55 protein-coding genes (2 of these 55 cut by a window edge) are annotated in these 55,861 nt (G+C 70.6%); 16 read left to right on the top strand and 39 right to left on the bottom strand.

The features are described from left to right. The 9 genes from kdpA to FVQ89_RS03595 form a co-directional block, all read right to left on the bottom strand. On the bottom strand, window positions 1-1,387 hold the 5' portion of the coding sequence (kdpA, locus tag FVQ89_RS03635) for a potassium-transporting ATPase subunit KdpA (RefSeq protein ID WP_147900541.1). 284 nt of this gene lie to the left of the window's left edge; only the first 1,387 of its 1,671 coding nucleotides appear in the window; its start codon is at window positions 1,385-1,387; the stop codon falls past the left edge of the window. Beyond that, a complete protein-coding gene (locus FVQ89_RS03630) occupies window positions 1,387-1,476 on the bottom strand; it encodes a potassium-transporting ATPase subunit F (protein ID WP_147900540.1) in 90 nt (29 codons plus the stop codon). Before FVQ89_RS03630 ends, kdpA begins: the two co-directional genes overlap by 1 nt. Continuing rightward, the gene (locus FVQ89_RS03625) at window positions 1,473-1,661 is read right to left on the bottom strand and encodes a hypothetical protein (protein WP_147900539.1); all 189 of its coding nucleotides are present in this window, start codon (window positions 1,659-1,661) and stop codon (window positions 1,473-1,475) included. The genes FVQ89_RS03630 and FVQ89_RS03625 overlap by 4 nt, the downstream gene beginning before the upstream one ends. 77 nt (window positions 1,662-1,738) lie before the next feature. Further along, window positions 1,739-2,632 carry a hypothetical protein gene (locus FVQ89_RS03620; protein WP_147900538.1) on the bottom strand — a complete coding sequence of 298 codons (894 nt, stop codon included), beginning with the start codon at window positions 2,630-2,632 and terminating at the stop codon, window positions 1,739-1,741. Continuing rightward, window positions 2,629-2,910: a hypothetical protein gene (locus FVQ89_RS03615; RefSeq protein WP_147900537.1), complete on the bottom strand. Its 282-nt coding sequence runs from the start codon at window positions 2,908-2,910 to the stop codon at window positions 2,629-2,631. Before FVQ89_RS03615 ends, FVQ89_RS03620 begins: the two co-directional genes overlap by 4 nt. 10 nt (window positions 2,911-2,920) lie before the next feature. Then, complete coding sequence (locus tag FVQ89_RS03610; protein WP_147900536.1) at window positions 2,921-3,697, bottom strand: heme ABC transporter ATP-binding protein; 777 nt, start codon at window positions 3,695-3,697, stop codon at window positions 2,921-2,923. Continuing rightward, complete coding sequence (locus FVQ89_RS03605) at window positions 3,688-4,740, bottom strand: iron ABC transporter permease (protein ID WP_147900535.1); 1,053 nt, start codon at window positions 4,738-4,740, stop codon at window positions 3,688-3,690. Before FVQ89_RS03605 ends, FVQ89_RS03610 begins: the two co-directional genes overlap by 10 nt. Continuing rightward, window positions 4,737-5,786, bottom strand: a complete 1,050-nt coding sequence (locus FVQ89_RS03600) for a biotin/lipoate A/B protein ligase family protein (RefSeq protein ID WP_147900534.1) — start codon at window positions 5,784-5,786, stop codon at window positions 4,737-4,739. Before FVQ89_RS03600 ends, FVQ89_RS03605 begins: the two co-directional genes overlap by 4 nt. 39 nt (window positions 5,787-5,825) lie before the next feature. Further along, window positions 5,826-6,692, bottom strand: a complete 867-nt coding sequence (locus tag FVQ89_RS03595) for an alpha/beta fold hydrolase (protein WP_147900533.1) — start codon at window positions 6,690-6,692, stop codon at window positions 5,826-5,828. A 67-nt stretch (window positions 6,693-6,759) separates the two neighbouring features. Between FVQ89_RS03595 and FVQ89_RS03590 the strand changes: the two genes are divergently transcribed. Beyond that, a complete protein-coding gene (locus FVQ89_RS03590; protein WP_147900532.1) occupies window positions 6,760-8,079 on the top strand; it encodes an MFS transporter in 1,320 nt (439 codons plus the stop codon). 13 nt (window positions 8,080-8,092) lie between these two features. On the opposite strand, the gene FVQ89_RS03585 is transcribed toward FVQ89_RS03590, so the two are convergent. The 4 genes from FVQ89_RS03585 to FVQ89_RS03570 are packed head-to-tail and all read right to left on the bottom strand — an operon-like array spanning window position 8,093 to window position 12,408. Continuing rightward, window positions 8,093-9,514, bottom strand: a complete 1,422-nt coding sequence (locus FVQ89_RS03585; protein WP_147900531.1) for an aldehyde dehydrogenase (NADP(+)) — start codon at window positions 9,512-9,514, stop codon at window positions 8,093-8,095. Further along, window positions 9,511-10,587 (bottom strand): mandelate racemase/muconate lactonizing enzyme family protein, encoded by a 1,077-nt coding sequence (locus FVQ89_RS03580; RefSeq protein ID WP_147900530.1) that lies wholly within the window; start codon window positions 10,585-10,587, stop codon window positions 9,511-9,513. Before FVQ89_RS03580 ends, FVQ89_RS03585 begins: the two co-directional genes overlap by 4 nt. Continuing rightward, the gene (locus FVQ89_RS03575) at window positions 10,584-11,498 is read right to left on the bottom strand and encodes a 5-dehydro-4-deoxyglucarate dehydratase (RefSeq protein WP_370454443.1); all 915 of its coding nucleotides are present in this window, start codon (window positions 11,496-11,498) and stop codon (window positions 10,584-10,586) included. The genes FVQ89_RS03580 and FVQ89_RS03575 overlap by 4 nt, the downstream gene beginning before the upstream one ends. Continuing rightward, the gene (locus tag FVQ89_RS03570) at window positions 11,491-12,408 is read right to left on the bottom strand and encodes an NAD(P)-dependent oxidoreductase (protein ID WP_147900529.1); all 918 of its coding nucleotides are present in this window, start codon (window positions 12,406-12,408) and stop codon (window positions 11,491-11,493) included. Before FVQ89_RS03570 ends, FVQ89_RS03575 begins: the two co-directional genes overlap by 8 nt. A gap of 100 nt (window positions 12,409-12,508) precedes the next feature. Between FVQ89_RS03570 and FVQ89_RS03565 the strand changes: the two genes are divergently transcribed. Beyond that, on the top strand, window positions 12,509-13,519 hold the full coding sequence (locus tag FVQ89_RS03565; protein ID WP_255513400.1) for a LacI family DNA-binding transcriptional regulator: 1,011 nt from the start codon (window positions 12,509-12,511) through the stop codon (window positions 13,517-13,519). On the opposite strand, the gene FVQ89_RS03560 is transcribed toward FVQ89_RS03565, so the two are convergent. From FVQ89_RS03560 to FVQ89_RS03545, 4 genes are read right to left on the bottom strand one after another with little or no spacing between them, the layout of a single operon-like run. Further along, a complete protein-coding gene (locus FVQ89_RS03560) occupies window positions 13,516-13,980 on the bottom strand; it encodes a hypothetical protein (RefSeq protein ID WP_147900528.1) in 465 nt (154 codons plus the stop codon). The genes FVQ89_RS03565 and FVQ89_RS03560 overlap by 4 nt on opposite strands. A gap of 34 nt (window positions 13,981-14,014) precedes the next feature. Continuing rightward, the gene (locus FVQ89_RS03555) at window positions 14,015-14,860 is read right to left on the bottom strand and encodes a transglutaminase family protein (protein ID WP_147900527.1); all 846 of its coding nucleotides are present in this window, start codon (window positions 14,858-14,860) and stop codon (window positions 14,015-14,017) included. Next, window positions 14,857-15,786, bottom strand: coding sequence for an alpha-E domain-containing protein (locus tag FVQ89_RS03550; protein ID WP_147900526.1), 930 nt, complete (start codon window positions 15,784-15,786; stop codon window positions 14,857-14,859). The genes FVQ89_RS03555 and FVQ89_RS03550 overlap by 4 nt, the downstream gene beginning before the upstream one ends. Further along, window positions 15,780-17,486: a circularly permuted type 2 ATP-grasp protein gene (locus tag FVQ89_RS03545; RefSeq protein ID WP_147900525.1), complete on the bottom strand. Its 1,707-nt coding sequence runs from the start codon at window positions 17,484-17,486 to the stop codon at window positions 15,780-15,782. The genes FVQ89_RS03550 and FVQ89_RS03545 overlap by 7 nt, the downstream gene beginning before the upstream one ends. A 317-nt stretch (window positions 17,487-17,803) precedes the next feature. Between FVQ89_RS03545 and FVQ89_RS03540 the strand changes: the two genes are divergently transcribed. After that, window positions 17,804-18,913, top strand: coding sequence for a hemin ABC transporter substrate-binding protein (locus FVQ89_RS03540; RefSeq protein WP_147900524.1), 1,110 nt, complete (start codon window positions 17,804-17,806; stop codon window positions 18,911-18,913). 9 nt (window positions 18,914-18,922) lie between these two features. On the opposite strand, the gene FVQ89_RS03535 is transcribed toward FVQ89_RS03540, so the two are convergent. The 5 genes from FVQ89_RS03535 to ddaH form a co-directional block, all read right to left on the bottom strand. Continuing rightward, complete coding sequence (locus tag FVQ89_RS03535; RefSeq protein WP_187264881.1) at window positions 18,923-19,813, bottom strand: aldo/keto reductase; 891 nt, start codon at window positions 19,811-19,813, stop codon at window positions 18,923-18,925. 41 nt (window positions 19,814-19,854) lie between these two features. After that, on the bottom strand, window positions 19,855-20,466 hold the full coding sequence (locus FVQ89_RS03530) for a GDSL-type esterase/lipase family protein (protein ID WP_147900522.1): 612 nt from the start codon (window positions 20,464-20,466) through the stop codon (window positions 19,855-19,857). Between the two features lie 28 nt (window positions 20,467-20,494). Further along, entirely contained in the window at window positions 20,495-21,613 is a 1,119-nt protein-coding gene (locus FVQ89_RS03525; RefSeq protein ID WP_147900521.1) for an acyl-CoA dehydrogenase family protein, read from the bottom strand. A 133-nt stretch (window positions 21,614-21,746) separates the two neighbouring features. Beyond that, a complete protein-coding gene (gene rocD / locus FVQ89_RS03520) occupies window positions 21,747-22,976 on the bottom strand; it encodes an ornithine--oxo-acid transaminase (RefSeq protein ID WP_147900520.1) in 1,230 nt (409 codons plus the stop codon). Continuing rightward, window positions 22,973-23,821: a dimethylargininase gene (gene ddaH / locus FVQ89_RS03515; RefSeq protein WP_147900519.1), complete on the bottom strand. Its 849-nt coding sequence runs from the start codon at window positions 23,819-23,821 to the stop codon at window positions 22,973-22,975. The genes rocD and ddaH overlap by 4 nt, the downstream gene beginning before the upstream one ends. A gap of 103 nt (window positions 23,822-23,924) precedes the next feature. Here ddaH and FVQ89_RS03510 point away from each other — a divergent pair, with 103 nt between their 5' ends. Beyond that, the gene (locus tag FVQ89_RS03510) at window positions 23,925-24,362 is read left to right on the top strand and encodes an Lrp/AsnC family transcriptional regulator (RefSeq protein WP_147900518.1); all 438 of its coding nucleotides are present in this window, start codon (window positions 23,925-23,927) and stop codon (window positions 24,360-24,362) included. Further along, window positions 24,362-24,721, top strand: a complete 360-nt coding sequence (locus FVQ89_RS03505; RefSeq protein WP_147900517.1) for a GntR family transcriptional regulator — start codon at window positions 24,362-24,364, stop codon at window positions 24,719-24,721. The genes FVQ89_RS03510 and FVQ89_RS03505 overlap by 1 nt, the downstream gene beginning before the upstream one ends. Window positions 24,722-24,743: 22 nt before the next feature. On the opposite strand, the gene FVQ89_RS03500 is transcribed toward FVQ89_RS03505, so the two are convergent. From FVQ89_RS03500 to FVQ89_RS03490, 3 genes are all read right to left on the bottom strand, one after another. Continuing rightward, a complete protein-coding gene (locus FVQ89_RS03500) occupies window positions 24,744-25,574 on the bottom strand; it encodes an aldo/keto reductase (RefSeq protein ID WP_147900516.1) in 831 nt (276 codons plus the stop codon). A 41-nt stretch (window positions 25,575-25,615) separates the two neighbouring features. Then, window positions 25,616-29,041, bottom strand: a complete 3,426-nt coding sequence (locus tag FVQ89_RS03495; protein WP_147900515.1) for a bifunctional proline dehydrogenase/L-glutamate gamma-semialdehyde dehydrogenase — start codon at window positions 29,039-29,041, stop codon at window positions 25,616-25,618. A 67-nt stretch (window positions 29,042-29,108) separates the two neighbouring features. Beyond that, complete coding sequence (locus FVQ89_RS03490) at window positions 29,109-29,705, bottom strand: NADPH-dependent FMN reductase (RefSeq protein ID WP_147900514.1); 597 nt, start codon at window positions 29,703-29,705, stop codon at window positions 29,109-29,111. 82 nt (window positions 29,706-29,787) lie between these two features. Between FVQ89_RS03490 and FVQ89_RS03485 the strand changes: the two genes are divergently transcribed. From FVQ89_RS03485 to acs, 9 genes are all read left to right on the top strand, one after another. Further along, complete coding sequence (locus FVQ89_RS03485; protein WP_187264880.1) at window positions 29,788-30,291, top strand: MarR family winged helix-turn-helix transcriptional regulator; 504 nt, start codon at window positions 29,788-29,790, stop codon at window positions 30,289-30,291. A 9-nt stretch (window positions 30,292-30,300) separates the two neighbouring features. Next, complete coding sequence (locus FVQ89_RS03480; protein ID WP_255513399.1) at window positions 30,301-31,575, top strand: sensor histidine kinase; 1,275 nt, start codon at window positions 30,301-30,303, stop codon at window positions 31,573-31,575. Continuing rightward, entirely contained in the window at window positions 31,572-32,243 is a 672-nt protein-coding gene (locus FVQ89_RS03475; RefSeq protein WP_147900512.1) for a response regulator transcription factor, read from the top strand. Before FVQ89_RS03480 ends, FVQ89_RS03475 begins: the two co-directional genes overlap by 4 nt. Window positions 32,244-32,346: 103 nt before the next feature. Continuing rightward, window positions 32,347-33,231 carry an ABC transporter ATP-binding protein gene (locus FVQ89_RS03470; RefSeq protein WP_147900511.1) on the top strand — a complete coding sequence of 295 codons (885 nt, stop codon included), beginning with the start codon at window positions 32,347-32,349 and terminating at the stop codon, window positions 33,229-33,231. After that, window positions 33,228-34,322, top strand: coding sequence for an ABC transporter permease (locus FVQ89_RS03465; protein ID WP_147900510.1), 1,095 nt, complete (start codon window positions 33,228-33,230; stop codon window positions 34,320-34,322). Before FVQ89_RS03470 ends, FVQ89_RS03465 begins: the two co-directional genes overlap by 4 nt. Window positions 34,323-34,332: 10 nt before the next feature. Continuing rightward, window positions 34,333-35,397: a low specificity L-threonine aldolase gene (locus tag FVQ89_RS03460; protein ID WP_147900509.1), complete on the top strand. Its 1,065-nt coding sequence runs from the start codon at window positions 34,333-34,335 to the stop codon at window positions 35,395-35,397. A 78-nt stretch (window positions 35,398-35,475) separates the two neighbouring features. Beyond that, a complete protein-coding gene (locus FVQ89_RS03455; protein WP_147901470.1) occupies window positions 35,476-37,173 on the top strand; it encodes a long-chain-fatty-acid--CoA ligase in 1,698 nt (565 codons plus the stop codon). Continuing rightward, window positions 37,170-38,168: an LLM class F420-dependent oxidoreductase gene (locus tag FVQ89_RS03450; RefSeq protein WP_147900508.1), complete on the top strand. Its 999-nt coding sequence runs from the start codon at window positions 37,170-37,172 to the stop codon at window positions 38,166-38,168. Before FVQ89_RS03455 ends, FVQ89_RS03450 begins: the two co-directional genes overlap by 4 nt. A gap of 88 nt (window positions 38,169-38,256) precedes the next feature. Next, complete coding sequence (acs, locus tag FVQ89_RS03445) at window positions 38,257-40,227, top strand: acetate--CoA ligase (protein ID WP_147900507.1); 1,971 nt, start codon at window positions 38,257-38,259, stop codon at window positions 40,225-40,227. Between the two features lie 3 nt (window positions 40,228-40,230). Here the strand turns inward: acs and FVQ89_RS03440 are convergent, their stop codons facing one another. From FVQ89_RS03440 to FVQ89_RS03430, 3 genes are all read right to left on the bottom strand, one after another. After that, a complete protein-coding gene (locus tag FVQ89_RS03440) occupies window positions 40,231-41,235 on the bottom strand; it encodes a hypothetical protein (RefSeq protein WP_147900506.1) in 1,005 nt (334 codons plus the stop codon). 130 nt (window positions 41,236-41,365) lie between these two features. Further along, window positions 41,366-41,968, bottom strand: a complete 603-nt coding sequence (locus FVQ89_RS03435; RefSeq protein ID WP_147900505.1) for a response regulator transcription factor — start codon at window positions 41,966-41,968, stop codon at window positions 41,366-41,368. After that, window positions 41,965-43,113, bottom strand: a complete 1,149-nt coding sequence (locus tag FVQ89_RS03430) for a sensor histidine kinase (protein WP_147900504.1) — start codon at window positions 43,111-43,113, stop codon at window positions 41,965-41,967. Before FVQ89_RS03430 ends, FVQ89_RS03435 begins: the two co-directional genes overlap by 4 nt. A 576-nt stretch (window positions 43,114-43,689) precedes the next feature. On the opposite strand from FVQ89_RS03430, the gene FVQ89_RS03425 reads away from it, so the two are divergent. Then, window positions 43,690-44,781 (top strand): hypothetical protein, encoded by a 1,092-nt coding sequence (locus FVQ89_RS03425; protein ID WP_147900503.1) that lies wholly within the window; start codon window positions 43,690-43,692, stop codon window positions 44,779-44,781. A 203-nt stretch (window positions 44,782-44,984) separates the two neighbouring features. Here the strand turns inward: FVQ89_RS03425 and FVQ89_RS03420 are convergent, their stop codons facing one another. Beyond that, window positions 44,985-47,138, bottom strand: coding sequence for an ATP-dependent Clp protease ATP-binding subunit (locus tag FVQ89_RS03420; RefSeq protein WP_147900502.1), 2,154 nt, complete (start codon window positions 47,136-47,138; stop codon window positions 44,985-44,987). Between the two features lie 159 nt (window positions 47,139-47,297). Between FVQ89_RS03420 and FVQ89_RS03415 the strand changes: the two genes are divergently transcribed. Beyond that, a complete protein-coding gene (locus FVQ89_RS03415; RefSeq protein ID WP_187264879.1) occupies window positions 47,298-47,687 on the top strand; it encodes an SHOCT domain-containing protein in 390 nt (129 codons plus the stop codon). A gap of 17 nt (window positions 47,688-47,704) precedes the next feature. On the opposite strand, the gene FVQ89_RS03410 is transcribed toward FVQ89_RS03415, so the two are convergent. From FVQ89_RS03410 to FVQ89_RS03370, 10 genes are all read right to left on the bottom strand, one after another. Next, a complete protein-coding gene (locus FVQ89_RS03410) occupies window positions 47,705-48,400 on the bottom strand; it encodes a potassium channel family protein (RefSeq protein ID WP_147900501.1) in 696 nt (231 codons plus the stop codon). A gap of 55 nt (window positions 48,401-48,455) precedes the next feature. Next, window positions 48,456-48,884 carry a heat shock protein transcriptional repressor HspR gene (locus tag FVQ89_RS03405; RefSeq protein ID WP_147900500.1) on the bottom strand — a complete coding sequence of 143 codons (429 nt, stop codon included), beginning with the start codon at window positions 48,882-48,884 and terminating at the stop codon, window positions 48,456-48,458. Then, complete coding sequence (locus FVQ89_RS03400; protein WP_147900499.1) at window positions 48,884-49,861, bottom strand: DnaJ C-terminal domain-containing protein; 978 nt, start codon at window positions 49,859-49,861, stop codon at window positions 48,884-48,886. The genes FVQ89_RS03405 and FVQ89_RS03400 overlap by 1 nt, the downstream gene beginning before the upstream one ends. 15 nt (window positions 49,862-49,876) lie before the next feature. Beyond that, entirely contained in the window at window positions 49,877-50,491 is a 615-nt protein-coding gene (locus FVQ89_RS03395) for a nucleotide exchange factor GrpE (protein WP_255513398.1), read from the bottom strand. 5 nt (window positions 50,492-50,496) lie between these two features. Continuing rightward, a complete protein-coding gene (gene dnaK / locus FVQ89_RS03390) occupies window positions 50,497-52,356 on the bottom strand; it encodes a molecular chaperone DnaK (protein WP_147900498.1) in 1,860 nt (619 codons plus the stop codon). Between the two features lie 118 nt (window positions 52,357-52,474). After that, a complete protein-coding gene (locus FVQ89_RS03385; protein WP_147900497.1) occupies window positions 52,475-53,527 on the bottom strand; it encodes a hypothetical protein in 1,053 nt (350 codons plus the stop codon). After that, window positions 53,524-54,144, bottom strand: coding sequence for an ATP-binding cassette domain-containing protein (locus tag FVQ89_RS03380; RefSeq protein WP_255513397.1), 621 nt, complete (start codon window positions 54,142-54,144; stop codon window positions 53,524-53,526). The genes FVQ89_RS03385 and FVQ89_RS03380 overlap by 4 nt, the downstream gene beginning before the upstream one ends. Further along, a complete protein-coding gene (locus FVQ89_RS14550; RefSeq protein ID WP_255513396.1) occupies window positions 54,135-55,166 on the bottom strand; it encodes a hypothetical protein in 1,032 nt (343 codons plus the stop codon). Before FVQ89_RS14550 ends, FVQ89_RS03380 begins: the two co-directional genes overlap by 10 nt. Further along, the gene (locus FVQ89_RS03375; protein ID WP_147900495.1) at window positions 55,163-55,774 is read right to left on the bottom strand and encodes a hypothetical protein; all 612 of its coding nucleotides are present in this window, start codon (window positions 55,772-55,774) and stop codon (window positions 55,163-55,165) included. Before FVQ89_RS03375 ends, FVQ89_RS14550 begins: the two co-directional genes overlap by 4 nt. Before the next feature lie 43 nt (window positions 55,775-55,817). Further along, window positions 55,818-55,861, bottom strand: the end of a protein-coding gene (locus FVQ89_RS03370) for a lactococcin 972 family bacteriocin (RefSeq protein ID WP_147900494.1). It continues 265 nt past the right edge of the window; only the last 44 of its 309 coding nucleotides appear in the window; the start codon falls outside the window, past its right edge — the gene reads right to left on this strand; the stop codon is at window positions 55,818-55,820.

Genomic DNA, 55,861 nt, shown 5'->3' with positions numbered 1-55,861 from the left:
CGGATGTGAAGGCGTAGAGCACCTCGGACATGCCGTGGGCTCCCGGATTCCAGACCGAGGTCGACGCGACATCGTCGCGGACGCCCGGCAGCGCGAAGCTGAGAGCGGTGCCGACGAGCACGAGCACCGGCGTCACGAGGATGTACAGGCTCGCGAGCTTGACCTCCCGCGGGCCGATCTTCTTGCCGAGGTACTCGGGGGTGCGGCCCACCAGCAGCCCGGCCACGAACACGGCGATCACCGCGACGACGAGCATGCCGTAGAGCCCCGAGCCGACGCCGCCGGGCGCGAGCTCGCCGAGCATCATGTTGAGCATCGTGACCATGCCCCCGAGTGCGGTGAACGAATCGTGCATCGCATTGACGGCGCCCGTGGAGGTGAGGGTCGTCGACGAGCCGAAGATCGCCGAGAGGACCACGCCGAAGCGCTGCTCCTTGCCCTCGAGCGCACCGCCCGCGAGTTCCGGTGCCGTGCCCTGGCCCGCGAGCTCGAACGCGACGAGCGCCGAGGTGCACACGAGGAAGAGGGTCGCCATCGCGGCGAGGATCGCGGTGCCCTGACGGGTGTCGCCCACGATCCGACCGAACGCGCGCGGCAGCGAGAACGGGATCGCCAGCAGCAGGATGATCTCGGCGAGGCTCGTCCACGGTGTCGGGTTCTCGAACGGATGGGCGGAGTTCGCATTGAAGAAGCCGCCGCCGTTGGTGCCGAGCAGCTTGATCGCCTCCTGGGACGCGACCGGACCGCCCGGGATCGTCGCCGGATCGCCCGCGACGCCTGTCACCTCCGTGAAGCCCGTGAAGTTCTGCACGACACCGCCGAGGAGCAGCAGGAGCGCAGCGAGGAGCGCCCCCGGGAGAAGCAGGCGTCCGAGGATCCGCACGAGATCGACCCAGAAGTTGCCGATCGTCGCCGACCGGCGCGCGGCGAACCCGCGGACGAGCGCCACCGCGACGGCGATGCCGACGGCGGCCGAGAGGAAGTTCTGCACGACGAGGCCCGCGAGCTGCACCGTGTAGCCGACGGTGACCTCGGGCGAGTACGACTGCCAGTTCGTGTTCGTGACGAAGGAGACGGCCGTGTTGAAGGCGAGGCCCTCGGGCACCGCTGGCAGCCCGAGGGCGTACGGCAGCCACTGCTGGGTGCGCTGGAGGAGGTAGACGAGCAGCACACCGGCGACCGAGAACAGCAGGACCCCGCGCAGGTACGCGCGCCAGGTCTGCCCGGAGGCGGGATCGACCCCGATCAGCCGATACACGCCTCGCTCGACGCGGAGGTCGCGTGGCGACGTCACGACCCAGGCGATGTAGTCGCCGAGCGGTCGCTGCAGCACGCCGATCACGAGTGCGATGGTTGCCAGGACGGCCACCGCGATGAGGGCGTCCATCAGAACCTCTCCGGCGCGATGAGCGCCACCACGAGGTAGATGATCGCCGCGACCCCGAGCGCTGCGGCGAGGAGCTCGATGACGATCACAGCCGCTCCACCGCCCGTCCGATGAGGGCGACGACCGCGAAGAGGGCGATGATGCCCACGACGTAGACGATGTCGAGCACGAGAGTTCCGTTCCGAAGTGCTGCGGCGATCAGGACGATCACCGCACGCCCGGCGGGCGCACCACGATGCAACTCCTGTGACAGCGCCGCGATGGCGGTCCTCACGGAATCCATACGGCATCCGCGCGGATGCTCACGGAGTCCTCACGAAGTCCCGGCGAGAGCCCCTTCGACGGCTCGAATCAGCCGGGACGACGCGCGACCAGCTCGCGCACGGCGATCCCGATGGCCGCGACCACGAGCGCGACCCCCACCGGCGGAAGCACGAGCTGAGGCATGAGCACGGCACTACGGAAGACCCCCGCGCCGTAGTCGAGCATCTCGAGCGGATAGTGCAGCAGCGCACGGGACCCGACGGATGACGAGACGGCCGTCGCGACGGCGGGCACGATCCAGAGCATCAGGATCGCCACGGCGGCCGCGATCGCGCGGCCTGCCGTGCGGATGCCACCCCACGCGATCGCCGCGCCCACGAGCACGGCGGGTCCCCACCGCACGACGTCCCACAGTGCAGACGACGACAACACCCATTCATCGCGAGCGATCGCGAGGGCCGACACCCAGGATCCGAACGCGAGCGCTCCGGCCGCGAGCGCGGGAACCGCCCCAGCGACGGGTGCGCGAGCGATGAGCACGAAGGCGACGAATCCCACCACGAGGCCGAAACCTGCGACCGCGATGCACGCGAGGAGGTAGACGGTCGACTCGGTGCGATCCTGGAGCCCCGCGCCCACGACCACGCTCGTCTGCACGATCGCGACGAGCTGCACGAGCAGATAGCCCGCGGCGGTCGCGGGGGCGGATCCGGGCGGCATCCGCGACCGCAGTGCCCGGCTCGCGATTCCCGAGACCACGCCTCCCACCACGAGCAGCGCGATCAGCGACGTCACCGCGTACTGGCTGAACGGGAGCAGCGTGATCGGCATGAGCGCGGGCAGGGTCTCGGCGCCCCACAGGTTCTGCAGCGGACGCCGCGCACCCGTGACGAGCCAGGGCAGCAGGCCGACGAGTGCCGCGCCGACACCGATCGCCCCGGATACCAGGAGGCCGAGGGCGGTGCGCCGAGCCGAGGTCATGTCTCCCGGCGGAGGTCGATGCGCACCCGACCATCCTCGAGGTCGAGCGGGCCGTCACCCGGCGCGGGTGCCGGTGCCGGAAGCTCCGTCTGCTGCACGAGCTCCTGCTGCGCCTCGTGCTTCGTGGGGTGGAACACCTCGTCGACGAATCCCAACGCCCCCGCGCCGGAACCGCGGCCCCGGTCGACGCCGCGCAGTTCGATCCAGCCGAGCACCTGGGCGACGACGACCCCGGCGACCAGGAGGACGCCGATCCCGACCCAGACGTACCACGGCATGGCGTACAGGCTACGCGGTGGCCCGACGGGGGATCACGAGCGGACGGCCATCGCGCACGAGCACCTCGACGTCGAGCCCGTAGACCTCCGCCACGAGCTCCTGCGTGAGCACCTCGACCGGCGCACCGAGGGCCCGGATGCGCCCCTGCTCGAGGAGGGCGATTCGGTCGGCGTAGGCCCCCGCGAGCGAGAGGTCGTGCAGCACGACCACCACGGCGCGCCCGGCAGCGGCGAGCTCGCGCGCGATCCGCAGCACGTCCTCCTGGTGACGCAGGTCGAGGGCGGCGGTCGGCTCGTCGAGCAGCACGATGGCCGTCTCTTGCGCGAGGACGCGCGCGAGCGAGACCCGAGCACGTTCGCCGCCCGAGAGCTCGGTGAAGCGGCGCTCCACGAGATGCTCCACGTCGGTGCGGGCGAGGGCACGCGTGATCGCGTCGGCGTCGCCTTCGCGTCCGGGGGTGCGTGCCCAGGGGCTCCGGCCCATCTCGACCACCTCGATCACCCGGAATGGGAAGCTCACGGCGTTGTCCTGCGTGAGCACCGAGCGCGTGCGGGCGAGCTCCAGAGCGTCGAACGAACCGATGGCGCGACCGTCGAGCAGGACGCTGCCGGTGGCGGGCACTTTCTCGCCCGAGAGGGCGGTGAGGAGCGTCGACTTGCCGGCCCCGTTCGGTCCGACGAGCGCGAGCAACTCGCCCGGCGGCACCTCGAGGTGCACGTCGTCGACCACCCGTCGGCCGCCCAGCTCGATCGAGACGCCCTCTGCCCGGATGCCGCTCACGCCCATCCTCCCGAAGCTCGGCGCTGCCGCCACAGCAGGGCGAAGAAGAAGGGCCCGCCGACGAGCGAGGTGAGCAGGCCGATCGGCAGCTCGGCCCCGGCGACGACCGTGCGCGCGAGCAGGTCGGCGACGACGATGAGCAGCGCGCCCCCGACGGCGCTCGAGATGAGCAGCGAACGGTGGGCGGGTCCGATGATCATGCGCATGAGGTGCGGCACGACGAGGCCCACGAAGGCGATGATCCCCACGAAGGCGACGGCCGCGCCCGTGAGAAGTGCCACGAGCACGATCGACCAGAGCCGCAGCCGTTCCACGTCGATCCCGAGGTGGCGGGCGTTGCGCTCGCCGAGCGCGAGGATGTCGTAGCGCCTCGCCAGGGCCACCGCAGCGATCGTGCCGGCGACCGCGATGACGAGCACGAGCAGGGCCTCGCGCCAGAGCGAGCCGCTGAGCGATCCCAGCTGCCAGAACACGATCTGCTCGCGGCTCGACGACCCGGCCACGAACAGCAGGAACGCGAGGCCCGCACCGCCGAACGCGTTCACGGCGATACCGGTGAGCAGCAGCGTCACGACCTCGGTGCGGCCGTTCGCGCGCGAGACCCCGTAGACGAGCAGCGTCGCGCCGAGTCCGCCCGCGAACGCGAGCACCGCGATGGTCCACTCCCCGTAGGCGAGCAGGCCCGTGACGATCGCGAACGCGGCGCCGAGCGCGGCGCCCGCCGACACACCCACGACCCCCGGCTCCGCGAGCGGGTTGCCGAACACGGCCTGCATCACCGCGCCCGCGACGGCGAGCGCGGTACCCACGGCGAGCGCCATGACGATCCGCGGGAACCGGATCACCCAGAGCGCCGCCTCGGTCGTGGGGTCGTCCGGGGCCCAGGAAGTCGGGATGCCGACCGCGCGCAGCAGCGATCCGACCACCTCGGCGGGGCTCACCGCGAATTGCCCGACGACCGCCGACGTCAGCACCGCCACCACGAGGAGGACGGCGAGCACGACGCCGAGAATCGCGCGGCGCCGTGCGAGCTGGGCGATGCGGCTCACGGAACCCGGTACAACCACTCGTCGGTGCCGAACTTCTCGGCGACCAGCTGCTCGGCGCGGGCGTACTCCTCGGGGGTGATCTCCCCGTCGGTCAGCCCGTGCAGCGAACGGAAGGTGTCGACCATCCGGTCGATGATCTCTGCGCGTGGCAGACCCGTCTGGCTGCGCAGCGGATCCACCCGCTTCTGCGCCGACTTGGTGCCCTTGTCCGAGAGCTTCTCGCGCCCGATCCGGAGCACCTGCACCATCTTCTCGGCGTCGAGGTCGTACGACATGGTCACGTGGTGCAGCACCGCGCCGTCGGCGAGGCGCTTCTGCGCGGCCCCGCCGATTTTGCCGGCCGGACTCGCGATGTCGTTGAGCGGCTGGTAGGTGGCCTCGATGCCGAGCGAACGCAGCGCCACGAGCACCCAGTCGTCGAGGTAGGCGTAGCTGTCGGCGAAGCTCATGCCCTGCACGAGGTCGACAGGAGCGTAGAGGGAGTAGGTGATGATCGCGCCGGCGTCCATGAACATCGCGCCGCCGCCCGAGATGCGCCGGACGACCGGGAACCCGAAACGGGCCGCAGCCTCGGGGTCGACTTCGTTCTTCACCGACTGGAAGCTGCCGATCACAACGGCGGGCTCGTTCCACTCCCAGATGCGCAGGGTGGGGGCACGGCGGCCCGCGCCGACCTCCTCCGCGAGCACCTGGTCGAGGGCCAGGTGGGTGAGCGGTGAGAGCGGACCCGGATGCACGAGCTGCCAGTCGTAGTCGCTCCACGTGGTCGCGCGGTGCAGCGACCGGCGCACCGCCGTGGCCACCGCCTCCGGTGAGAAGCCGAGCATCACGGCCCCCTCGGGGAGCGCGGACTGCACCGCAGCGGCGATGGACTTCGCGTCGACATCCGCGGGGAGCCCCGTGAGGGCCCGATCGATCAGCGGCAGCGCGTCGTCGGGTTCGAGGAAGAAGTCACCCGACAGCCGCACCTCGGCGAGGCGCCCGTCGACGACATCCAGATCGACCACGACGAGCTTGCCGCCCGGCACCTTGAACTCGCCATGCACCCCGCCAGCCTAGCCGCGGCGACTTAGGCCGACCTAAGTTCAGCGGTGACCATCCAGCCGGGCGTCGAGCCAGCGGATGACGTCGGCGTAGACCTCGGCGCGATTCAGCTCGTTCAGCGTCTCGTGCCGGGCCTCCGGATAGACGGTGACGGTGACGTCACTGAGACCGCCGCGAGTCCGATACGCGTTCGCGAGGAGCTCGACGCTCTTCGGGCCGCCGAGCGGATCCTCCTCGCCGATCATGATGAGCATCGGCACGTCGCGGTTGAGCCGCCGCGGGGTGCCGAGCAGCCGGAGCGTGTCGGCGAGGCCCCAGAGTTTCAGCACCGTCGCGTCGAAGGTCAGCGGATCGGCGGCGAAGGCCTTCTGCACCTCCGGGTCGCGCGAGAGCCACTCGTGACCGGTCGTTCCGAGGTGGCGGTGCCGGGCATTCAGGTCGCCGCCGTTCATGTGACGCACGGTCCGGTACGCGGTGCCCGACAGGATCACGGCGTCGTAGGGCGCCGCATCCGCGTCGATGAGCTTCTGCGCGAAGAGCGACCCCATGCTGTGCCCGAAGAGCGCGAACGGGAGCCCGGGGGTCTCGTCGTGGATCATGCGCGTGAACTGCAGCACAGCCGCGATCGCGGCATGCAGCCCCCCAGGACCCAGGCGCCCGAGGCGGGAGTGGTCGCCGCCGTACTGGCCGAGCCCGGTCGCGCCGTGGCCGCGCAGATCGGCGGCGTACACGACGTATCCGGCCGAGGCGAGCTCGCGCGCGAACGCGTCGTACCGGAGGGCGTACTCCCCGATCCCGTGGACGATCTGCACCGCAGCGCGCGGTTCGGGCCCCGACCAGACATGGAAGTGGATGGTGACGCCGTACGTGTCGACGAACGTCCGATCCACTCGCGTGATGTCGTTCATGAGGCCTCCTCGCCGGTGAGAGCGTAGCGCGAGCGGCCGCGCCTGCGGGAGGAGCATGATGGAGGGGATGAGTCAGACGTTCCGTTCCTTCGCGACACGGAACTATCGGCTGTGGTTCGCGGGCGCGTTCGTGTCGAACATCGGCACCTGGATGCAGCGGATCGCGCAGGACTGGCTCGTGCTCGTCGAGCTGACCGACGAGGATGCCATCGCCGTCGGCGTCGTGATGGCTCTGCAGTTCGGGCCGCAGCTCGTCCTGCTCCCGGTGACCGGGTGGGTGGCAGACCGCTTCGACCGGCGGCGCGTGCTCGCCGTTACACAGGGCGTCATGCTGCTGCTCGCGCTCGGGCTCGGCCTCGTGACCTTGCTCGGCGTGGCCGAGTTGTGGATGGTGTTCGGATTCGCCCTCGGACTCGGCGTCACCGCCGCGTTCGATGCCCCCGCGCGTCAGGCGTTCGTGGGCGAGCTCGTCGACGGCCGCCTCCTCGCGAACGCCGTCGCCCTGAACGCGGCATCCTTCAACGGCGCGCGCCTGATCGGCCCTGCCGTCGCGGGCATCCTCGTCGCCGCCGTGGGCTCGGGCTGGGTGTTCATCATCAACGCGGGCACCTTCGTCGCGATGCTCGCGGCCCTCGCCGCGCTCCACACCTCCGACCTCACCCCCTTCACCCGCAAGGCGCGCGGGCCGGGTCAGCTACGCGCCGGGTTCCGGTACGTGCGCCGTCGACCCGACATCCTGCTGGTCTTCACGATGGTGTTCCTCACGGGCACCCTCGGATACAACTTCCCCATCTACACAGCCACGATGGCGCGGGTCGAGTTCGGTGAGGGGCCCGAGGAATTCGGCTGGCTCTCGTCGGCGCTCGCCGTCGGATCGGTCGCGGGAGCGCTGCTCGCGGCGCGGCGGGATCGACCCCGTCTGCGCACGCTCACCCTCGCCTCCGCCGGGTTCGGGCTCTCGCTCGCCGCCGCGGCCCTCGCGCCCGAGCAGCTGAGCTTCGGCGTGCTGCTCACCCTCGTCGGGTTCGCGGGGATCACCATGATGAACACAGCGAACGCCTACGTGCAGACGACGACCTCGCCCTCCATGCGCGGCCGGGTCATGGCGCTGTACCTGGGGATCTTCCTCGGCGGAACCCCGATCGGCGCGCCTCTCGTCGGTGCCGTCGCGGATGCCGCGGGGCCGCGGTGGGCGATCGCGGTCGGAGCCGCATCCGGGCTCCTCGCCGCCGGCATCGCCGGGGTCTTCTACGTGCGCACACGCGAGGTGCGCCTGCGCTGGGATCGCGGACGCGCGTGGCCGCTGCGCCTCGACCGCCCGACCCCCGCGGATCGCGACACGGCCACGCGGGAGATCGCGATCGTCGAGGCGACGACGCAGCGCTAGCGGCGAGCCGGGGTCAGGCGCCCGGGACGAGCCGCCCGTCGACCCGACGCGGGATGCCGAGCGGGTTGTCGTCGCGCAACTCGGGCGGCAGCGCGCGCTCGGGGGCGTCCTGGTAGGCGACCGGCCGCAGGAAGCGCCTGATCGACGTCATGCCGACGGAGGTGTGCTGGGTGTTCGTGGCGGGCCACGGTCCCCCGTGGTGCTGCGCCCATGACACGGCGACGCCCGTCGGCCACCCCGCGAAGAGCACCCGGCCGGCAAGTCGGCCCAGGCGGTCGACGAGGCCGTCGATGTCGTCGGAGTCTTCCGCGTGGAGCGTCGCGGTGAGGCTACCGGGAAGCTCGGCCAGCACGCTCTCCCGTTCCGCCGCGTCGGCGTAGCGCACGAGCAGCGTCAGCGGCCCGAACACCTCCTCGAGAAGCACCTCGGCGTTCGCGAGCAGCACGGATGCGTCGGTCGCGAGCAGGGTCGGAGCGGTCGCGCCACCGCCGCCTGCGAGCACCTCGACGCCATCGACCGCGGTGGCGGCTGCGCGTCCGGTCGCGAAGCCCTCCGCGATCCGCTCCGTGAGCATCGTCGGCTCCTCCTCGGCGACCTGCGCGGGCAGCTCCTGGATCAGGCGCGACCCTTGAGGCACCAGCACGAGCCCCGGCTTGGTGCAGAACTGGCCCGCCCCCAACTGGAACGAGCCCGCGAGTCCCGCGGCGAGCTCGTCGCCGCGGGCCGCGTCGGCGGCGGCGGTCACGACCACCGGGTTGAGGCTCCCGAGCTCGCCGAAGAACGGAATCGGCCGGGGCCTGGCGGTGCAGCGGTCGAGCAGCGCTCGGCCCCCGGCGACCGATCCAGTGAACGACACCGCCTCGATCGGCTCCGCATCGACGAGGGCGAGCCCCTGCTCGAAGCCCTCCACGAGTCCGAACACCCCGGCGGGCAGACCCGCCGCCTCGACAGCAGCCGACACGAGCTCGGCCGTGCGCCGCGAGAGCCGCGGATGTCCCGAGTGCGCCTTCACGATCACCGGGCACCCCGCGGCGAGCGCGGACGCCGTATCGCCGCCCGCGACAGAGAACGCGAACGGGAAATTCGACGCCGCGAACATGGCGACAGGGCCGAGCGGGCGCAGCATCCGGCGAAGATCGGGGCGCGGCGGCACGTCCGACGGATCGGCGTGGTCGACGACCGCCTCAAGGTAGGAGCCCTCCACGACGGCGTCGCCGAACTTGCGCAACTGCCAGGTCGTGCGAGCCAGCTCGCCGCGCAGGCGCGCCTCGGGCAGCGCCGTCTCCTCGCCCGCGATCGTGACCAGCTCGTCGGCGCCCGCATCCATCACGTCGGCGATTCCGCGCAGCAGCGCCCGGCGCTCGGCTGCGCTCGTGGCCGCGAACTCCGGCGCCACCTCATCTGCCCTCGTCACGAGCTCCTGCACATCGTTCATCGATCGCTCTCCTCCCGGAATCGGATACCGAGCCCGACCTCGGGCCCGCCGGACACCCAGCCGTCCGCGAACGTCAGCCGCGGATCCTCGGCGAGCACGTCGAGCTCCGCGAAACGCGCGTCCTCGACATCCTCCACCCACCACTCATCTTCGTCGGCGAAGGCGAGCTGCGCCGAGAGCTCGGGAAGCAGATGCGGAGCAAGGCGCACCTCGCTCTGCCGCGCGAGCCGGGCGATCTCGAGGAACGGGGTGATCCCGCCCACGCGGATCACGTTCGGCTGCACGATGTCGGCGCCCGCGTCGATCGCCTCGCGGAAGCGGTGGATCGTGTGCAGGTTCTCGCCGACCGCGAGAGAGATGTCGATCCGCGCCCGCAGCTCTCGGTGCGCGGCGAGGTCATCGGCGCGCAGCGGCTCCTCGATCCACGCGGGTCGCACCTCGGCGAGGAGCCCGAGGGCGCCCTCGGCCTGCGCGAGATCCCACCGCTGGTTCGCGTCGATCATGAGCGCGACATCGGGGCCGATCGTCTCGCGGACGGCGCGCATCCGGTCGAGGTCCTCGCGGGGGTCGGGCTTGCCGACCTTCACCTTCACGGCCCGATGTCCGGCATCGATCCAGCGGCGCGCCTGCGCCACGAGGTCGTCGATCGGATAGTGCAGGTTCACGCCGCTGCCGTACACGGGCAGCCGATCGTGGTGGCGCCCCAGGAGCTCCGGAAGCCCGCGGCCCCGGCGCCGGGCCTCCGCGTCCCACAGGGCGAGGTCGATGCCGGCGAGCGCGATCGTCGTGACCCCTCCCCCGCCCGCCTCGTGCAGGTGCGCCCAGGCGGCGTGCCATCCGGCGGGGTCGGCCGGGCGGCCGGTCCACCACGCGGTGAGGTCCTCCTCGAGCATCGCGCGGACGGCGCCCGCACCGATCGTGGGAGTCCAGCTGAAGCCGTGGCCGACGACGCCATCCGAGCAGCCCACCTCGACGGGCAGCACCGTGACCGTCTGCACGTCGGCGCCCCAGGGCCGCGTCAGGGGAATCGCCACCCGGCCGACCCGGATGCTCTCGACGACGGGTGCGGTCATGCGGCGACGAGCGCCCGCCCGGCATCCAGGATCGCGGCGAGGCGGTCGAGTTGCGCGGTGCTCGGGTCGACGAGCGGCGGACGCACCGAGCCGACGTGGTCGCCGCCGAGCCGGAGCCCTGCCTTGATGAGCGACACGGCGAAGCCCGGAGTCTCGTCGCGCAGCGCCACGAGTGGCCGGTAGAACCCGTCGAGCAGGCGGTGCTGGGTGTCGAGATCGTCGCCGATCGACGCCCGGTAGAACGTGGTCGCGATCTCGGGTGCCATCGCGAAGACCGCGGACGAGTACAGCGGCACCCCGATCGCGCGGTATGCCGCCTGGCTGGCCTCTGCGGTCAGCAAGCCGTTGAAGAACAGCGTGGTGCGGTCGAGGCCGGCAGCGACGCGCACGAACTGCTGCGCGAGGGCGATGTCGCCCACGCCGTCCTTGATGCCCGCGACGCGCGGGTTCGCGAGCAGCCGCTCGACCGCTGCGGTGGTGAGGCGACCGGCACCCCGGTGATAGAGGATCACGGGCAGCCGGGTTGCTGCGAGCACCGCCTCGATGTAGGCGACGACTCCTGCGGTCGGTCCCTCCACGAGGTACGGCGGGAGCAGCAGGATGCCGTCGGCTCCCGCCTGCTCTGCTGCACGGACGCACGCGATGGCATGCCCGAGCGGCCCACCCGCTCCGGCGATCACCGGCACCCGGCCGGCCGTCGCCTCGACCGCGGCGCGTACGACCTCGGCGTGCTCATCGGCGGCGAGGGCGTGGAACTCACCCGTGCCGCACGCGGCGAAGACGCCGCCCGGCCCCTGCTCGACGCGCTCGGCGATGTGGCCCGCCGTCACATCGCGGTTCACGCGGCCGTCCGCGTCGAACGCCGTCACCGGGAAGAACAGCACCCCGTCGGGGAAGCTCAGCTCAGTCATCCGCACCCTCCTCGGGGAGTTCGGTGCGCCAGGTACGGCGCGCGTGCCAACCGAGCAGCCGTGCGGCCCGCTCGGTCGAGAACAGGGGACCCGTGTCGCCGATCGACGACGCCGCGGGCGCGGCCGCCGGGAGAGCGCGGGCGATGGCCTCGTGCACCGACCCGGTGACGAGCGGATCCGGCGCGGCGACGAAGAACACCTCGCCGTTGGGTGTCGAGTCGGGGGCATCGAGCCAGGCCACCACGAAGTCGCCCGCATCCCGCGCGTCGAGGTAGTTGAAGAACGACCCCACAGCGAGCTCGGGCTGCGCGAGGCGTTCGCGGATCGTGTGCCCCTGCTGGGTGGGCGCGCCGAGCCACTCCTCCGGAGCGACCACGTACGAGGGGCGGAACGAACCGACGCGGATGCGGTCGCCGTCTCGCCGGGCCACCATCCGCATGAGCTCCTCGACGGCCACCTTCGAGAGCGCGTATGCGTTCCACGGGGCGACCGGGTGGTCCTCGTCGATCGGGAGGTAGGCAGGCGCCCATCCGCTGGGCGATCCGTATCCGATCACCGTGGGGCTCGAAGCGACGAGCAGCGCGCGGACGCCGGTGCGGAGCGACTCCTCCACAACACCCAGGGCGAGCGTCGTGTTGACGAGGTAGGTCTCGTCCTCAGGCGCCATGCGCGGTGCGGGGATCGCGGCGAGGTGCACGACCTCGTCCGGGCGTACGTCGTCGAACACCCGTCGGCGGGTGTCGGCGTCGAGCAGATCGGCCACGATCTGCCGCGCGGGGAGGCCCTCCGACGTGGTGCGGTCGACCGAGAAGACGTGGCGTCCGGATGCGGCGAGCACCGCCACGACGCTGCGCCCCAGTCGACCCGCTCCCCCGGTCACGAGGGTGCGGACGGGTCCGCCATCGACCACGGGTCTTCCCTTCCTCCTGGCGAGAAAGCGCTTTCTCGACGCGGCAAGTATGCCCGCCCGCCGCGGCCCAGGTCAAACCGGCGGCGGCTAGGGTGGCGCTGTGACGCACGCTTTCCGCCGAGCCGGGTTCCCCACCATCGCGGACGTCGCCGAGCACGCGGAGGTCTCGCCCGCGACCGTGTCCCGGGTGATGAACGGGCGCTTCGCCGGCGAGGAATCCGTCGCGGATCGGGTGCGCGCCTCGGCGACGGCCCTCGGCTACCGCCCCAGCCACCTCGCCCGCAGTCTCGCCCTCGGACGCACCGGCGCCATCGCACTCGTCGTCCCCGACCTCGGGAATCCCGCGTTCCAGGCGGTGCTCGCGGGCCTCACCCGCGCGGCCGCGAGCGACGGCTACCGGGTACTCGTCGCCGACTCGACCGAGTCGCCCGGCGACGAGCCCGACCTCGCCTCCGAAGTGCGCCACCGCTGCGACGCCCTGGTGCTGTGCGCGCCACGCATGCCCGACGACCGGCTCGCGGCGCTCGACGCCGAGCTGTCACCGCTCGTGCTCGTCAACCGCGAGCGGGCGGGCGTTCCCTCGGTCGGGATCGACTACGCGGGCGGCATCGCCCAGCTCGCCGAGCACCTCATCGGCCTCGGCCACGAGCACCTCGCCTACGTCGCGGGGCCCGAGGCATCCGTCTCCGATCGCCACCGCCGTCGCGGCCTCGACCGCGTGCGCGAGAGCAACCCGGGCGTCAGCATCCACGAGCTGCCGGGTGGGGCCACCACCGACGACGGACGCCGAGCGGCGGACAACGTGCGGCAGACCGGGGCCACCGCAGTACTCGCCTTCAACGACCTCGTCGCGATCGGGCTGATCGACGGCCTCAGCGCGTTGGGGGTGCGAGTTCCCGACGACGTGTCTGTCACGGGCTTCGACGACGTGCCCTTCGCCCGGTACACCGCGCCCGCGCTCACGACCGCGGCTGTGCCCCACGAACGACTCGGAGCGGACGCGTGGGACCGGATGCGCGCCCTGCTGCGCGGCGAAGCGCCCGCTCCCGACGAACTGCTCCCGGCATCCGTCGTGGTGCGCGCATCGAGCGGCCCGCGCCTACGCGCCTAGGGCTCCCGGAACGCGGCGGCGATGGCGGCGGCCTCGGCCGAGGCGCGACGGTCGACCACGATGGTCGCCGGCGCTCCGACGAGGAAGGCCAGCAGCGCTCCGCCGAGCACGGTCAGCACGGACGTACGCGCATCAGGCAGGTCGTGCAGGAGCGCGAGCGGTGTGCAGCTGACGAGCAGAGCGAGCACCAGCACAGCAAGTACAGCCGGGATGCGCTGCGCTGATGTCCACCGGCGCATGACCGGCACGAACACGAGCGCGGGGACCAAGCCGAAGAACCCCCCGAGCAGGAGGACCGCCACCGTCACGAGCGCGACGGGCGGCTCGAATCCGATGACGATGTAGTCGTACGCGAAATACCAGGGACCCGCGGTCAGCCACCACCAGGTCACTGCCGTTGCCTGTGCGAGCGCAGAACCCACCGCGACGCCTGCTACTGCAGCACCCGGAGAGATCCTCACAGACTGAACAGTAGCGGCTCGCAGCTCGGGCGCTCTACGCCTCGCGCGTGATCTCGACCGTCACGAACAGGCGCGACCGCGACGGGCCCGCGTACACGCCGCGCAGAGGGGCGACGTCGTTATAGTCGCGGCCGCGGCCCACGATCACGTGGCGGTCGCCGATGTCGATGAGGTTCGTCGGATCGAAGCCGTGCCAACGTCCGCAGTACCACTCCACCCACGCGTGCGACTCGCCCGCGACCGTCACGCCGACATCGGCATCCGGCTGCGGGTGCAAGTAACCCGAGACGTAGCGCGCGGCGATGCCCACGGAACGCAGGGCGCCGATCGCGAGGTGCGTGATGTCCTGGCACACGCCCTTGCGGTGCTCCCACGCCTCACGCGCCGTCGTGTAGACCCCGGTGACACCCGGCATGTACTCGATCTGCTCGCCGATCGCGGTGCAGATCGCGAGCGCCGCATCGCACGGGGTCTCGTGCTGCGCGACGATCTCCGTCGCGAGATCCACGACCTCCTGCGGCGGGCGGGTGAGGTTCGTCTGGGTCAGCTGCTCGACGTATTCGGTGGCGCGCGCCGTCCCGACGTTCAGCTCCTCCCATCCGAGGCGACCGTCGAGGGCGTCGCGCGCACGCACCTCGACGAGGCTCGTCGCCGTGAGGCTCAGCTCGTCGTGCGGGGTCAGGATCTCGAAGCTCGAGACGCGCGTGCCCCAGTAGTCCACGTAGCTGTGGGTGCTCGACATCGGTGAGATCTCAAGGTTCGAATACAGCACGAGCTGGCCGTCGCCCGTGACGGGCAGCATGCGCGCCTCGTTGTACGACGCCGTCGCAGAACCCTCGTAGTGGAAGCCTGTGACGTGGCGGATGCGCAGCCGGTTCATGTGCTCTCCCCCGCCCAGCTCGGCGCGGCGTTCGTCGGGAAGTACCGCTGCCGGATCACTTCGGAGGCGGCGCTGGTGGCCGCCTGCACCTGATCCATGTGGCGCGGAAGGTCTTCGATGATGTCGGCGATCGCGCGGTACTCGAGCTCGGAGCGGATCTGGCCGAGCAGCCGGAGCGCATGATCCGAAACCCCCACCCGGTCGCTTCGAGGTGCGATCTCGCGGAGGCACTGCTCGGATCGAGTCACCGAGAAGAGGATGCTGCGGGGGAAGAGCCGGTCGAGCAGAAGGAACTCGGCGGCGTTGCGCGCGCTCGGCATGCCGCGGTAGGTGCGCAGGTACGCCTCGTACGCCCCCACCGAGCGGAGGATGGTCGTCCAGCTCGGGCCGGACGCCTCGGTGAGCGACCGGGTGGCGAGCAGCCGGGCGGTCATGTCGGCGCGTTCGAGGGAGCGCCCGAGTGTGAAGAAGCTCCAGGCCTCATCGCGGCTCGCGGACGACTCGATGATGCCGACGGCGAGGGCGGCCCGCTCGCGCACCCAGCCGAAGAACTCGTGCACCTTGTCGGATGCGATCTTGCGCGGCATCCGGCTGCGGGTGGTGTTCAGCACCTCCCACAGCTCGGTCGAGACGACCTCGCGCGCGCGGCGGGCGTTCTCGCGTGCGGCGGCGAGAGAGTAGGCGATGGATGCCGGCTGGTTGCGGTCGACGGCGAGGATCGAGAGCACGTCGGCGCGTTCGAGTTCCTCGTCGGGGCCGACCTCCACGCCCATGACCGACAGCAGCGAGCGGCAGGCGAGGTTTTCTTCGATCCAGGGGTCTTCGAGCAGCAGCTGCAGGTGCACGTCGAGGATGCGCGCGGTGCCGTCGCTGCGCTCGATGTACCGCCCGATCCAGAACAGGCTCTCCGCGATCCGACTCAGCATTCTGCTGTGCCTTCCTCGCCGTAGACATGGCTATGGCTCGTGGGATACCCGCGCGGCGGTGTCTCTGGGTCCGTAGCCATGTCTATGGCACCCACCGACTGCTGCTGTTGCTGCTGCTGGTCTTGACGGACGGTGTCCTGGGGGTTGTGGTCCTGCAGGTGCGGCTCCACGATGATCGGGATCGCCTGGGTCACCGCCGCCTGCTCCGCCACGAGGCCCTGGATGTTGTGATCGTGCGAGACGAGCGGCGCCGAACCCACGACCCAGGTGTCCTTCGAGCCGCCACCCTGCGAGCTGTTCACCACGAGCTGCCCCTCCGGCAGCGCCACGCGCGTGAGCCCGCCGGGCAGCACCCAGATGTCGGATCCGTCGTTCACCGCGAACGGTCGCAGGTCCGCGTGCCGAGGCCGCAACCCGTCGTCGACGAGCGTCGGGATCGTCGACAGCTGCACCACCGGCTGCGCGATCCAGCCACGCGGATCACGACGCAGCCGCGCCCGCAGATCGTCCAGCTGCGTCTTCGACGCATCCGGCCCGACCACGAGGCCCTTGCCGCCCGAGCCATCCACCGGCTTGATCACCAGCTCGTCGAGCCGATCGAGCACTTCCTCGAGCGCGCCCGGCTCCTCCAGCCGCCACGTCTGCACGTTCGGCAGGATCGCATCCTCACCCAGGTAGTACCGGATCAGGTCGGGCAGATAGGTGTACACGAGCTTGTCGTCGGCGACGCCGTTGCCGACCGCGTTCGCGATCGTCACGTTCCCGAGACGCGCCGCGAGCATGAGACCCGGAGACCCGAGCATCGAATCCGCCCGGAACTGCAGCGGATCGAGGAACTCGTCGTCGACGCGGCGGTAGATGACATCCACGCGGGTCGGCCCCGCGGTCGTGCGCATGAAGACCCGACCGCCGGAGCAGTACAGGTCGCGCCCCTCCACGAGTTCGACACCCATGAGGCGCGCGAGCAGTGTGTGCTCGAAGTAGGCCGAGTTGTAGACGCCGGGCGTGAGCACCACGACCGTCGGATCCTCGATGCCGTCCGGGGCCGCCGCACGCAGCGCCCCCAGCAGCCGCTGAGGATAGTCGCCCACGGGTCGCACCCGCATGGAGACGAACAGCTCCGGCAGAGTCTGCGCCATCACGCGTCGGTTAGAGATCACGTACGAGACGCCGCTCGGCACGCGCACGTTGTCTTCGAGGACGCGCCACCCGCCCTGCTCGTCACGGATGAGGTCGATGCCCGACACCTGGATCCGCACGCCGTTCGCCGGCTCGATCCCGGCGGCCTCGCGGTGGAAGTGGCTCGACGAGCTGATGAGGCTCGCCGGGATGACCCCGTCGAGAACCGCTCGCTGCGTGCCGTAGACATCCGAGAGGAAGGCCTCGAGCGCCTTCACCCGCTGCTTGACGCCCGCCTCGACCCTCGACCACTCGGCCTGCTCGATGACCCTCGGCACCGCGTCGAGGGGGAAGGGTCGCTCCTCACCCGCGAAGTCGAAAGTGACGCCCTGCGCCAGGTAGGAGTTGGCGAGCGACTCGGTGCGGCCGCGCAGCTCCTCCTGCGTCATTCGGGCGAGCGCGGCGTGGATGTCGCGATACGCGGCGCGGGTTGTGGCCGGGCCCGCGAACATCTCGTCCCACGGGGAAGCGCCCCGCCGGCGTGTGGCGACGGCGCCATAGCCTTCGAAAAGGTCGCCCATGACATGAGCCTACGTTGACGATGTTGCGCCGTTGTTTCGCGTGCAGGGCGATTCGGACCGCGGCTCCGGAATGCTGCTGAACATCCCGAACGCAGAAGAACGGCCCGCCGAGGAGGGGCCGGGGCGGGCCGTTGAAGGAGCGAGAACCGCTCCGGGGGGATCTCCCGCGGCGGCGACCACCACAGCGCCGCCGCGGGAACGAGACTCATGCTAGGAACGCTGCCTGGACGTCCGCCTCACGCGTGCTGGGAAATCGACAAGTCGGGTCGATTCTCACGCTCAGGTTAGGCTCACCTCATCTCGCCTAGAGTTGTCGCGTGATCCGAGCCGCCCGACCCGCCATCGCGGGCCTCGCGGCTCTGGCAGGCCTCGCGATCCTCGCCGGATGCGCGGCCCCCTCCGGCACGTCCGACTCCGGATCGCCCGAGCCGACCGGCGACCGAACGCCGCTCACCGAGCTCGAGCTGTACCCGGATCCGAAGGCGGCGGAGGGCCCGTCCACGGCGGTCGTCGCGGCTGACGCGATCGAGCCGATCGCCACCGATCCCGCGCAGACGCTCCCCGCGACGATCGTCTCGCACGACCCCGACGGCGAGCGCGAGGTGCAAGTCACCGACACGTCCCGGATCATCGCCCTCGACATCGCCGGGTCGCTCGCGGCGACCGTGTGGGGCCTCGGGCTCGGGGATTCGCTCGTCGGCCGCGACATGTCGACGCAGTTCCCTGGCGTCGAGGACCTCCCGATCGTCACCTCCGGTGCCCACTCGGTGAGCGCCGAGAGCGTGCTCGCGCTTCGTCCGACGCTCATCATCACGGACGGCACGGTCGGTCCGCGCGACGTGCTCGAGCAGCTGCGCAGCTCGGGGGTGACCGTCGTGTTCCTCGACAACGAGGCGAGCTTCGAGGGGGCGTCGACGCTCGCGCGCGACGTCGGCGCGGCGCTCGGGGTACCGGAAGCGGGTGCCGCCCTCGGCGACCGGATCGCGGCCGAGGTCGCCGACACCGTCGCGCAGATCACCGAGATCGCGCCGACCGATCCCGCCGACAAGCTGCGCGTGATGTTCCTCTACCTGCGCGGATCCTCGGGCATCTACTACCTCTTCGGTCAGGAGTCGGGTGCCGACCACCTCATCGAGGCCCTCGGCGCGCGGGATGTCGCGTCCGAGCTCGGCTGGGAGGGCTCGCGCCCGATGACCGACGAAGCGATGATCGAGGCGGATCCCGACCTCATCCTCGTGATGACCGACGGGCTCAGCTCCGCGGGAGGGGTCGACGGCCTGCTCGCCGCGAAGCCCGCGATCGCTCTCACCACGGCAGGCCAGCACCGCCGCTTCGTCGACATGGCGGATGCCGAGATACTCAGCTTCGGCCCGCGCTCCGCTCTCGTGCTCGACGCCCTCGCGCGCGCCGTGTACGCGAAGCCCTGAGGGCCGACGTCAGTCGGTCGGCGACTCCGGCGGCTCGCCGAGGGCATCCAGTGCGGCCCAGAACTCCACGTCGATGACCGCATCGGCGTGCGCGCCGAGCTCGTCGAGGCGCTGGACCGAGTTGATCCCGACCACCGTCGTGTGGATCCGCGGATCGCGCATCGAGAAGTGCAGCGCCGCCGTCGCGGGGTCGACCCCCCACTCGGCGCAGAGGGCCCGGTACGCGTCGATGTGCGCGAGGAACTCGGGGCTCGGCTGGGCGTAACCGTAGGTCTGGCCGCGGAAGTTCCCACCCGCGAGGATGCCCGCGCCGAACGGTGCCGCGTTGAAGACGGTCATGCCGCGCTCGGTCGCGAGGTCGATGAGGGTGTTCGCCGAACGGTCGACCACCGTGTATCGGTTGTGGGTGAGCACGACGTCGAAGACGTCGGTACGCACGTACTCCTCCATGAGCGCGAGCGTGCCCGCGGCGACGCCGATCGCGCCGATCCGCCCTTCCTCCCGCAGCCGCAGCAGCACATCGACCGCACCACCCGGGGCCATCGCCTGCGACACCGAGATCGAGTACGGATCGTGCAGCTGGTAGAGCGGCAGCGTCTCGAGGCCGAGGCGGGAGGTCGACTCCTCGAAGGAGCGCCGCATCCGGTCGCCCGTGAACGCGCCGGTCACCGGGTCCTGGTCGCCCTTCGAGAAGACCACGTGGTCATCGGGAAGGCCGCCGAGTTCGCGGATGGCGACGCCGAGCGTCCGCTCGCTCTCACCATCGGAATAGTTGTTCGAGGTGTCCGCCTGCCGGAACCGCGACGTGAGAATCGCCTTGGCGAGACCGAGATCGGCTCCGGGGCGCTTGCCCAACCCGGAGGTACCTACGGTGATCGGCTGCAGTGGGAGATCGAACATGACACCCATCCTGCCGGGTGTGGCGCCCGAGGCACAGCCGGTCAGCGGTCGATCGAACCCTCCGCGGCCTCCCACGCCTCGGCGATCAGCTCGGATCCGAGGGGCGTGGGGTGCACCCCGTCCGCCGCGATCGCCTCCGGCCCGTGGTGGGCGGCGGCGTTCGTGAGGATGCGGTGCAGCGGCACGAACGCCGCCTGGAACGCACTCGCGAGGGCGGCGACCGCGTCGCGTTTGCCCTCCAGATCACCCAGCCATTCGTGCTGTTCGTCGCGGACCGGTGTGAGGAACGGCTCGACGAGCACGAGGCGGGGAGCGGATCCGGCGACAGCCTCCTCGAGCATCCCGCGGTAGACCGCCTCGAAGTGCTCGGCCTCGGTCACGACTCCATGATCGAAGCGGCGCCAGGTGTCGTTGATCCCGACGTAGACGGACAAGGTGGACGGCGCGAGCGCGAGCACGTCGGTCTCCCACCGGTCGCGGAGGTCGCCGATGCGATCACCCGAGATGCCACGGTTGACGATCTCGCGCTGATCGCCGCGCTGCGCGAACGACTCCGCGACGCGCCGCACGTACCCGTCGCCCAGCCCCTCGGGGTCGGTGCGACGACCCGCGTCGGTGATCGAGTCGCCGATGAAGAGGAGCGGTCCGGTCATGGGGTCAGATTAGCCGGACGGAGGGGACTCAGATCGGCCCGAAGAGGTTCGTGGCGACCGTCGCGTGCACCGACTCGGTGTCGGAGGGGTGGTAGATGCCTGCCAGCACATCGCGCTGCAGCCGCACGAGTTCGCTCGAGGAGCGATAACCGCCTCCGCCGGCCAGGCGCATCGCCTGATCGACGACGTAGCGCGCGGTCTCGGTGGAGCGGTGCTTCACGCCCGTGAGGTCGCGGAACCAACGCGCGCCGCGATCCGCGAGGCCGTCGACGTCGGCCGCGATCGTCTCGAGCTGCGGGGCGAGGGCGTCGAGCGCGAGAGCGGCGTCGGCGGCACGCCACCGGATGTCGGGATCCGCGGCATAGGCTGCCCCGCCGTTCTTGAGGCTCGTGCGTTTCTGCGACGCCTCGACCGCGAGCTCGAGTGCGCGGTCGGCGATGCCCGCGTAGACGGCGGCGATGAGGGTCAGGAAGTTGGCGAACAGGGCGAAGATGAACGGGTCGGCGTTGGGGCCCACCGGAAGGAAGCGCACGATGCGGTCGTCCGGGATGACCGCGTGGTCGAGCTTCGTGGTGCGAGACTGCGTGGCGCGCATCCCGAGGGTGTCCCAGTCGTCGAGGGTGGTGACCCCGGCGTCGTCGCGAGTGAGGATGCCATGCACGAGCCGAGGGCCGTCAGGCCCGTCGGTCTGCTTGCCGAACACGATCAGGCGCGTCCATGCGGGCGCGAGCGAGGTGAAGATCTTCGTGCCGGTGAAGGCGTAACCGGCGACGGGGGTCTCCGCGCGTTCGGCGACGGTGAGCGAGTCCCACATGACCAGGTCGTTGCCGGGCTCGCTGTTGCCGAAGGCGAAGAGCTCGCCGGCCTCCGCATCCGCGAGCACCCACGCGAGGGAGTCGTCGCCGCGGTCGGCGAGCGTGCGCGCGATGCCGACCACCACGAGGTGCATGTTGACCGCGAGCGCCGTCGCGGGTGCGTAGGCGGCGAGCAGCCGCTGATCGCGGACGCTCTCGAGGAGGCTCCGCGGACGCAGGTACCCCGCCTCACGGAGCTCGGCGAGATCCTCGTCGAAGAAGGCGTTGTCGCGGTCGTAGGCGGCGGCGCGCGAGCGGATGCGCTCGAGCAGCTCAGGGGTCAGCACAGACACGCTCCCACGCTACGCCGCGCGCCCCCGCCGCGCCGGGCTCTCATCCCCGTGAGAGTACGCACTTCTGCGTACCCCGACGCGTGAGAGTACGCACAAGTGCGTACTCTCACGGGGTCGAGGGCGGGGGCGGGGGCTAGGCGGATGCCAGCTCGGCGAGCACCGCCTCCAGCTGGTCGACGGCCCAGTCGAGCTCCTCGGGCTCCACCACGATCGGCGGGGCGAGGCGGATGGTCGACCCGTGGGTGTCCTTCGCGAGCACGCCTCGTTCGGCGAGCCGCTCCGCGACCTCACGTCCGGTCGCGAGCGCGGGGTCGATGTCGACCCCCGCCCAGAGCCCCGCCGACCGCACCTCGACGACACCGCGGCCCACGAGCGCGTCGAGCCGCTGCCGCATCCGGGCGCCGAGCGCCGCCGCGCGCCGCTGGTAGTCGCCCGACTCCAGCAGGCCGACGACCGCGAGCCCCACCGCGGCGGCGAGCGGGTTGCCGCCGAAGGTCGACCCGTGCTCCCCCGGACGCAGCACCCCGAGCACGGATGCGTCGCCTACGACCGCACTGACCGGCACGATCCCGCCGCCGAGCGCCTTGCCGAGCAGGTAGAGGTCCGGGATCACGCCGACGTTCTCGCAATGGAACGTCGCGCCCGTGCGTCCGAGGCCGGACTGGATCTCGTCGGCGATGAAGAGCACGTTCCTCTCGCGCGTGATGCGGCGCACCGCCGCCAGGTACCCGTCGGGCGGGATCACGATGCCCGCCTCGCCCTGGATGGGCTCGATGAGCACGGCGACGGTGTCGTCGTCGACCGCGGCGGCGAGCGCATCCGCGTCTCCGTAGGGCACCGAGACGAATCCGGGCGTATAGGGGCCGAAGTCGGCGCGCGCGTCCGGATCGTCCGAGAAGCTCACGATGGTGGTGGTGCGGCCGTGGAAGTTGCCGTTCGCGACGACGATCGTGGCGCGATCGTGTTCGACCCCCTTCACGCGGTAGCCCCACGCGCGGGCGACCTTGATCGCCGACTCCACGGCCTCGGCCCCCGTGTTCATCGGGAGCACCATCTCTTTGCCGGCGAGCCGCGCGAGCCCCTCGAGGAAGGGTCCGAGGCGATCGTTGTGGAACGCCCGGCTCGTGAGGGTCAGGCGGTCGAGCTGGGCCTTGGCCGCGTCGACGAGCACCGGATGCCCGTGCCCGAAGTTGAGCGCGGAGTAGGCGGCGAGGCAGTCGAGGTACCTCTTGCCTTCGACGTCGGTCACCCAGGCGCCGAACGCCTCAGCCACCACGATCGGCAGCGGGTGGTAGTTGTGCGCGCCGAACTCGTCGGCCTGCGCAAGGTAGCGCGCGGTCTCGGAGGCGGCGCCGGCACTCATCGCCGCAACTCCAGCGTGCAGCACTTCACGCCCCCACCGCCGAGCAGCAGCTCCGACAGGTCGACGCCGTGCGGCACGAAGCCGCGCTCGCGCAGCTGGCGCTCGAAGTCGGTCGCCCGCGACGCGATCACCACATTGCGGCCGTCGCTGAAGCTGTTGAGACCGAGCACGGCGGCATCCGCGTCGTTCACGTGGATCGCCTCCGGGAAGCGCTGCTCGAGGATCGCGCGGCTCGCGTCGTCGAATGCCTTCGGCAGGTAGGCGACGGATGCCGGCCCGCCCGCGGAGTCGAGCACGGCGAACGCGGTGTCGAGGTGGTAGAACGCGGGGTCGACGAGGCGGAGCGTCACGACCTCGCGGTCGTAGATGCGACGCAGCTCGTCGTGGCTCGCGGCGTCGGAGCGGAATCCGGTGCCCGCGAAGATCGTCTCGCCGACGAGCAGGAAGTCGCCCTCTCCCTCGTTGGTCGAGACCGGCTGGCGCACCTCGAAACCGTTCGCGGCGAACCAGTCCATGTAGGCGGGCCCTTCGGGGCCGCGCTCGGGGAACTGGAAGCGCGCACCATAGGCGATGCCGTCGAGCACGAACCCGCCGTTCGCGGCGTAGACCATGTCGGGCAGGCCGTCGATCGGATCGACGAGCTGCACGTCGATGCCGAGCTCGAGGTAGAGGCGGTAGAGCGCCTCCCACTGCTCGAGCGCGGTGCCGGTGTCGGTGGGCTGATCGGGATGCATCCACGGGTTGATCCGGTAGGCCACGGTGAAGAACTCGGGGCGGCACATGAGGACGGTCCGAGCGGTCGCGCGGCGATCCTCGGTGCGCGGAGTGGGGTCGGCGAGGGTCATCCGTTCAGTCTCGCACGCACACTTCTCGCAGCAATCGCCGCAGGCTGCGGGAATCCTGCGCGAATAGGTGCTCTGACGCAACGAACGCGCGTACACTGTCGTGGTGGACAACATCGACTACGGCATTCTCGACATGCTCCGCCAGAACTCGCGGGCGGGCTACGGTGACATCGGAGACCGCGTCGGCCTCTCGGCCTCCGCCGTGAAGCGGCGCGTCGACCGCCTCGTCGCTGACGGCGTGATCCGCGCCTTCACCATCCAGGTCGACCCTGCAGTCGACGGCATGACCACCGAAGCCTACGTCGAACTCTTCTGCCGCGGCACCGTCGCACCCGACGAGTTGAAGCGCATCCTCGGGCAGGTGCCCGAGGTCGTCGACGCCTACACCGTCACGGGGTCGGCCGACGCGGTCGTCCACATGCGCTCCCGCGACATCCCGAGCCTCGAGGACGCGCTCGAACGCGTGCGGATCGCGCCGAGCGTCGACCACACGCGCAGCGCGATCATCCTCAGCCACCTCATCCATCGCAACTACGACTGATGCGCCTCACGATCGACGCCGCGTCGCCGACGCCCCCGTTCGAGCAGCTGCGACGCGCGCTCCTCGAGCGGATGCAGGACGGCACGCTGGCGCCCGGCACCCGCCTGCCACCGGTGAGACAGCTCGCCGCGGAACTCGACCTCGCCCCCGGCACGGTCGCCCGCGCCTACAAGGAGCTCGAGGAGGTGGGAGCGCTCGAGACCCGCGGGCGGGCGGGCACCTTCGCCGCCTGGTCATCGGACGCCGCCGAGCGTCGCGTCGAGCAGCTCGCCGCCCAGCTGGCCAGGGCCGCGAACGAGGACGGCATCCCCGCAGAGCGTGTCCGCGCGATCGTCGACAGCGCGCTGAGCGCCGACTGACCCGAGCCGGCCAGCGCCCGCCTCAGTGACCCGTGGTCGCCGAGTCGACCCCGGCGTCCGGGCCCTGCGAGAGGGTGGCGAGGGTCGCCATGTGGGCGTCCGAGAGCTCGAAGTCGAAGATCGCGAGGTTCTCGCGCATCCGCTCGGGGCTCGCCGACTTCGGGATCGCGACGAGACCCTGCTGCACGTGCCACCGGAGCACGACCTGCGCCGGGGTGCGGCCGAGCTCCGTCGCCACCTGCACCACGACGGGCTCGTCGATCACCCGCGCACCCTGCCCACCGAGCGGGCTCCACGACTCGGTGACGATCCCGTGCGCGACGCCGTAGGCGCGCTGCGCGGGTCGCGTGATGTAGGGATTCAGCTGGATCTGGTTGACCGCGGGAACGACGTCCGTCTCGGCGAGCACGGTGTCGAGGTGCTCCGTGCGGAAGTTGGAGACTCCGATCGCGCGGGCACGGCCGTCGGCGTGCAGACGTTCGTAGGTCCTCCAGGTGGAGATGAACTCCCCGCGCTGCGGCAGCGGCCAGTGGATGAGCAGCAGATCCACGTAGTCGAGCCCCATGCGGTCGAGGGCGGCCTCGAGGCCTCCGATCGCCCGGTCGTCGCCCTGGAAGTCGCCGTCGAGCTTCGTGGTGACGAAGAACTCCTCGCGCGGGATGCCCGTGCGACGGATCCCCTCGCCCACACCCGCCTCGTTGCCGTAGCGCGTGGCCGTGTCGATGTGCCGGTATCCGAGAGCCGCCGCGGCCTCCACCGCATCGGCCACCTGGGCGTCGTCGAGGGGCCAGGTGCCGAGGCCGAGCTGGGGGATCTCGGCACCGGTGTTGAGGGTGAGGGAGGGGATGCTCATGCGACCACGCTACGCCGGACGCCGGACGCCGGACGCTCGGATCAGACCGGCAGCCCGATCATGGCCGGGTCGGGGTTGCCGAAGCGGTGGGCCGTGATCGACACCGCCTGCTCGTGCAGGAACGGCAGCAGTTCGATTCTGCCCGCCGAGGTCACCTCTCCCGCGTAGATGGCGACGTCGATGCTGCCGCCGAGCGCGTGCGCGAGCGCTGCAGCGTCGCCTCCGACCAGGCGGATGCGCGCGGGCAGCTCGCGGGCCGCACGCGTCGCGAACGCGGCGTCGCTCTCGACGACGGAGGTCCAGCCGAGCTCCCGCGCGACCCGGTCGATGCGCAGAGGTGCGGCCGAGCTGATCGCCAACCGAGATCCGGCCCGGGCACCGGCGGCGAGCACGCGGACGAGGTCGGCGAGCGCCGCCCCCTCGGCGAGCCGCACCGTCACGGGCGTGGGCCGGTAGCGCAGGATGTTCCGCTCGACCCCGAGGCCGGAGGCATCCCGGGCGACACCGAACTCCGCCTCCCACGCCTGCGCATCCGAGAACGCCCCGCGACGCACCCGGTCGAAGCCCGCGTAGTCGAGGGTCGGCTGGAACGCCTCCACGACCGCACGCGGACCGTGCGCGAGACCGTCGAGGCGCAGATCGCCCGCGGGCTCCAACGGCACATCGCGCCACGCGCCCAGCACGAGGAGGGTGTTCGGTCCGCCCGCCTTCGCGCCCGGGCCGACGCTCGAACGCTTCCAGCCGCCGAAGGGCTGCCTGCGGACGATCGCGCCCGTGATCGGCCGGTTCACGTAGAGATTGCCTGCCTGTACCCGGTCGATCCAGGCCGAGACCTCGTCGAGGTCGAGCGAGTGGATGCCCGCCGTCAGGCCGTAGGCCACCCCGTTCTGCAGTGCGAGCGCCTCGTCGAGATCGGCGGCGCGCATGATCCCGAGCACGGGCCCGAAGAACTCGGTGCGATGGAAGTCGGATCCGGCCACGACCCCGTCGCGCACGCCCGGCGCCCAGAGCCGGTCGGTGCCGTCGAGCTGACGCGGCTTCACGAGCCAGGATTCGCCCTCGGCGAGACGGGTGAGGCCCCGCGCGAGCTTGCCCTGCACCGGCTCGACGAGGGGGCCGACGGTCACGGCCGGATCCTGCGGGTAGCCGACCGAGAGGCTCGCGACGGCATCGGCGAGCTGGCGACGGAAGCGCTCGGACTCGCCGACCGACCCCACGAGGATCGCGAGCGACGCCGCGGAGCACTTCTGCCCCGCGTTGCCGAACGCGCTCTGCACGATGTCTTTGGCGGCGAGGTCGAGGTCGGCGGACGGGGTCACGACGATCGCGTTCTTGCCGCTCGTCTCGGCGAGGAGCGGCAGGTCCGGTCGCCACGAACGGAACAGCTCGGCGGTCTCGGACGACCCCGTCAGCACGACGCGCCCGATCGCGGGCGCCGTGACGAGACGCCGACCAAGGTCACCCTCCTCGATGTCGACGAGCGCGAGCAACTCTCGCGGCACGCCCGCCTCCCACATGGCCTCGGCGAGCACCGCGCCCGCACGGCGGGACTGCGGCGCAGGCTTGAGGATCACCGCGCTGCCGGCGGCGAGCGCCGAGAGGACCCCACCCGCGGGGATCGAGACCGGGAAGTTCCACGGCGGTGTCACGAGGGTGAGCGCCACGGGCTCGAAGCGCGCGTCCCGGATGCCGGCGAGCTCCCGCGCGCGCTCGGCGTAGTACGAGGCGAAGTCGACCGCCTCGCTCACCTCGACGTCGGCTTCGGCGATCGTCTTGCCGGTCTCCGCGGCCATAACCTCCACGAGACGCCCGCGATACACGGCCAGCACCTCGGCGACCTGGTCGAGCAGCTCGGCGCGCGCGGCGGGCGGCACGGTCCCCCAGCGCGCGCCCGCCTCGGCTCCGCGACGCACGATCTCATCGAGCCGGTTCGGGTCGTCGACGCGGGCCGCCGCGATGCCGTCGACGCCGAGCCTGCTCGTGGCCGAGCGCTCGAGCACCGAGCGGCCCCACACCCGATTCGCGACGAGCGCGGGATCGGTGTCGGGCTCATTGTGGAAAGCGCGCGAGGTGCGGGGAAGCGCGGCGCTCAGACGGTTCTGCGTGCGGTTCGGGGGCGGGATCTCGTCGTCGAGCCCCGCGAGGGAATCCGCGAAACGCTCCGCCTCACGTGCGAAGGCACGCTCGTCGTCGGCGAGGTCGAAGACGGCCGACATGTAGTTCTCGTCGGATGCGTTCTCTTCCAGCCGTCGCACGAGGTAGCTGATGGCGGAGTCGAACTCGGCCGGATGCACGACCGGCGTGTAGAGAAGGAGCCGCCGTGTGTCGGCACGAACCGCCTGCGCCTGCGCCGTCGCCATCCCGAGCAGCATCTCGATGTCGACGCGACTCTCGACACCACGCCCGCTCGCGAGCAGCCACGCGAACGCGAGGTCGAAGAGGTTGTGGCCGGCCACACCGATCCGCACGGCGTCGGTCGCGGTGGGGGTGAGCGCCGCCACGAGCATCCGCTTGTAGTTGGTGTCGGTGGCGCGCTTGCTGGGCCAGGTCGCGAGCGGCCACCCGTGCAGCTCGGCGTCGGCGCGCTCCATGGCGAGGTTCGCGCCCTTGACGATCCGCACCTTGATGCCCGCCCCGCCGGATGCGACGCGGCGACGCGCCCACGCCGTGAGCTCGTGCAGTGCGGCCACGGAGTCGGGAAGGTAGGCCTGCAGCACGATCCCGGCCTCGAGCCCACGCAAGGCCGGCTGATCGAGGAGGCGGGTGAACACCGCGATCGTCAGGTCGAGGTCGCGGTACTCCTCCATGTCGAGGTTGATGAACTTGGCGGTGCGCGAGCTCGCCGCGTACTCGTAGAGGGGCGTGAGACGCCGCACGACCCGCTCGACCGTCTCGTCGAAGCCCCACATCGACAGTTGCGCGGCGACCGACGAGACCTTGATGGAGACGTAGTCGACGTCGCTGCGCTCGAGCAGCTCGCGTGTGCCGTCGAGGCGCCGCTGCGCCTCCTTCTCACCGAGCACGGCCTCGCCGAGGAGGTTGATGTTGAGGCGCGCGCCCTGGCCCCGGAGGCGGGTGAGACTCGCGCCGAGGCGATCCGGCGTCGCGTCGATCACGAGGTGCTCGACCATGCGACGCAGCACCCGCCGTGCGAGGGGGATGACCGGCCAGGGCACGAGCACCCCGACGCCGCCGCCGATCACGACGAGCGCGCGCAGGTACCAGGGCAGGAACCGGGGCACTCGCCGCGACAGACGCTCGAGGTTGCGGGCGGCTACGCGCAGGTCTTCCGGCCGGACCACGCGGTCGACGAAGCCGAGGGTGAACTCGAGTCCGACGGGATCTTTCAGGAGGCCCGCAAGGCGCTCCGCGCTCGGATCGCGATCGGCGGTCGCGGCCTTCGCGAGCCATCGGCGCACGAGAGCCGTGACCTCATCCGGGGTCGGGAGATCGGAAGCCACCGCCATGTGTCGAGAATAGACACGCGCCCGGCGCACTCACTGTGCACCGGGCGCGTGGTCGTTCAGGCCGTGATCAGGCGGCGGCGCGGGCCAGCGCCTTCTCGGCGCGGACGACCTTGAGGGCGCGGCCCCAGGCCTCGAGCTGCTCGGTGAGCACCTGGAGGAACGAGATGTGCTGCTCACCCGGCTTGAAGACGGTGTAGTTCTCGAAGTCGACCGGGATGGAGAACACGAGCTGCTGGCGGACGTCGGCGACCTGCAGCTCGCCGAGGATCGGGCGGAGCATGTCGGCGGCGCGAGCGCCCGACGCGGTGTAGCCGTAGCTGACGAGCGCGGCGGACTTGTCGTTCCACTCCGCGTAGAGGAAGGAGAGGGCGTTCACGAGGGCCGCGTTCGGCGCGTGGTTGTACTCGGGGGTGACGAAGATGAAGCCGTCGAACGGCGCGATGCGCTCGGCCCACTTCTTGGTGTGCTCGTGGGTGTACTGACCCGCGGATGCCGACATCGGCTCGTCGAGCAGCGGCAGGTCGACCTCGGCGAGGTCGATGATCTCGTAGTCGGCGGCGCCGAGGCGGTTGGCGTGCTCGTGCACCCACTCTCCGACCTGGTGTCCGATTCGCGTCGGGCGCGTGCTGCCGATGATGATGGCGATGCGGAGCGGGGTGCTCATGTGGGTGTCCTCCGAGGTAGTTGACGTGTCAGCAAGCATAACGGTTGACACATCAACTTATTCCGCGCGCTATCCTTTCCGGGTGTCGACGCTGTCCGAAGTCAATCCCGAGGACTGGGACGTCTGGCGCGACTACCACCGCGCCGGCCGAGAGTTGACGCACGCCCTCGACCGCCGCCTGCAGGCCGACGCCGGCATCTCGCATCCGGAATACCTTCTGCTGCTCACCCTCTGGACGGCGCCGGAGCGGCGACTGCGCACCGGAGAGCTCGCCGACGAGCTCGCGTGGGAGAAGAGCCGCGTGTCGCATCAGGTGACCCGCATGGTCGCCCGCGGTCTCGTCGAACGCTCCGCATGCGACACCGACGCACGCGGCGTGTGGGTCGCCCTCACGCCCGACGGCCGCCGAACGGTGATCCGCGCGACACGGGACCACACCGATGCGATCCGGGCCTGGTTCTTGGACGTGCTGACCGACGACGAGTTGCGCGCGTTCCAGACCGCATCGCAGCGCATCCGCGAAAGGCTCGCCGACGACTCCGCGCTCCCCCGTGAGATGGAGGCGCGCGCGGACGGTGCAGCCTAGGCTCACCGCGTGACCCAGACCCTGCCACCGCGCGGAACCTCCGCGGCGGGCTGGTCGCGGCAGCCCGCCACCCGCCGCGAACGCGGCATCGACGCCGTCGGCGCCGCAGGCCTCTTCGTCGTCGCCGTGCTCAGCCAGCAGCTCTATCGGATCGCCGGGGTGTACACCGAGCCCGCCGAGGGCACGTTGACGATCGCGCTGCTCGCCCTCACGACCCTGCCGTTGGCGGTGCGCCGGAGCCACCCGATCGTCGCGCTCGTCGCCGTCGCCGCAGGATTCATCGCCTGCGGATCGCTGCAGGTGCCCGAACTGCTGGTCATCAACATCACCCTCTTCATGGCGTTGTACACGGTGGGGGCGTGGGTGTCGCACCGCGGGCTCGCGAACGGGGCACGCGCGTTCGTCATCGCCGTGATGGCGATCTGGCTGATCCTCGCGCTGTTCCAGAGCGCGACCGATCCCGAGATGCTCGACACCTACTCATCCGCCGGGGCGCTCTCGCCGCTCGTCGCCTACCTGTTGATCCAGATCGTGATCAACCTCCTCTACTTCGCCGGGGCGTGGTGGTTCGGCAACCGCAGCTTCGCGTCGGCACGGCAGCACGCAGAACTCGAAGCACGGACCCGCGAGCTCGAGCTGCTCCGCGAGCGCAGTGCCGAGCAGGCCGTCGAGCTCGATCGCATCCGGATCGCGCGCGAGCTCCACGACGCCGTCGCGCACCATGTGAGCGTGATCGGCATCCAGGCCGGAGCGGCGCGGACGGTCATGCAGAGCGATCCCGAGGCTGCATCCGCGGCGCTCAGCACGATCGAGCAGACCAGCCGCGCGACGATCGCCGAGCTGCACACGATGCTCACCACGCTGCGCGATCCGCACGAGGTCGGCGACGGCCGGCCGGGGGTCGACCACCTGCCCGAGCTCGTGTCGGCATCTGCCCAGGCGGGGGTTCCGACGAACCTCACCATCGTCGGCGACCCCACGCCGGTGCCGGAGATCGCGAGTGTCAACCTGTACCGGGTGGCGCAGGAGGCGCTGACCAATGTGCGCAAGCACGCGGGCGCCGACGCGACCGCCGACGTCCGGCTGCGGTTCGGCGCAGGATTCGTCGAGGTCGAGGTCGCGAACACCGGCGGAGCCGCGCCGCGTCGGCTGCCCGGTGGCCTCGGCCAGCTCGGGATGAAGGAGCGCGTCGCCGCGTCCGGCGGCACTCTCGAGATCGGGCCGCGCAGCCGGGGCGGCTACCTCGTGCGCGCCCGCATCCCCCTGCCGGAGGCGACGTCGTGATCCGTGTGCTGCTGGTCGACGACCAGGCGCTCGTCCGCACCGGGTTCCGGGTGATCCTCGATGCCCAGCCCGACATCGAGGTGATCGGCGAGGCCGGCGACGGGCGGACCGGTTCCGAGCTGGCAGTGCAACTCGCCCCCGACGTCGTGTGCATGGACGTCCAGATGCCGGAGGTCGACGGGCTCGAGGCGACCCGGCGGATCATCGCCGGATCGGAGCCGCCTGCGGTCCTCGTGCTCACGACCTTCGACCGCGACGACTACCTGTTCCAGGCGCTCGACGCGGGAGCCTCCGGGTTCCTGCTGAAGACGGCGAGCCCCGAACAACTCGTCGATGCCGTCCGCGTGCTCGCCCGGGGCGACGCCCTGCTCGCGCCCGCCGTGACACGTCGCGTGATCGCGCGCTACGGCTCCGCGGATGGCGCGAGCGACGACGAGGGCGCGCGCGGCGACGCCGATCCGCGGCTCGGCGACCTGACCGAACGCGAGGCGGAGGTCTACCGGCTGCTCGCCGACGGCCTCTCGAACGCCGAGATCGCGGCCGAGCTGTACGTGGGCGAGGCGACCGTGAAGACGCACGTCTCGAGCATCCTCTTGAAACTCGGCGTACGGGATCGTGTGCAGGCGGTGGTGCGCGCCTATCGCACCGGGTTCATCTCGGCCCACTGATCGCACACCCGCGAATCGGGGTCCGCCTTGCGCAGTCCGCCGAAGGGGGGAGGCGCGTGCGCCCTCCTCTGCCTAACGTGAGAGCGGACCAGAGGAGGGGACTGTGCTGCAGATCCGAGGAGTCGGCAAGAGCTACGGCGCGCGGCGCGTGCTCGACGACGTGAGCTTCGACGTGCTTCCGGGCCGGATGACGGGCTTCGTCGGCGGCAACGGAGCAGGCAAGACCACCACGATGCGCATCATCCTGGGCGTGCTCGAGGCCGACGAAGGCTCGGTCACGCTCGACGACGCGCCGCTCGGCCCGACGGGGCGGCGCCGGTTCGGGTACATGCCCGAAGAGCGGGGCCTCTATCCGAAGATGAAGCTCGCGGAGCAGCTCGTGTACCTCGCGCGACTGCACGGCCTCACCGCGGATGACGCCCGCCGCAGCACGGACGACCTGCTCGGCCGCTTGGGGCTCGCGGAGCGCGCAGGAGATGCCGTCGAGAAGCTCTCGCTCGGCAACCAGCAGCGGGCGCAGATCGCCGCCGCCCTCGTCCACAAGCCCGAGGTGCTCATCCTCGACGAGCCGTTCAGCGGACTCGACCCCATGGCGGTCGAGGTCGTGCTCGAGGTGCTGCTGGAGCGGGCGCGCGCGGGCGCTCCCGTGCTGTTCTCGAGCCACCAGCTCGACATCGTCGAGCGCCTCTGCGACGACCTCGTGATCATCTCCGAGGGCACGATCCGCGCGGCAGGACCCCGCGAGGAGCTCCGCGACGAGCACTCCTCGCTGCGCTACCAGCTGCAGACCTCTGCCGACGCCGGGTGGCTTCGGCAGGAGGCGGGCATCGACGTCATCGAGACCGACGGCGGGTTCGCGCTCTTCGACGCTGAGACCCCCGAGGCCGCCTCCCGGGTACTCCGTGCAGCCGTCGAACGCGGCGAGGTCACCGACTTCTCTCGACAGCATCCGACCCTCTCCCAGATCTTCAAGGAGGTCGTGCGATGAGCACCGCAGCCCCCATCGCCCAGCCGTACTCCACGGTCCGCACGATCTGGCTCGTCGCGCAGCGCGAGATCATGGTGCGCCTGCGCAGCGTCGCCTTCCTCGTCTCGACGGGCATCCTGCTGCTCCTGCTGCTCGGGTCGGTCGTGATCAGCGCGGTCACCGCGCTGGGCGCGGAGGCCCCGAAGGTCGCGGTCGTCGCAGGGGTTCAGCTGCCTGCGGCAGCGGACCTCACGGTCACGGAGGTGGCCGACCGCGCGGCGGCGGAGGACCTCGTGCGGGCAGGCGACGTGGACGCCGCGGTGATCCCCGACGACGGGCCGCTCGGCTACGCCGTGATCGGCGACGACAGCGCGCCGACCGGCGTGCTCCAGGCCCTCAGCGTCTCACCGCCGGTCGAGCTGCTCGACACGAGCGGCACGGGCGGGTTCCTCGGCTACCTCGTGGCGATCGGCTTCGGCCTCGTCTTCTTCATCTCGGCGATGACGTTCGGGCAGACGATCGCGCAGTCCGTCGTCGAGGAGAAGGCGACTCGTGTGGTCGAGATCCTCCTCTCGGCGATCCCCACCCGCGCGCTCCTCGCGGGCAAGATCCTCGGCACCACGATCCTCGCGTTCGGTCAGATCGCGCTGCTGCTGTCGATCGCGATCATCGGCCTCACGACGACCGGCCAGGCCGCCCTGCTCACCGGCCTCGGCGCGCCGTTCGTGTGGTTCGCGGTGTTCTTCGTGCTCGGGTTCGTGCTCCTCGCTTCGCTCTTCGCCGCCACCGGCGCGATGGTGTCGCGACTGGAGGACATCGGATCGACGACCACGCCCGTGACGATGCTCGTGATGATCCCGTACTTCGTGGTCGTGTTCTTCAACGACAACGACCTCGTCGTCACGATCATGTCGTACGTGCCGTTCTCGGCACCCGTCGGGATGCCGCTGCGGCTGTTCCTCGGAACGGCCGAATGGTGGGAGCCGATCGTCTCGCTCGGCATCCTCGCGGTGTCGTGCGCGGGTGTGATCGCCCTCGGTGCGCGTATCTACGAGAACTCCCTGCTGCGCACCGGACAGCGTGTGAAGCTCGCGGAGGCGCTGCGCGGCTGAGAATGGAGGGGTGAGCATCCACGACACCTCCTTCCGCGGCTTCGCGAGCGACAACTACGCCGGCATCCATCCGCAGGTCCTCGAGGCCCTGCACGACGCGAACGGCGGCCACCAGATCGCCTACGGCGGAGACGACTACACGCGCCGCCTCTCGGAGGTCGTCCGGAGGGAGTTCGGCGAGCAGGCCGAGGTTTTCCCGGTGTTCAACGGCACCGGCGCGAACGTTGTGGGACTCACGGCGCTGCTCCCCCGGTGGGGCTCGGTGATCGCCACCTCGACCGCGCACATCCACACCGACGAGGGCGGGGCGCCCGAGAAGGTCGCAGGTCTCAAGCTCTTCGTGGTGCCGACGCCCGACGGCAAGCTGACCCCCGAACTGCTCGCCACGGAGGCGTGGGGCATGGACGACGAGCACCGCGCCGAACCCGCCGCGGTGTCGATCACCCAGACCACCGAGCTCGGCACGCTCTACACGCCCGAGGAGGTGCGCCGTCTCGCGGATGCCGCCCACGCGGCGGGCCTCGCGGTGCACATGGACGGCGCACGCATCTGGAACGCGGCCGCCGCGCTCGGCGTGCCGTTCCGGGAGTTCACCACGGATGCCGGGGTCGACGTGCTGAGCTTCGGCGGCACGAAGATCGGCGCCCTCGGCGTCGAGGCGATCGTGGTGCTGAACCCGGACCGGGTCTCCGACATCGTGCGCCTGCGGAAGACGACGATGCAGCTGGCGAGCAAGATGCGCTTCTTCAGCGCACAGCTGCTCGCGCTGTTCGAGGACGGCGTCGGCCTCGAAGCGGCGGCGCACGCCAACCGGATGGCCGCCCGGCTGCGCCGCTCGCTCGAGGCGGGGATCGCCGAGGGATCGATCCCGGGCCTCGCGTTCAGCCAGCCGACGCAGGCGAACGCCGTGTTCGCGGTGCTCGCGAACGACGCAGCCGACCGCATCCGCGAGCGCTACCGCTTCTACGACTGGGACCGGGCCGCCGGCCAGGTGCGCTGGATGACGGCCTTCGACACGACGGAAGCCGACGTCGACGGCTTCGTGACCGCCATCCGCGAGGAGCTCACCCGCTAGCGGGCACCCCGGGCGCACCGCGTGCCGGGCGCGGATGCCGCGGCGTAGGCTTTCCGGGTGACGAGGTCGCCCGCAGAGATGCCCTGGCTCGACTCCTACGCCGACGGCGTGCCCCGCGAGTTCGAGGTGCCCCCGGGCACGCTCTCCGATCTCATCACCGAATCGGCCGCCAGGTACGCCGACCACGTCGCCCTCGAGTTCTTCGGACGCGAGACCCGCTACGCCGAGCTCGCCGACCACATCGCGCGCGCCGCGGAGGGCCTGCGCCGTCTCGGGGTGCGCCGAGGCGATCGGGTCGCGCTCGTGCTGCCGAACTGCCCGCAGCACGTCATCGCGTTCTACGCGATCCTCCGGATCGGCGCGATCGTCGTCGAGCACAACCCGCTCTACACGCCGCGTGAGCTGCGCCATCAGTTCGAGGATCACCGCGCACGCGTCGCGATCGCATGGGACAAGACGGTGCCGACCCTGCAGGACTTCCCGAGCGACCTGGCGCTCGACGCGATCGTGTCGGTCGACATGACGCGGGCGTTCCCGCTGCGGATGCGTGCGCTCCTCAAGCTCCCGATCGAGCGCGCGCGCACGAGTCGCGCCGAGCTGACGATCGAGGTGCAGGGCACGACCCCGTGGGAGGCCCTGCTCGACGGTCCCGGCATCCCCGCGGAGATCGCCGGTCCGGCGCCCGAGGACATCGCCCTCATCCAGTACACGAGCGGCACGACCGGATCGCCGAAGGGTGCCGCGCTCAGCCACCGCAACCTCGTGGCGAACGCGGCTCAGGCGCGCGCATGGGTTCCGGCGGTGCCGCGCGGCTCGGCGAGCGTGCACGCGGTACTGCCCCTCTTCCACGCCTACGGGCTCACCCTCTGCCTCACCTTCGCGATGAGCATGGGCGCGCGGCTCGTCCTGTTCCCGAAGCCGGATCCGGATCTGGTGCTGCCCGTCTTCCGCAAGCGGCCTCCGACCTTCCTGCCCGCCGTGCCCCCGCTCTACGACCGCCTGCGGAAAGCCGCAGAAGAGAAGGGCGTCTCGCTCGCGGGGATCGAGATCGCCATCTCGGGCGCGATGCCGCTGCAGTCCGCGGTCGTCGAACCCTGGGAGGCGCTCACGGGCGGATACCTCGTCGAGGGCTACGGGCTCTCCGAATGCTCGCCCGTGCTCATGGCGAACCCGGTCGCACCGAACCGCCGGATCGGCACCGTGGGGCTGCCGCTGCCGGGCACCGAGCTGCGGGTCGTGGACCCCGACGAACCGACGCGCGATGTCGAGCCCGGGACGCCCGGCGAACTCGTGGTGCGCGGGCCGCAGGTGTTCACGGGCTACTGGAACAAGCCGGAGGCGACCGCCGAGGTGTTCACCGACGGCTGGTTCCGCACGGGTGACATCGTCACCGTCGATGACGACGGCTTCGTCACCATCAGCGATCGCATCAAGGAGCTCGTGATCACCGGCGGATTCAACGTGGCGCCGTCCGAGGTCGAGGACACCCTGCGGGCGTACGACGGCATCGAGGATGTCGCGATCGTCGGCATCCCGGACGCCCGTGACGGGGAGCACGTGGTGGCGGCCGTCGTGCTGGCACCGGGCGCGCAGATCGACACCGAGGCGCTGCGGGCCTGGGCGAAGCGTCAGCTCGCGGCCTACAAGGTGCCCCGCCGGGTGCACGTCGTCGAGGAGTTGCCGAAGTCGATGATCGGCAAGGTCCTCCGGCGCAAGGTCCGAGACCAGCTGATCGAGATCGAGGGCGGCACCGCCCAGAAGGAGGCACACGCGTGAGGTTCGGCATCTTCATTCCCCAGGGTTGGCGGTTCGATCTGGTGGGGATCGATCCTGCTCGGCACTGGGGCGTCATGCACGACTTGGCGCGGTCAGCCGAAGAGGGGCCCTGGGAGTCCATCTGGATCTACGACCACTTCCACACGACGCCCGTCCCGAGCGACGAGGCCACCCATGAGGCCTGGACGCTCATGTCGGCACTCGCGGCCTCCACGTCGCGGGTGCGCCTCGGCCAGATGTGCACGTGCGTCGGATACCGCAACCCCGCCTACCTCGCGAAGGTCGCCTCGACCGTCGACATCATCTCCGGCGGTCGCGTCGAGATGGGCATCGGCGCCGGCTGGTACGAGCACGAGTGGCGCGCCTACGGGTACGGCTTCCCCGACGCCCCCGCTCGTCTGCGGATGCTGCGCGAGGGCGTCGAGGTGATGCACCAGGCGTGGACGACCGGTAGCGCGAGCCTCGACGGCGAGTTCTGGAAGGTGGACGGCGCGATCGTGCAGCCGCAGCCGCTCCAGGAGGGCGGCATCCCGATGTGGATCGCCGGAGGCGGCGAGAAGGTGACGCTGAAGATCGCGGCGCAGTACGCGAGCTACACGAACTTCAACGGCGGCGCCGAGTCGTTCGCCCACAAGAGCGAGGTCTTGCGACAGCACTGCGAGACGCTCGGCACCGACTTCGACGCGATCACCCGATCGAGCAACTTCGCCACGATCGTCGGCGAGACGAGCGCCGACGTGCACCGCCGGGTCGACAACTACGAGGCTCGCCTCTCGGAGGTGATCGGCGATGCGAAGGCCGCCGAAGTCGTCGCGCAGTACCGGAGCATCGATTCGAACGAGGGCATCGCGGGCACGCCGGACGAGATCATCGAGGTGCTCCGCGCGCGGCAGGCGCTCGGGCTGGGGTACAGCATCCACTACTTCCCGGAGTCGGCGTACGACCGCAGCGGCGTCGCGCTCTTCGAGGAGCAGGTGATCCCGGCGCTGTCCTGAAGCCCCCACACGCCTGACCCTCGTCGAGAGTTGCCGTGTGTGACGGGCGGATTCGGCGGAGCGCCCGGCGGCGGATACCGTCGGTCGCGTGACACGCGACGCCCCCATCCACGAGCTGCTGGTCGAGACGCGGGCGTTCCCTCCGCCCGCGGAGCTCGCCGCGACGTCGAACGTCGATCCAGACGCGTGGCGGCGCGCGGCGAGCGACCCTGTGGCGTTCTGGGCCGACGCGGCTCGGCGCCTCCGCTGGGAGACGCCGTTCACCCGCACTCTCGACTGGACTCCGCCCCTCGGGCCGGACGGCGAGCCGCGCCCGCCGCGCGCGGAGTGGTTCGCCGATGGCACGCTCAACGTCGCGGTGAACTGCGTCGACCGGCACGTCGAGGCGGGCCTCGGCGACAAGGTCGCGTACCACTGGGAGGGTGAGCCCGGCGATCGGCGCACCCTCACCTTCGCCGAGCTGCAGGAGGAGGTGGCGCGGGCGGCGAACGCCCTCACCGAACTCGGCATCCGGTCCGGTGATCGCGTGGTGATCTACCTGCCCGTGCTTCTCGAGACGGTCATCGCGACACTCGCCGTGGCTCGCATCGGGGCGGTTCACTCGCTCGTATTCGGGGGCTTCTCGGCCGAGGCTCTGCGCTTCCGGGTGGCCGACACCGGCGCGAAGCTGCTCATCACCTCCGACGGTCAGTTCCGCCGAGGCGCGGCGGTTCCGGTGAAGCAGAACGCGGACGACGCGGTCGCCGGCCTCGCGCACGTGGAGCACGTGCTCGTCGTGCGCCGCACCGGTGACGACATCCCCTGGACCGACGGCCGCGACGTGTGGTGGCACGAGCTCGTCGACCGCCAACCCGCGACCCACGAGGCCGAGGCGTTCCCCGCCGAGACGCCGCTGTTCATCATCTACACCTCCGGCACCACGGGGAAGCCGAAGGGGCTCGTGCACACGAGCGGTGGCTACCTGACCCAGGCCGCCTGGACGCACTGGGCCGCGTTCGACGCGAAGCCGGACGACGTGCACTGGTGCACCGCCGACCTCGCGTGGGTGACGGCCCACACGTACGAGCTCTACGGACCTCTCGCGAACGCGACGACGCAGGTGATCTACGAGGGAACACCGGACGCCCCGCGGCGCACCCGTCATTTCGAGATCATCGAGCGCTACGGGGTGACCGTCTACTACACGGCCCCGACGCTCGTGCGGACGCTCATGACCTGGTTCCCCGACGGCGCGCCCGCGGATCACGACCTCTCGAGCATCCGGCTGCTCGGCTCGGTGGGCGAGGCGATCAACCCCGAGGCGTGGATGTGGTTCCGCGAGCACCTCGGTGCGGGGCGCGCTCCCATCATCGACACCTGGTGGCAGTCGGAGACGGGCGCGGCGGTCATGGCGCCGATCCCGGGGCTCAGCACGATCAAGCCCGGCTCGGCGACCCGCGCGCTCCCCGGCCTTCGGACGCTCGTGGTCGACGAGCAAGGTGCGGAGGTCCCCGCCGGCGCGGGGGGATACCTCGTGATCCCGGATCCGTGGCCGGCGCTCGCCCGAACGGTGTGGGGTGATCCGCAGCGCTACCTCGACTCGTACTGGCGGCGCTTCGCCGAGCTCGGCTACTTCTTCTCGGGCGACGGGGCGAAAGTGGACGCCGACGGCGACGTGTGGCTGCTCGGTCGTGTGGATGACGTCATCAACGTCTCGGGGCACCGCCTCTCGACGATCGAGATCGAGTCGGCGCTCGTGGCGCATCCCCTCGTCGGCGAAGCCGGGGTGACCGGTGCCGACGACGCCGTCACCGGCGAGGCCATCGTGGCGTTCGTGATCCCGGCACGCGAGACGGGGCCCGACACCATCGTCGAGCTGCGCAACCACGTGGCGCGCGTGATCGGGCCGATCGCGAAGCCCCGCGAGATCCACCTCGTGCCCGAACTGCCGAAGACCCGCTCCGGCAAGATCATGCGACGCCTGCTGCGCGACATCGTCGACGGACGCCCCCTCGGCGATACGACGAGCCTGCAGGACCCGGAGGGGCCGGGGCGCATCGCGCAGCTCGTGCGAGGCTGAGCCTCAGACGGGAGCCGCCTCCTGAGGCGCCTCACGCACCACGCGCCACGCCGCCGCGCGGAGCAGGTCACCGCGAGTGAGTCCGGCGTCGCCCCGGATGGCGAGAGCGCGACCCTCGAGCAGCTCGGCGATCTCGCGTTGGTGGTCGTCCACGTGCTCCGCGTCACGCATCCGGCGATCCACGACGATCGGAAGCCGGCCCGCTTCGAGCACATCGAGCAGCACGCCCACCGCACCATCGGCGATCACCACGTCGACGCCGCCCGCGAGCTCCGCCACCTGCAGGGGGTCGAGCCAGGGAACGGTGCGCCCCGGAAGATCAGTGCGGTCGGTCGAGCCGAGCTGCCAGGTGACCTCGTCGTCGGGTCCGAGCACCGCGAGGACGCTCTCGACCAGGCGATCGAAGCGGTACGGGCGGATCACGCCGACGCTCACCAGAATCCGCAACGGTCGGTCGATGTCGACGCGTGCTGCCGAGACCGGCTCTGACCGGTAGTCGCCGAGCAGTGACGGCGCCTGTCTCCACCCCCGCAGGCCGTAGTCGTGCTGAGTCCAGGTCTCCACCCCCGGCAACAGGCGCAGAATCCGCCCGGTGAGGCTCGGTCCGCTGACGCGGGCCACCGACTCGATGTAGTGCATCGGGATCTTGTAGCGATACGCCGCCGGCCAGACGGCGAGCGCGACCGCGGCGCCGGTCGAGATCACGATCTCGGGATCACGCGGCGGCACCAGCCGCCAGAGCAGCAGCGCGGCACGAGCGGCGCCGCGCCAGTCACGGGGTCGCACGTGATCGAGGTAGCTGACCGCCTGCCCTGCGAGCACGGCGCGAGCGTGCGGATCGTCGAACGTCACGAAGACGCTGTCGTCGGCGAGGTGCATCCGCCGGCTCCACCGGATGGCCTGATCGAGCAGACTGCCGAGCGAGGCGACCACGAGGGCGCGCCGACCGGCGAGCCGTCGCTCGAAAGCGTCCGTCCCGTCGTCATCGACAGCGTGCGATCTGTGCACCGCCGGTCTCCGTCTCGTCGTCCTCAGCAGATGCTAGGGAAGCTCGCAAAAAGCGATCCGGGGTACGCGTGCGGCTGTCCTCGCCTAGATGACCCTTCTTCGGGGGCAGGACGCCCGGGCGAATCGGGGGTCAGGATCCGGTGGCCGAACCGCCCCCGCGATAGACGCCGTTGACCGCATTCGACAGCTGCACGCGGTTCACCACACCGAACTTCACGAACAGTCGTGACACGTAGGTCTTGACGGTGTTGACGCTGACGCCGAGGGCCGCGGCGATCTGCTCATTGGAGCGGCCCTGGGCGATCATCTCGCCCACGTCGCGCTCCCGCGGGCTGATCCGCGGGCCCATCGACCGGGCGGGGGCGGCACGGCGTTCCGTGCCGAGCACGGCCGCGATGATCTCCTGTGCGTGGGCCGACTTGCGGAAGAAGCCATCGGCGCCCGTCGCAGCCGCGTGGGCCTCGAACCGGTCGGGGCTGAAGGTGGTCATCATCACGATCCGGACGTTCGGGAACTGGCCCCGGATCGCCGGTGCCACCGCGAAGCCGCTCAGCTGCTGGAGCTGAATGTCGAGCAGCACGATGTCGACTTCCTGCGACCGCAGCACCCGGATCGCGCTACCGCCGTCGGCGGCCTCACCCACGACGCTCACGCCGGGGACCCGCGAGAGCAGACCCTGGAGGGCGAGACGCACGAGCGGGTCGTCGTCGATGATCAGAATGCGCTTGGTCATCGTGTTCCTGCCTCGGTGATAGGACGTGCTCCGGCGGAATCGCTCGGGATGCGCGCGTGGAGCACGAAATCGCCATCCGAGGAGAAGGTCTCGAGCTCGCCGCCGGCTGTCGCCGCGATGCGACGCAGAGCGCGGAGGCCGTAGCCGCCCGAGGCGATCGGCGTGGACTTCGCGCGCCCCGACCGCAGCTGCGAGCGAATGACGACCTCGACGGCGGAGTCCTCCGGGTCGATCACCGCGGAGAGCCGCACGGGTCCCGCATCACCGTGCTTGACGGCGTTGAGCAGACCCTCGTGGCAGATCAGCCCCACCACCTCGCGGACCTCGGTGCCGAGCGCGTCGATGGCGGGGTCCTCGAGCACCTGGATGGGGATGCCGAGCCGACGGATGTCGTCCGCGAACGCCCGGAAGTCCGAGAGCGGCGCATCGTACTCGGCGCGCTCTCCTGTCTCCACGAGGCTCCGGAGATCGCCGAAGGTGCGGTGGATCTCCTCGGTGATCTGCTGGAAGTCGTGGTTCTCTTGGATCCGCTCATCGCTCAGCGCCTGCATGCGGAGGTTGATGAGCGCGAGACGTCGGCCGAGACCGTCGTGGATCTCCTGGGTGAGGTTCTCGCGCTCGCGCTGAGCCCCGGCTTCACGGAGGGCGTGATGGTTGCGCTCCTCGATCGTCTTCAACACCGCGCCGAGTCCCGCGATCAGCATCGCCGAGGCGACTTGGATGGTCGTCATGAGGTCGGGTATGCCGTTCGACTTCACGATCGTCGTCGCGACTGCGATCAGGACGGCCGCGAGACCCGCCCCCCACGCGACGCGACCCCCGCGCATTCGGGCGAGGTCCACCGCCACCTGCGAGAACACCACGATCGGCACGACGAGCAGCATCGTTCCGAGAAGTCCGACGACCGTCGCGGCCTCGGGGTGCATGTGGGAGAGCAGCAGAGCGAGGACGATGATGGCGACGGTCACCCCGATGGCCACCACCTGGAGGGGCGTCACCGGGAACTCGTACCTCAGGAACATGAGGGCGACGGCGACCACGACGACGCGACTGATCCCGAGGGCGCGTCCGGCGCGGCGAAGCCGCTCGGAATCGGTGCGCCGGCCCAGCAGCAGGTCGCGCCCTCGACCTACATGCGTCTGCATCCGTTCCCCTCTCGAGATGTTCCCCGAGCCCAATGGTCATCCACCCGTTCGGATGGCTCTACTCAGATGTCAACCCAGGAATGAATCGTCCCCCAAAAGGGGTGTCCCGGCCGGGGCGCGAGGGGCCTCCCGGTGGCCCTTCGATCATTCTGGGGGACTCGCGTTTCGCATCCGTTACGAAACGGCGAGCACCCGCCCCAGAACATCCCTGAGGTAGTGTCAACCTTAGAACGACGGCCATGTCCCTCGCTTCCACATTTGGTGCGATGCTTGCGCTGCCATGCGGCGATCGTGCGGATCCGGGGGGGTTCGCCAGTCGTTTGGCGATATCGGGGACAGCACCGTGTTCGGGTGGTGCGTCCCCCATTCCGACGCCGGAGACGTGGATCCCCCTTCCGTGTCTCCGGCGTCGCCCCCTGTCTGAGCCCCTTGTTCTTCGGGCGATATTCGGGTCACGCGCGCCATCCGCTGCGGCCGATCTCGCACGTCGGCGTGCCAGGTGTTCGGATCGGGGCGTCAACTATCTCACGACAACTCCACCTGACCACCGGCGACGAGGGAGGAGTATCTGGATTCATGTCCGCAGAAATGACCAGCTCGTTCCCGGTCGCCTTCCGGGGGTACGCGAAGGCCGACGTGGAGCGCGAGCTTCGGCAGTTGCGCCGCGAGATCAGCTCTCGCGCCGATCACAATGCCGCGCTCGCCGCCGAGCTCTCGGAGACGAAGCAGGAGATCAAGCTCCTCAAGGCTCAGATCAAGCGCCTGCCCGCCAAGCCCAACTACGCGTCGCTCGGCGCGCAGTTCGAAGAGGTCCTGCGTCTCGCAGAGGAGAAGGCGAACCGTCTCGTCGAGGAGGCGCGAACCGAGGCGGAGCGCACGAAGCGCAACGCCGGCACGCGCGCGGCCCGACTCGAGCGTGAGGCGTCGGCGCACGCCGATCAGCTCGTCGCCGAGGCCGAGTCGCGGGCCACGGAGATGCGGCTCGCGAGCGAGTCGTACGCGGCCGACGCAACCCTTCGGGCGAACTCGGAGCTGCAGGAGGCGGCAGAGCGCCTCGCGGGCGCCAAGCGCGCAGGTGCGGCGCTCATCGCTCAGGCTGAGCGCGAGATCGCAGCCGCACGGTCGAATCTTCACGCCGAGATTGAGACGGAACGCGCCGCTGCCGCCGAACGTGTCGAGCAGGCGCAGCGCCGCCGCCTCGAGATCGAGGAGTCGATCCGCCGTCGGGTGGAGGAGTCCGAGACCGAGCTCACTCAGCGCTACGAAGAGGCTCAGGCGCTCGCGCAGAGCGTGCTCGACGAGGCCAACGCGAAGGCCTCCGAGATCAGCCGCCGCGCGAACGTGATCGCGAGCGAGTCGGAGTCCGTGCAGCTGCGGGCGTCGTCCACCGCCGAGGAGATCATCGCCGACGCACAGCACGCTGCCGCCGGGCTCCTCGAGCAGGCCCGGATGCGGTCGACCGAGGCGAGCGCCAAGACGGCCGAGCACATCGACCGGCTGCTTCTGCGCACCGTGGAGCGACTCGACGCCCTGCGCGAGGATCGCGACGCCCTCGAGACGTTCATGACGAGCGTGCAGGACACCCGCACGACCGACATGATCATCGCCGAGATCGAAGAGCAGCTGCGCGCCGCAGACCGCGACTCGTCGGCGTCCTCCGCCGAGTAGCCGCCTCCGGGTCGGCACTACGGGGGACCGCGGCGTGATACGCCGAGTCCCCCGTTCGGCATCTCAGGGGACCTGATCCGCGATCGGGGGACAGCCGTGCGGACCCCGCTCAACGTTCGGGGGGCAGACTGCGAGGCGTGTCACCTTCCGGGGGACGCCGCCGTAGCGCGGGGGCGCCGTGCGGCGACCGCCGTGCGCCGACCTCAGTCGTCGAAGCGCGACACCACCAGACCGCCGCCCGCGCGTTCGAGGTCGACGCGCACGGTGTCGCCGTCGCGTATGTCCCCCGCGAGCAGGGCGCTCGCCAGCCGGTCATCGATCTCGTGCTGCATGAGCCGCCGCAGCGGGCGTGCACCGTAGATCGGGTCGTAGCCGCGCTCCGCGAGCCACGCCCGCGCGTCGGGCGTGACCGCAAGCTGCAGGCGTCGCTCTGCGAGGCGGCGCTCCAGCCGATCGACGTAGAGCGACACGATCTGGCCGAGGTCGGCCTCCGACAACGGCGCGAAGATGACGATGTCGTCGAGGCGGTTCACGAACTCCGGCTTGAAGGCCTGCCGTACCAGCTCTTGGACGGCATCGTGCTTGCGGTCCCAGCTCAGCTCGCGGTCGACGAGCACCTGGCTGCCGAGGTTCGAGGTGAGGATCAGGATCGTGTTGCGGAAGTCGACCGTGCGCCCCTGGCCGTCGGTGAGGCGGCCGTCGTCGAGCACCTGCAGAAGCACGTCGAAGACCTCGGGGTGTGCCTTCTCGACCTCGTCGAGCAGGATCACCGAGTAGGGGCGCCGGCGCACCGCCTCGGTCAGCTGGCCACCCTGCTCGTAGCCGATGTATCCGGGAGGGGCGCCGACGAGGCGGGACACGGCGAACTTCTCGCCGTACTCCGACATGTCGATGCGCACGAGCGCCTTCTCGTCGTCGAACAGGTAGGCCGCGAGCGCCTTCGCGAGCTCGGTCTTGCCGACGCCCGTCGGGCCGAGGAACAGGAACGACCCTGTCGGCCGGTCGGGGTCGGCGATGCCGGCGCGCGTGCGGCGGACCGCCTCGGAGACGGCGCGCACCGCATCCCGCTGCCCGATCAGCCGCTTCGCGAGCTCGTTCTCAAGGTTCAGAAGCTTCTCGGTCTCGCCCTGGCGCAGCTTGTCGACCGGGATGCCGGTCCAGGCGGCCACGACCGCGGCGATGTCCTCGTCGGTCACCTGGTCGTTGACCATGCGCGGGCCCTGCTGCTCCATCGCCTCCGCCCGGAGCAGCTGGTTCTCGATCGCGGGGATCGTCTCGTAGTTGAGCTTCGAGGCGTCCTGATAGCGCTGCTCGCGCATGGCCCGGTCGAGTTCGATGCGCGCGTCGTTGAGGCGCGACTTCAGGTCGCCGACGCTGTGCAGCGTGTGCTTCTCTGCCTGCCAGCGCGTCTGCAGGGCGTCGAGTTCCTGCTCCTTCGCGGCCTTGTCGGCGCGCAACTTCTCGAGGCGCTCACGCGAGGCCGCGTCCTTCTCCTTCTTGAGCGCGAGCTCCTCGATCGTGAGGCGGTCGACTGCGCGCTTCAACTCGTCGATCTCGACGGGCGAGGAGTCGATCTCCATCTTGAGCCGGCTCGCCGCCTCGTCGATGAGGTCGATCGCCTTGTCGGGCAGTTGCCGCGCAGTGATGTAGCGGTTGCTGAGCGCCGCCGCAGCGACGAGCGCGCTGTCGGCGATCGCGACCTTGTGGTGCGCCTCGTAACGCTCCTTGAGACCGCGCAGGATCGCGACGGTGTCTTCCACGGAGGGCTCGCCGACGTACACGGGCTGGAAGCGCCGCTCGAGAGCCGCATCCTTCTCGATGTACTCGCGGTACTCGTTGAGGGTCGTGGCCCCGATGAGCCGCAGCTCGCCGCGCGCGAGCATCGGCTTCAGCATGTTCGCCGCCGCGACGGACCCCTCGCCGCCGCCCGCGCCCATGAGCGTGTGCAGCTCGTCGATGAAGGTGATCACCTGGCCGTCGGACTCGTCGATCTCCTTGAGCACGGCCTTCAGCCGCTCCTCGAACTCGCCGCGGTACTTGGCCCCCGCGACGAGAGCCGCCAAGTCAAGCGCCACGAGCTGCTTGCCCTTGAGGGAATCGGCGACATCGCCCGCGACGATGCGCTGGGCGAGCCCTTCCACGACGGCAGTCTTGCCGACGCCCGGCTCGCCGATGAGCACGGGGTTGTTCTTCGTTCGCCGAGTGAGCACCTGGCTGATGCGGCGGATCTCGGCGTCGCGCCCGATCACGGGGTCGAGCTTGCCGCTCTGCGCGATCTGCGTGAGGTTGACGCCGTACTGCTCCAGAGCGCTCTTCTGCTCCTCCTGTGTGGAGGGGGCACCCTGCATGTTGGCCATGGTTCTCCGTCGGTCGAAGTTGAGTGTCGGGGACTCAAGTTTAGCGTGCGCGGGTGGCGAATGCACGCCTCAGATCGCCATGGATGCGTTCGCCTCCGGGGTGTAGAAATGGGCCAAGGCGTCTCGCAGGGAGGCCGCCGCCAGAAAGGAACCACCACGATGTCTTTCCTCAACAACGTCTGGGATCTGATCCTCCTGATGTTCTGGATCTTCGCGTTCATCGCCTACCTGTTCGCGATCTTCTCGATCATCGGCGACCTGTTCCGCGACAACACGCTCAACGGCTGGTGGAAGGCACTCTGGATCGTCTTCCTCATCTTCCTGCCCTTCCTCACGGCGCTCGTCTACCTGATCGCCCGCGGACGGGGCATGGCGGAGCGCAGCCAGCGACAGGCCGACGCGCAGGCGCAGATCGCCGAGAAGTACATCCGCGACGTTGCTGGAACGGCCACCCCGACCGACGAGATCGCCAAGGCGAAGGCGCTGCTCGACGCGGGCGCGATCTCCCAGGCGGAGTTCGAGTCGCTGAAGGCCAAGGCGCTCTCCTGAGCTGAGCGCCCGTCCGACTATGACCGCGCGCCCGCGTCCGGCCTCTCAGGTCCGGCCGGGTGCGCGGTCTCGTCGTCTCGGGGCGGGTTCACGCGGTCGCCCAGGTAGCTGACCACGAGCGCGGAGGTGGAACCGATGATGCCGACACCTCCGATCATCAGCAGGATCGTCCAGAGCCGACCGATCACGGTCACGGGGTAGAGGTCGCCGTATCCCACCGTGAAGAGCGTCACGCACGCCCACCAGAGCGCGTCCGGCAACGTGAGGATCACCGCGCCATCCGCATCCCGCTCGGCGACCAGCACCGCCAGCGACATCGAGTAGACGAAGACGACGGCGAAGGCGACCATCAGGATGACGACCCGCAGGCGCTGCGCCGAGCCCGTGCGACGCCGGAAGTACGGCACGCTCGCGAGAAACCGCAGCTGCACGACGGGACGCAACGCGGGCAGGATGGCCGCGACGAGGTCCGGCACGCTCTTGGCCACGAACGAGACGCGGTCGCCGGCAAGCGCGAGGCGCACGATGTAGTCGACGATGAAGGTCAGCCAGACGAGCAGTAGCACGATGATCGCGACAAGGCTCGTCACCGAGACCCGTCGCTCGTCGATCGCGACGACCGTCCATGCCGCGAGGTAGACGAACGCGAGCGCGATGAACGGAACGCGCGTGCGCTCCTCCCAGCGGATCCTGCGAGCGTCATCCCTCGTCACGCGGGCATTCTCCCGGTTCCGGGGGGCGAGTCGGAGCCACCGCGCCGGGCGGACGTCAGGTGCGGTCGCGACCGTCGCCGAGCGCTCGCCAGACGACGATCTGGTTCTGCTTGCGCACACGGGTGCCGGCGCGGAGCGAGACGACCTCGCCCTCCGCACCCGCCGCGAACACGCGACGGCCCGGTCGGTTGAGCAGCTCGTCGGCGAGCGCGGCCTCGAGTTCCCGGACGCGGGTCGAGAGCGTCGCGACCTCGTTCTCGAGCTCGAGGATCCGGCGGATGCCCTCGAGGTTGAGACCCTCGGCCGAGAGACGCGCGATCTCGCGCAGCTGAACCACGTCGCGCATCGAGTATCGACGCGACTTCCCCGCAGTGCGCTGCGGGGTGACGAGCCCGAGACGGTCGTACTGCCGCAACGTCTGCGGATGCATCGCCGCGAGCTCCGCCGCGACGGCGATCGGGAACAGCGGCGTCGACTCGTCCATCACCGTCGCGCCTTCTCCAGGAGGTCGGCGCGCGGGTTCTCGTCCGGCAGGCTCGCCGCGAACTCCTCGAGGCGGCTCTTCGCCTCCGCGGAGAGGTGACTCGGCACGGCGACCTGCACGGTCGCGAGCAGGTCACCCGTGCCCTTCGCCGTCTTCACGCCGCGGCCCTTCACGCGCAGCACCCGCCCGCTCGGGGTGCCGGGCGCGACGCGCAGTCGCACCGGGTCACCGTCGAAGGTCGGCACCTCGATCGTGGCGCCGAGTGCAGCCTCGGCGAAGGTCACGGGCACATCGAGACGCAGATGCTGGCCGTCGCGCTCGAACACCGGGTGCGGCCGCACCGTGACCGTGAGCACGAGGTCGCCCGCCTCGCCTCCGTCGGGGCTCGGCTGGCCCTTGCCCCGCACCTTGATCTTCTGGCCGTTGGCAACTCCCGCGGGGATCTTCACCTTCGTCGAGCGCCCGCCGGGCAGCTGCAACGTCACGGTGTCGCCCTGGATGGCCGTCGCGAAGTCGAGGGTCGTGGTCGCGGTGATGTCGCCGCCGCGGACCGGGCCGCCGTATCCGCGGTAGCCGCCCGTGGGGTTGCCGAACCCGCCGCTGCCGAACATCCCGCCGAGCAGGTCCTCGAACCCGCCCGCGCTGTAGCTCGTGCGCGTGCGGGGTCCGCCGCCGGCTCCGAACATGCCGCCGAACACGTCCTCGAATCCGCCCGCGCCGCCGCTCGTGAACCGCGCACCGGATCCCATCGCGCGCACCTGGTCGTACTCCGCACGCTCCGACGGATCGGACAGCACGGAGTACGCCTCGCTGATCTCCTTGAAGCGCGCCTCGGCGGCGGCATCACCCGGGTTGGAGTCCGGGTGATACTGCCGCGCGAGCTTGCGGTACGTCTTCTTCAGCTCCGCCTCGGAGACGTCCTTGGAGACGCCGAGCACGGCATAGAAGTCCTTGTCGAACCAGTCCTGACTGGCCATCGGACCCCTCTCGGGTTATTCGGATGCGGGCACGCTCACCGCGACCTTCGCGGCGCGGATGAGACGGTCGCCCAGCGCATAGCCGGTCTGGATGATGTCCTTGACGGTCTCGCCCTCGGCGCCCTCCTCGGGCACCTGGACGACGGCCTCGTGGAAGTTGGGGTCGAACGGCTCCCCGACCTCGCCGACACGGCGCAGCCCGTACCGCTCGAATCCCGCCCGGAGCTTCTGAGACACGAGCATGAGCGGTGCACCCTCGACGAGGTCGCCGTGAGCGTCGGCCCGATCGAGGTCGTCGATCACCGGGAGAAGCGAGCGGATCACCTCAGCGATCACGGCCTCGCGGTTCGCGGCGCGGTCGCGCTCGACGCGCGTGCGGAAGTTCTTGAGATCCGCCTGGGCCCGCGCCGCGATCTCGCGGTACTCGGCCACGAGGTCGCGCTCGGCGTCGGCGAGCAAGGCGAGGTCGTCGTCCGACAGGCCGTCGTCACCGCCCTCGGGCGCCTTGTCGTCGGCCGGGGCGTCGGCCGCGGGAGCAGGGGTCTGCTCCCGCGGCTCGCCCGTCTCGGGGTCGATCCGCCGCTTGTCGTGGACCTTGGGTTCCTCGTCGTCGCGGTCGTTCTCTGCCATGGGCTTTACTTCTTCTCGTCCTCGTCGTCGACGATCTCGGCGTCCACCACGTCATCGTCATCGGTCGTGGGCTGCTCGGAGTCACCCGCGGGCGACGGGCCAGCAGCGGCCTCGGAGCTCGCCTGGTAGATGGCCTCGCCGAGCTTGGTCTGGCTCTGGTTGAGCTTCTCGAAGGCCGAGCTGATCGCGGCCTCGTCCTCGCCCTGCAGCGCGGTCTTCAGCTCGTCGATGTCGGCGCGGACCTCGGACTTCACGTCGTCGGCGATCTTGTCCTCGTTCTCGGAGATGAGCTTCTCGAGCGAGTAGACGAGCTGCTCGGCGCTGTTGCGGACCTCGGCCGCCTCACGACGAGCCTTGTCTTCAGCCGCGTGCTCCTCGGCCTCGCGCACCATGCGGTCGATGTCGTCCTTCGGCAGCGAGGATCCGCCGGTGATCGTCATCGACTGCTCCTTGCCGGTGCCCTTGTCCTTCGCGGAGACGTGGACGATGCCGTTCGCGTCGATGTCGAAGGTGACCTCCACCTGCGGAACTCCGCGGGGGGCGGGGGCGATGCCCGTGAGCTCGAAGGTGCCGAGCGCCTTGTTGTCGCGGGTGAACTCGCGCTCGCCCTGGAACACCTGGATCGCGACCGACGGCTGGTTGTCGTCGGCGGTCGTGAAGGTCTCGCTGCGCTTGGTCGGGATGGCCGTGTTGCGCTCGATGAGCTTCGTCATGATGCCGCCCTTGGTCTCGATGCCGAGGCTGAGGGGGGTCACGTCGATGAGCAGCACGTCCTTGCGCTCGCCCTTGAGGACGCCCGCCTGGAGGGCCGCACCCACGGCGACGACCTCATCCGGGTTGACACCCTTGTTGGGCTCCTGACCGCCGGTGAGCTTCTTGACGAGCTCGGTCACGGCGGGCATGCGCGTGGATCCGCCGACGAGCACCACGTGGGCGATGTCGCCGACCTTGATGCCGGCCTCCTTGATGACGTCGTCGAAGGGCTTCTTGGTGCGGTCGAGCAGGTCGGAGGTCATCTGCTCGAACTGGGCGCGGCTGAGCGACTCGTCGAGGTTCGCCGGTCCGCTCTCGGTGAGCGAGAGGTAGGGCAGCTGGATGCTCGTGGACGACGAGGAGCTGAGCTCCTTCTTCGCCTGCTCCGCGGCCTCCTTGAGACGCTGGAGGGCGATCTTGTCGCCCGAGACGTCGACGCCGGTCGTGTCCTTGAACTTCTTGATGAGGTGGTCGACGATGCGCTGATCCCAGTCGTCGCCGCCGAGGCGGTTGTCGCCCGCGGTCGAGCGCACCTGGATCGTGGAGAAGTCGTCGTCCTTGCCCACCTCGAGGAGGGAGACGTCGAACGTGCCGCCGCCGAGGTCGAAGACGAGGATCAGCTCATCCTCCTTGCCGCGGTCGAGGCCGTAGGCGAGCGCGGCCGCGGTGGGCTCGTTGATGATGCGCAGGACGTTGAGGCCCGCGATCTCGCCGGCCTCCTTGGTGGCCTGACGCTCGGCGTCGTTGAAGTACGCGGGGACGGTGATGACGGCATCCGTGACGTCCTCGCCGAGGTACTGCTCGGCGTCGCGCTTGAGCTTCTGGAGGATACGCGCCGAGATCTCCTGCGGCGTGTACTTCTTGCCGTCGATCTCCTTCTTCCAGTCCGTGCCCATGTGGCGCTTGACGGACGAGATGGTGCGATCGACGTTGGTGACGGCCTGGCGCTTCGCGGTCTCGCCGACGAGCACCTCCCCGTCCTTGGTGAAGGCGACGACCGACGGGGTCGTCCGGAAGCCCTCTGCGTTCGCGATGACGGCGGGCTCGCCGCCCTCGAGGACGGAGACCACGGAGTTGGTGGTACCGAGGTCGATACCGACTGCTCGAGCCATGTGTGTACTGCTCCTTGATAGCGTTGATCGGCTCGCGGGATTGAGCCGGGACCTGTCAAGTTTGCATCGCCCGCTCGAGGTTGTCAAGAAAGTTGAGTCGGGCTGACTCAACTCCGCGTCAGCGGTCCCGGAAGTAGCGGAGCAGTTGATGCTCGCGGATGGTGGCGACGCCCGCGCCGACGCCGGTGATTCCGCCCGCGAGGGAGGCGAGGGCGACCCGCGCGCCGACCGTGAGCAGCGCCATCCGGTCGCCGTAGGCCTCGGGGGCTACGGCGAGAGCCGTGAGGCCGAGGGTCAGGAGCAGGGCGGGCGCGAGCCAGCACAGCGCCTGCGCGTGGACAATCGCCGCGATATCTCGACGGCGCGCCCCGGCGTGGAGGTCGGAGGCGAGCGCGAGGCGACGCAGCCTGACCGACACCACACCGAGCGCGGCGAGCGCGACGAAGGCGACAGCCGGCACTGCGGACGTGATGCGCGCCTCGAGCTGCGCGGTCCCGTCGAAGCCGCTGCCGAGGCTCGTGTTCAGCTGCCCGAGCCGAGGTGCCTCGTGACCCTGCTCGGCCGTCGCCATCAGCAGACCGCGCACGACGTCGGAGGGAGGCCACGCGAGTACCCAGCACTCGTCGAAGGGGGCTCGTCCGGTCGTCTCGAGGAACACCGACCACCCGAGTCCGGCGCGCGACCCCTCGGCCTGGGGCGGCACGATGCCGCCGACCCACAACGGACCCTCGGCCGTCGAGACCCTGTCGCCCTCGCGTGCACCGATCGCCTCGGCCACCTCGCCCGCCACGGCGGTACCGGGCGCGGATGCGTCGAGCACGCCGCCGAAACCGGGGGTCGTCTCGTAGACGGTGATGGGAGCATGCGGAAGGGCGTCGGCCGACAACCCCTCTGGGCGCTGTCGACTCGCCCCGGCCGCGACGACGCCGTCGATCGCGCCGAGCGCGCGGCACGCATCGCCGTCGATGCGGCCCTCGGCGGTGAGGATCAGGGTCGCGGCTCCGGACGCACGGAAGTCGCGCGCCTCCGCCACGAGTGCGCGGATCGCGAGGACGTCGACGAGGGAGAGCCCGCCCGCGATGAGGGCCGCGAGCAGCGCGAAGGTGACGACCCGCGCGGCGCCGGATGCCACATCCGCCGCGACCTCGCGCGCGATCGCCGCGAGCTTCACGCGACCTCCGCCGTGACGCCACGGCGGGCGAGGTCGAGGTGGTCGGTGCAGGCCTCGCGCGTCGCGGGGTCGTGGGTGGCGACGACGACGATCGCGCCGCGTCCGGCGAGTTCGCCGATCACCGCGTTGACGGTGCTGGCGGATGCGGGGTCGAGCTGCGCGGTCGGCTCGTCGACGAGCAGGAGCGCCGGCTCAACCGCCGCCGCGCGGGCGAGCATGAGTCGCTGCGACTCGCCGCCCGAGAGGGCTCGAAACGGGGTCAGGGCGCGGTGGCCGAGCCCGAACCTGTCGAGCAGCTCCGCAGCGGCCGCGTCGGCCTCGGCCACGTCGGCGCCGCGGGCGACGAAGGGGTATGCGACGAGGTCGCGTGCGGTGCGCCGAGGGGAGCCGTGCGGATTCTGGAACACCCAAGCGGTGCGCCCCGCGAATTCGCGCACAACCTCCCCCGCGGCAGGTGGTGTCCAGCCGGCGAGGATGCCGAGCAACGTGCTCTTGCCCGATCCGGATGGGCCGGTGAGCGCATACACACGTCCCTCCTCGAACTGCGTCGAGAGCTCACGAAAGAGCCACGGCCCGTCGCCGAAACGGTGACCGACCGCGTGGAGAGTCACCGGCACGGCGGCCCGTCCGTCGGGGCCGGCGCGAGCACCACGCGGGGTGCGGCGTCCGCGTCCGTGAAGGTCACGAACGAGCGGCCGAGCTGCGAACCGACGACGGTCAGCGCGACGGGCTTCCCGTCGGCGAGCACGCATCCGGATCCGCCGTCCAGCGCGTAGATCGCCGCGGGAGGCACCGCGGCAACCTCGACGGGTTCGGCGAGCGCAACCACCGCCTGCACCTCGAACCGGGTGGCGCCCTCGGCGAGCGCACCGCGGTAGGCGCCGCTCGCCGCGACGACGGATGCCGCCTTCGCGGGCAGGGATCCGTCGGCACCGAGAGGCAGTGTCTCGTCCCCGATGCGAAGTACACGATCGCCGTCGACCGCTCCCCCGAGCAGTTCGAGCTCGTCGAGTGCGGGAAGTCGGCGGGCGAACGCGACGGGTTCGTCGGGAGCGAGCGAGGCTCCCGTGAAGGTCGCACATCGCGCGAGTTCGGTGGACGCCCGCGGCAACCACACCACGCGCCCGAGCTCGATCGTCGACATCGATCCGGGCGGATCGCCGAGGAGCTTCTCGACCGCGGTGATGGTCGCGTTCGAGAGCACCTCGCCCTGACCCGCCCGAACCTTGAGCCGTGCAAGCTCCTTCTGCAGTGCCGCCACATCCGCTCCGCGGTCGCCGACGCGGAGGTCGCGCCAGAGGGGCGTGCGGGTGGCGACGGCGAGCACTGCGCGGCCGTCGACCCGGAACACGCGGGATCCGGATGCCCACACCGTGCCCGGCGCACAGTCGAAGCTCGTGACGCGACCACTGCCTGTGATCGCGAGCGGCAGCTCCGGGGCGACTTCGCCCGTGAGGCTCACCGTGCGCTCGTCCGAGAACAGCTCTGCCCCCACCGGAACCTCGACCGAGGTGGCCGCGGGTGCGAGCGTGGCCGGCGTCGCGCTGCCCACGGCCATCGCCGCCGTCGCGCCCACCGCGAGGCAGCTCCACGCGAGCAGGGCGATCAGCCCGACGAGCGTCGGCTTCGAGATGGTCATTCGGCGTCCTCCAGGAGGTCGAGCGGGTCGTTGTAGCACTCTCTGTACGCTTCCCTGCCCCCGACGGGATCGAGGTACGGCACGGACTCAGGTGAGGGCTCGTCGCGGCGGAAGTCGTCGACCGTGTAGCCGGGAGGCACCACCTCGCGATCGACCAGGCACTCGACGATCAGCTCGTCGAAGTCCAGCCCCTCGGGGTTGGTGAGGACGGAGTTGCGGATCCTGCTGATCGGCACCTCACCCGACTCGAGCTCGCAGCCGGCGAAGATCTCCTGCATCTCATCGCCGTCATGACCAGACGGGCCGACTCCGTACCCGCCCTCCGGTTCGAAACCGAGGAACTCCACCCCGTTGCGAGCGAAGCACGCGTCGATGCGCGTCGTCACCTCCGCCCACTCCTGGTCGGAGATCACCTCGTCGGCCAGCACGGCGCGCACGAAGTCCGAGTCCGTCTCCTGCCAGGCCTCGATGAACTCGGCCGCGTGCGGGCCGGCGAACTCGGGCATGGGTGCGGTGGCACCGGCGGTGCCCTCTCCGCTGGCTGGGACGAATCCGCCACTCGAGCAGCCCGCGAGGGCGACCGCCACAAGGGCGACCGCCGCGGACATCGCGATCCTGAACCTGTTCTCGATCATCGGTTCTGCGGCCGGATCAGTACGCGTACCACCATGCCTTGTTGCCGCCATAGCTCGTCG

Source organism: Homoserinibacter sp. GY 40078 (genome assembly GCF_008017545.1).
Classification (GTDB): domain Bacteria; phylum Actinomycetota; class Actinomycetes; order Actinomycetales; family Microbacteriaceae; genus Homoserinibacter.
This window is presented reverse-complemented; position numbering and strand designations above follow the sequence as displayed.

Excerpts from the sequence above, each read along its gene's own strand:
- FVQ89_RS03490 (WP_147900514.1), bottom strand. The coding sequence starts at position 29,705 with ATGAGCACCCCGCTCCGCATCGCCATCATCATCGGCAGCACGCGCCCG.
- FVQ89_RS03465 (WP_147900510.1), top strand. The coding sequence starts at position 33,228 with ATGAGCACCGCAGCCCCCATCGCCCAGCCGTACTCCACGGTCCGCACG.
- FVQ89_RS03505 (WP_147900517.1), top strand. The coding sequence starts at position 24,362 with ATGCGCCTCACGATCGACGCCGCGTCGCCGACGCCCCCGTTCGAGCAG.
- FVQ89_RS03375 (WP_147900495.1), bottom strand. The coding sequence starts at position 55,774 with ATGTCCGCGGCGGTCGCCCTTGTGGCGGTCGCCCTCGCGGGCTGCTCG.
- FVQ89_RS03620 (WP_147900538.1), bottom strand. The coding sequence starts at position 2,632 with ATGACCTCGGCTCGGCGCACCGCCCTCGGCCTCCTGGTATCCGGGGCG.
- FVQ89_RS03590 (WP_147900532.1), top strand. The coding sequence starts at position 6,760 with ATGAGTCAGACGTTCCGTTCCTTCGCGACACGGAACTATCGGCTGTGG.
- FVQ89_RS03530 (WP_147900522.1), bottom strand. The coding sequence starts at position 20,466 with ATGACCGGACCGCTCCTCTTCATCGGCGACTCGATCACCGACGCGGGT.
- FVQ89_RS03500 (WP_147900516.1), bottom strand. The coding sequence starts at position 25,574 with ATGAGCATCCCCTCCCTCACCCTCAACACCGGTGCCGAGATCCCCCAG.
- FVQ89_RS03610 (WP_147900536.1), bottom strand. The coding sequence starts at position 3,697 with ATGGGCGTGAGCGGCATCCGGGCAGAGGGCGTCTCGATCGAGCTGGGC.
- FVQ89_RS03615 (WP_147900537.1), bottom strand. The coding sequence starts at position 2,910 with ATGCCGTGGTACGTCTGGGTCGGGATCGGCGTCCTCCTGGTCGCCGGG.
- FVQ89_RS03395 (WP_255513398.1), bottom strand. The coding sequence starts at position 50,491 with ATGGCAGAGAACGACCGCGACGACGAGGAACCCAAGGTCCACGACAAG.
- FVQ89_RS03495 (WP_147900515.1), bottom strand. The coding sequence starts at position 29,041 with ATGGCGGTGGCTTCCGATCTCCCGACCCCGGATGAGGTCACGGCTCTC.
- FVQ89_RS03595 (WP_147900533.1), bottom strand. The coding sequence starts at position 6,692 with ATGAACGACATCACGCGAGTGGATCGGACGTTCGTCGACACGTACGGC.
- FVQ89_RS03555 (WP_147900527.1), bottom strand. The coding sequence starts at position 14,860 with ATGAACCGGCTGCGCATCCGCCACGTCACAGGCTTCCACTACGAGGGT.
- FVQ89_RS03535 (WP_187264881.1), bottom strand. The coding sequence starts at position 19,813 with ATGTTCGATCTCCCACTGCAGCCGATCACCGTAGGTACCTCCGGGTTG.
- FVQ89_RS03435 (WP_147900505.1), bottom strand. The coding sequence starts at position 41,968 with ATGACCAAGCGCATTCTGATCATCGACGACGACCCGCTCGTGCGTCTC.
- FVQ89_RS03550 (WP_147900526.1), bottom strand. The coding sequence starts at position 15,786 with ATGCTGAGTCGGATCGCGGAGAGCCTGTTCTGGATCGGGCGGTACATC.
- FVQ89_RS03405 (WP_147900500.1), bottom strand. The coding sequence starts at position 48,884 with ATGGACGAGTCGACGCCGCTGTTCCCGATCGCCGTCGCGGCGGAGCTC.
- FVQ89_RS03400 (WP_147900499.1), bottom strand. The coding sequence starts at position 49,861 with ATGGCCAGTCAGGACTGGTTCGACAAGGACTTCTATGCCGTGCTCGGC.
- FVQ89_RS03430 (WP_147900504.1), bottom strand. The coding sequence starts at position 43,113 with ATGCAGACGCATGTAGGTCGAGGGCGCGACCTGCTGCTGGGCCGGCGC.
- ddaH (WP_147900519.1), bottom strand. The coding sequence starts at position 23,821 with ATGACCCTCGCCGACCCCACTCCGCGCACCGAGGATCGCCGCGCGACC.
- dnaK (WP_147900498.1), bottom strand. The coding sequence starts at position 52,356 with ATGGCTCGAGCAGTCGGTATCGACCTCGGTACCACCAACTCCGTGGTC.
- FVQ89_RS03585 (WP_147900531.1), bottom strand. The coding sequence starts at position 9,514 with ATGAACGATGTGCAGGAGCTCGTGACGAGGGCAGATGAGGTGGCGCCG.
- FVQ89_RS03455 (WP_147901470.1), top strand. The coding sequence starts at position 35,476 with ATGCCCTGGCTCGACTCCTACGCCGACGGCGTGCCCCGCGAGTTCGAG.
- FVQ89_RS03580 (WP_147900530.1), bottom strand. The coding sequence starts at position 10,587 with ATGACCGCACCCGTCGTCGAGAGCATCCGGGTCGGCCGGGTGGCGATT.
- rocD (WP_147900520.1), bottom strand. The coding sequence starts at position 22,976 with ATGAGTGCCGGCGCCGCCTCCGAGACCGCGCGCTACCTTGCGCAGGCC.
- FVQ89_RS03545 (WP_147900525.1), bottom strand. The coding sequence starts at position 17,486 with ATGGGCGACCTTTTCGAAGGCTATGGCGCCGTCGCCACACGCCGGCGG.
- FVQ89_RS03575 (WP_370454443.1), bottom strand. The coding sequence starts at position 11,498 with ATGACTGAGCTGAGCTTCCCCGACGGGGTGCTGTTCTTCCCGGTGACG.
- FVQ89_RS03425 (WP_147900503.1), top strand. The coding sequence starts at position 43,690 with ATGTCCGCAGAAATGACCAGCTCGTTCCCGGTCGCCTTCCGGGGGTAC.
- FVQ89_RS03420 (WP_147900502.1), bottom strand. The coding sequence starts at position 47,138 with ATGGCCAACATGCAGGGTGCCCCCTCCACACAGGAGGAGCAGAAGAGC.
- FVQ89_RS14550 (WP_255513396.1), bottom strand. The coding sequence starts at position 55,166 with ATGACCATCTCGAAGCCGACGCTCGTCGGGCTGATCGCCCTGCTCGCG.
- FVQ89_RS03415 (WP_187264879.1), top strand. The coding sequence starts at position 47,298 with ATGTCTTTCCTCAACAACGTCTGGGATCTGATCCTCCTGATGTTCTGG.